The 57,412-nt window shown below is 73.7% G+C and carries 47 protein-coding genes, 1 tRNA gene and 1 riboswitch (2 of these 49 only partly in view); of the genes, 23 read left to right on the top strand and 25 right to left on the bottom strand.

Annotation, left to right across the window (positions count from 1 at the left end; translation table 11 throughout):
- Both AFE02nite_RS14660 and AFE02nite_RS14665 read right to left on the bottom strand, forming a co-directional pair.
- On the bottom strand, positions 1-1,189 hold the 5' portion of the coding sequence (locus AFE02nite_RS14660; protein ID WP_146819888.1) for an ABC transporter permease. The gene continues 578 nt to the left of window position 1, outside the view; the window shows 1,189 of its 1,767 coding nt (coding positions 1-1,189); its start codon is at positions 1,187-1,189; the stop codon falls past the left edge of the window.
- On the bottom strand, positions 1,186-2,301 hold the full coding sequence (locus AFE02nite_RS14665) for a thiamine ABC transporter substrate-binding protein (protein WP_034248029.1): 1,116 nt from the start codon (positions 2,299-2,301) through the stop codon (positions 1,186-1,188). The genes AFE02nite_RS14660 and AFE02nite_RS14665 overlap by 4 nt, the downstream gene beginning before the upstream one ends.
- Positions 2,302-2,356: 55 nt before the next feature.
- Positions 2,357-2,460: riboswitch (TPP riboswitch) on the bottom strand.
- A 98-nt stretch (positions 2,461-2,558) separates the two neighbouring features.
- Here AFE02nite_RS14665 and AFE02nite_RS14670 point away from each other — a divergent pair.
- On the top strand, positions 2,559-2,813 hold the full coding sequence (locus AFE02nite_RS14670; protein ID WP_034248028.1) for a DUF4235 domain-containing protein: 255 nt from the start codon (positions 2,559-2,561) through the stop codon (positions 2,811-2,813).
- On the opposite strand, the gene mnhG is transcribed toward AFE02nite_RS14670, so the two are convergent.
- The 6 genes from mnhG to AFE02nite_RS14700 are packed head-to-tail and all read right to left on the bottom strand — an operon-like array spanning position 2,800 to position 9,288.
- Complete coding sequence (gene mnhG, locus AFE02nite_RS14675) at positions 2,800-3,291, bottom strand: monovalent cation/H(+) antiporter subunit G (RefSeq protein WP_146819889.1); 492 nt, start codon at positions 3,289-3,291, stop codon at positions 2,800-2,802. The two genes, AFE02nite_RS14670 and mnhG, sit on opposite strands and share 14 nt — an antisense overlap.
- A complete protein-coding gene (locus AFE02nite_RS14680) occupies positions 3,288-3,677 on the bottom strand; it encodes a monovalent cation/H+ antiporter complex subunit F (protein ID WP_034248027.1) in 390 nt (129 codons plus the stop codon). The genes mnhG and AFE02nite_RS14680 overlap by 4 nt, the downstream gene beginning before the upstream one ends.
- Positions 3,674-4,252: a Na+/H+ antiporter subunit E gene (locus AFE02nite_RS14685; RefSeq protein WP_146819890.1), complete on the bottom strand. Its 579-nt coding sequence runs from the start codon at positions 4,250-4,252 to the stop codon at positions 3,674-3,676. The genes AFE02nite_RS14680 and AFE02nite_RS14685 overlap by 4 nt, the downstream gene beginning before the upstream one ends.
- Entirely contained in the window at positions 4,249-5,814 is a 1,566-nt protein-coding gene (locus AFE02nite_RS14690) for a Na+/H+ antiporter subunit D (protein WP_034248023.1), read from the bottom strand. The genes AFE02nite_RS14685 and AFE02nite_RS14690 overlap by 4 nt, the downstream gene beginning before the upstream one ends.
- On the bottom strand, positions 5,807-6,352 hold the full coding sequence (locus AFE02nite_RS14695) for a Na(+)/H(+) antiporter subunit C (RefSeq protein WP_052113949.1): 546 nt from the start codon (positions 6,350-6,352) through the stop codon (positions 5,807-5,809). The genes AFE02nite_RS14690 and AFE02nite_RS14695 overlap by 8 nt, the downstream gene beginning before the upstream one ends.
- The gene (locus AFE02nite_RS14700) at positions 6,349-9,288 is read right to left on the bottom strand and encodes a Na+/H+ antiporter subunit A (RefSeq protein ID WP_146819891.1); all 2,940 of its coding nucleotides are present in this window, start codon (positions 9,286-9,288) and stop codon (positions 6,349-6,351) included. Before AFE02nite_RS14700 ends, AFE02nite_RS14695 begins: the two co-directional genes overlap by 4 nt.
- Positions 9,289-9,485: 197 nt before the next feature.
- Here AFE02nite_RS14700 and AFE02nite_RS14705 point away from each other — a divergent pair, with 197 nt between their 5' ends.
- Complete coding sequence (locus AFE02nite_RS14705) at positions 9,486-11,909, top strand: (Fe-S)-binding protein (protein ID WP_146819892.1); 2,424 nt, start codon at positions 9,486-9,488, stop codon at positions 11,907-11,909.
- A 241-nt stretch (positions 11,910-12,150) separates the two neighbouring features.
- The gene (locus AFE02nite_RS14710; RefSeq protein ID WP_052113942.1) at positions 12,151-13,104 is read left to right on the top strand and encodes a type IV toxin-antitoxin system AbiEi family antitoxin domain-containing protein; all 954 of its coding nucleotides are present in this window, start codon (positions 12,151-12,153) and stop codon (positions 13,102-13,104) included.
- 109 nt (positions 13,105-13,213) lie between these two features.
- Here AFE02nite_RS14710 and AFE02nite_RS14715 read toward each other — a convergent pair whose 3' ends face one another.
- Both AFE02nite_RS14715 and AFE02nite_RS14720 read right to left on the bottom strand, forming a co-directional pair.
- Positions 13,214-14,137, bottom strand: a complete 924-nt coding sequence (locus AFE02nite_RS14715) for a hypothetical protein (protein ID WP_052113943.1) — start codon at positions 14,135-14,137, stop codon at positions 13,214-13,216.
- Positions 14,138-14,201: 64 nt separating this feature from the next.
- Complete coding sequence (locus AFE02nite_RS14720; RefSeq protein ID WP_146819894.1) at positions 14,202-15,116, bottom strand: hypothetical protein; 915 nt, start codon at positions 15,114-15,116, stop codon at positions 14,202-14,204.
- A gap of 81 nt (positions 15,117-15,197) precedes the next feature.
- Between AFE02nite_RS14720 and AFE02nite_RS14725 the strand changes: the two genes are divergently transcribed.
- The 4 genes from AFE02nite_RS14725 (at position 15,198) to AFE02nite_RS14740 (ending at position 19,472) form a co-directional block, all read left to right on the top strand.
- Entirely contained in the window at positions 15,198-16,544 is a 1,347-nt protein-coding gene (locus AFE02nite_RS14725; RefSeq protein ID WP_261765638.1) for a sensor histidine kinase, read from the top strand.
- Positions 16,541-17,263: a response regulator gene (locus tag AFE02nite_RS14730; protein WP_034248978.1), complete on the top strand. Its 723-nt coding sequence runs from the start codon at positions 16,541-16,543 to the stop codon at positions 17,261-17,263. Before AFE02nite_RS14725 ends, AFE02nite_RS14730 begins: the two co-directional genes overlap by 4 nt.
- Before the next feature lie 146 nt (positions 17,264-17,409).
- Positions 17,410-18,318: an ABC transporter ATP-binding protein gene (locus AFE02nite_RS14735; RefSeq protein ID WP_034248977.1), complete on the top strand. Its 909-nt coding sequence runs from the start codon at positions 17,410-17,412 to the stop codon at positions 18,316-18,318.
- A complete protein-coding gene (locus tag AFE02nite_RS14740; RefSeq protein WP_146819895.1) occupies positions 18,315-19,472 on the top strand; it encodes an ABC transporter permease in 1,158 nt (385 codons plus the stop codon). Before AFE02nite_RS14735 ends, AFE02nite_RS14740 begins: the two co-directional genes overlap by 4 nt.
- A gap of 133 nt (positions 19,473-19,605) precedes the next feature.
- Here the strand turns inward: AFE02nite_RS14740 and AFE02nite_RS14745 are convergent, their stop codons facing one another.
- Entirely contained in the window at positions 19,606-20,685 is a 1,080-nt protein-coding gene (locus tag AFE02nite_RS14745; protein ID WP_146819896.1) for a hypothetical protein, read from the bottom strand.
- Between the two features lie 82 nt (positions 20,686-20,767).
- Entirely contained in the window at positions 20,768-21,343 is a 576-nt protein-coding gene (gene dcd, locus AFE02nite_RS14750) for a dCTP deaminase (RefSeq protein WP_034244498.1), read from the bottom strand.
- Between the two features lie 788 nt (positions 21,344-22,131).
- On the opposite strand from dcd, the gene AFE02nite_RS14755 reads away from it, so the two are divergent.
- From AFE02nite_RS14755 to AFE02nite_RS14765, 3 genes are all read left to right on the top strand, one after another.
- On the top strand, positions 22,132-22,764 hold the full coding sequence (locus AFE02nite_RS14755) for a hypothetical protein (protein ID WP_146819897.1): 633 nt from the start codon (positions 22,132-22,134) through the stop codon (positions 22,762-22,764).
- A 145-nt stretch (positions 22,765-22,909) separates the two neighbouring features.
- Positions 22,910-22,983, top strand: a tRNA-Gly gene (locus AFE02nite_RS14760).
- A 106-nt stretch (positions 22,984-23,089) separates the two neighbouring features.
- Entirely contained in the window at positions 23,090-24,472 is a 1,383-nt protein-coding gene (locus AFE02nite_RS14765; protein ID WP_052113522.1) for a tyrosine-type recombinase/integrase, read from the top strand.
- Between the two features lie 286 nt (positions 24,473-24,758).
- Here AFE02nite_RS14765 and AFE02nite_RS14770 read toward each other — a convergent pair whose 3' ends face one another.
- Positions 24,759-25,520: a GAF domain-containing protein gene (locus AFE02nite_RS14770; RefSeq protein ID WP_146819898.1), complete on the bottom strand. Its 762-nt coding sequence runs from the start codon at positions 25,518-25,520 to the stop codon at positions 24,759-24,761.
- A 237-nt stretch (positions 25,521-25,757) separates the two neighbouring features.
- Positions 25,758-26,093, bottom strand: coding sequence for a nucleotidyltransferase family protein (locus tag AFE02nite_RS14775; RefSeq protein ID WP_052113521.1), 336 nt, complete (start codon positions 26,091-26,093; stop codon positions 25,758-25,760).
- A gap of 85 nt (positions 26,094-26,178) precedes the next feature.
- Here AFE02nite_RS14775 and AFE02nite_RS14780 point away from each other — a divergent pair, with 85 nt between their 5' ends.
- From AFE02nite_RS14780 to AFE02nite_RS14805, 6 genes are all read left to right on the top strand, one after another.
- Complete coding sequence (locus AFE02nite_RS14780) at positions 26,179-26,808, top strand: nucleotidyltransferase domain-containing protein (protein ID WP_052113520.1); 630 nt, start codon at positions 26,179-26,181, stop codon at positions 26,806-26,808.
- A gap of 1 nt (position 26,809) precedes the next feature.
- Positions 26,810-27,187: a HEPN domain-containing protein gene (locus AFE02nite_RS14785; protein WP_034244487.1), complete on the top strand. Its 378-nt coding sequence runs from the start codon at positions 26,810-26,812 to the stop codon at positions 27,185-27,187.
- A gap of 289 nt (positions 27,188-27,476) precedes the next feature.
- The gene (gene mobF / locus AFE02nite_RS14790; RefSeq protein WP_146819899.1) at positions 27,477-30,437 is read left to right on the top strand and encodes a MobF family relaxase; all 2,961 of its coding nucleotides are present in this window, start codon (positions 27,477-27,479) and stop codon (positions 30,435-30,437) included.
- Complete coding sequence (locus AFE02nite_RS14795; protein WP_034244485.1) at positions 30,395-30,613, top strand: excisionase family DNA-binding protein; 219 nt, start codon at positions 30,395-30,397, stop codon at positions 30,611-30,613. The genes mobF and AFE02nite_RS14795 overlap by 43 nt, the downstream gene beginning before the upstream one ends.
- 328 nt (positions 30,614-30,941) lie before the next feature.
- Entirely contained in the window at positions 30,942-31,694 is a 753-nt protein-coding gene (locus tag AFE02nite_RS14800) for a hypothetical protein (protein ID WP_146819900.1), read from the top strand.
- Positions 31,695-31,761: 67 nt separating this feature from the next.
- Entirely contained in the window at positions 31,762-32,193 is a 432-nt protein-coding gene (locus tag AFE02nite_RS14805) for a DUF5956 family protein (RefSeq protein ID WP_034244481.1), read from the top strand.
- A 281-nt stretch (positions 32,194-32,474) separates the two neighbouring features.
- On the opposite strand, the gene AFE02nite_RS14810 is transcribed toward AFE02nite_RS14805, so the two are convergent.
- From AFE02nite_RS14810 to AFE02nite_RS14835, 6 genes are all read right to left on the bottom strand, one after another.
- Complete coding sequence (locus tag AFE02nite_RS14810; protein WP_034244479.1) at positions 32,475-32,879, bottom strand: type II toxin-antitoxin system VapC family toxin; 405 nt, start codon at positions 32,877-32,879, stop codon at positions 32,475-32,477.
- Positions 32,880-32,888: 9 nt separating this feature from the next.
- The gene (locus tag AFE02nite_RS14815; RefSeq protein ID WP_034244477.1) at positions 32,889-34,181 is read right to left on the bottom strand and encodes an ROK family protein; all 1,293 of its coding nucleotides are present in this window, start codon (positions 34,179-34,181) and stop codon (positions 32,889-32,891) included.
- A 7-nt stretch (positions 34,182-34,188) separates the two neighbouring features.
- Positions 34,189-35,571, bottom strand: coding sequence for a glycoside hydrolase family 1 protein (locus AFE02nite_RS14820; protein WP_034244475.1), 1,383 nt, complete (start codon positions 35,569-35,571; stop codon positions 34,189-34,191).
- A gap of 20 nt (positions 35,572-35,591) precedes the next feature.
- Positions 35,592-36,428 (bottom strand): carbohydrate ABC transporter permease, encoded by an 837-nt coding sequence (locus tag AFE02nite_RS14825; RefSeq protein WP_034244473.1) that lies wholly within the window; start codon positions 36,426-36,428, stop codon positions 35,592-35,594.
- Positions 36,428-37,258 carry a carbohydrate ABC transporter permease gene (locus AFE02nite_RS14830; protein ID WP_034244471.1) on the bottom strand — a complete coding sequence of 277 codons (831 nt, stop codon included), beginning with the start codon at positions 37,256-37,258 and terminating at the stop codon, positions 36,428-36,430. Before AFE02nite_RS14830 ends, AFE02nite_RS14825 begins: the two co-directional genes overlap by 1 nt.
- Positions 37,259-37,407: 149 nt before the next feature.
- Positions 37,408-38,724 (bottom strand): ABC transporter substrate-binding protein, encoded by a 1,317-nt coding sequence (locus AFE02nite_RS14835; protein ID WP_034244468.1) that lies wholly within the window; start codon positions 38,722-38,724, stop codon positions 37,408-37,410.
- A 300-nt stretch (positions 38,725-39,024) separates the two neighbouring features.
- On the opposite strand from AFE02nite_RS14835, the gene AFE02nite_RS14840 reads away from it, so the two are divergent.
- The 6 genes from AFE02nite_RS14840 to AFE02nite_RS14865 all read left to right on the top strand — a co-directional run bounded on the left by AFE02nite_RS14840 (position 39,025) and on the right by AFE02nite_RS14865 (position 48,262).
- Entirely contained in the window at positions 39,025-41,310 is a 2,286-nt protein-coding gene (locus AFE02nite_RS14840; RefSeq protein ID WP_052113518.1) for an exo-beta-d-1,3/1,6-glucosidase, read from the top strand.
- Between the two features lie 243 nt (positions 41,311-41,553).
- On the top strand, positions 41,554-43,104 hold the full coding sequence (locus AFE02nite_RS14845; protein ID WP_052113517.1) for a vWA domain-containing protein: 1,551 nt from the start codon (positions 41,554-41,556) through the stop codon (positions 43,102-43,104).
- A 106-nt stretch (positions 43,105-43,210) separates the two neighbouring features.
- A complete protein-coding gene (locus AFE02nite_RS14850; protein WP_052113516.1) occupies positions 43,211-44,308 on the top strand; it encodes an extracellular solute-binding protein in 1,098 nt (365 codons plus the stop codon).
- An 83-nt stretch (positions 44,309-44,391) separates the two neighbouring features.
- Entirely contained in the window at positions 44,392-45,876 is a 1,485-nt protein-coding gene (locus AFE02nite_RS14855) for an ABC transporter permease (protein ID WP_261765639.1), read from the top strand.
- Complete coding sequence (locus AFE02nite_RS14860) at positions 45,873-46,964, top strand: ABC transporter ATP-binding protein (protein WP_034244091.1); 1,092 nt, start codon at positions 45,873-45,875, stop codon at positions 46,962-46,964. Before AFE02nite_RS14855 ends, AFE02nite_RS14860 begins: the two co-directional genes overlap by 4 nt.
- A gap of 53 nt (positions 46,965-47,017) precedes the next feature.
- Positions 47,018-48,262 (top strand): ATP-binding protein, encoded by a 1,245-nt coding sequence (locus AFE02nite_RS14865; RefSeq protein WP_034244088.1) that lies wholly within the window; start codon positions 47,018-47,020, stop codon positions 48,260-48,262.
- 121 nt (positions 48,263-48,383) lie between these two features.
- On the opposite strand, the gene AFE02nite_RS14870 is transcribed toward AFE02nite_RS14865, so the two are convergent.
- The 3 genes from AFE02nite_RS14870 to AFE02nite_RS14880 are packed head-to-tail and all read right to left on the bottom strand — an operon-like array spanning position 48,384 to position 53,531.
- Positions 48,384-49,637: an MFS transporter gene (locus AFE02nite_RS14870; RefSeq protein WP_146819902.1), complete on the bottom strand. Its 1,254-nt coding sequence runs from the start codon at positions 49,635-49,637 to the stop codon at positions 48,384-48,386.
- Positions 49,634-51,217 (bottom strand): xylulokinase, encoded by a 1,584-nt coding sequence (locus AFE02nite_RS14875; RefSeq protein WP_034244086.1) that lies wholly within the window; start codon positions 51,215-51,217, stop codon positions 49,634-49,636. Before AFE02nite_RS14875 ends, AFE02nite_RS14870 begins: the two co-directional genes overlap by 4 nt.
- A 49-nt stretch (positions 51,218-51,266) precedes the next feature.
- Entirely contained in the window at positions 51,267-53,531 is a 2,265-nt protein-coding gene (locus tag AFE02nite_RS14880) for an aminotransferase class III-fold pyridoxal phosphate-dependent enzyme (RefSeq protein ID WP_034244083.1), read from the bottom strand.
- A 132-nt stretch (positions 53,532-53,663) separates the two neighbouring features.
- On the opposite strand from AFE02nite_RS14880, the gene AFE02nite_RS14885 reads away from it, so the two are divergent.
- A complete protein-coding gene (locus tag AFE02nite_RS14885; RefSeq protein WP_034244080.1) occupies positions 53,664-54,902 on the top strand; it encodes a helix-turn-helix domain-containing protein in 1,239 nt (412 codons plus the stop codon).
- Between the two features lie 48 nt (positions 54,903-54,950).
- On the opposite strand, the gene AFE02nite_RS14890 is transcribed toward AFE02nite_RS14885, so the two are convergent.
- Positions 54,951-56,246, bottom strand: a complete 1,296-nt coding sequence (locus tag AFE02nite_RS14890) for an MFS transporter (protein ID WP_146819903.1) — start codon at positions 56,244-56,246, stop codon at positions 54,951-54,953.
- Between the two features lie 262 nt (positions 56,247-56,508).
- Positions 56,509-57,412, bottom strand: partial view of a glycoside hydrolase family 2 TIM barrel-domain containing protein gene (locus AFE02nite_RS14895; protein WP_034244075.1) — the final stretch only. It continues 2,129 nt past the right edge of the window; only the last 904 of its 3,033 coding nucleotides appear in the window; its start codon lies off the right edge, out of view; the stop codon is at positions 56,509-56,511.

Consider the following 57,412-nt stretch of genomic DNA (forward strand, 5'->3'; position numbering starts at 1 on the left):
GCCCGCCCACCAGCACCGCGAGGACCGTGGCGTCCACGGCCGTGCGCACGGACGTGGCGGCCGCGTCCCACACGGTCACGGACAGGGCGTTCCGCCCGCCGGTGGTGCCGAGGTTGGCGTAGTTCGCCAGGCCCCAGCCCCCGCCCGGCTCGTGCAGCGAGCGGACGAGCACCGTGCCGAGCGGCAACCCCAGCAGCCCGACCACGACGACGGCCGTCACGGCCGCGGCCAGGGGGTCCGCGCGTCGGGCCAGCGGGCCGCGCAGGGCGAGGCGCGGCGCCTCCCGCCGGGGGCCGGTGCGCCCGAGCGCCCGTTCGCGGCGCGACCGCGCGCGGCCCGCGAGCGCCAGCACGGTGGCGATGACGGCGAGCTGCACCACCGACAGGACCGCGGCCGAGCGCAGGTCGAGCATCTGGGTGGTGAGCACCCAGATCTCGGTCTCGACCGTGCCGTAGCGCAGGCCGCCGAGCACGAGGACGACGCCGAACGCCGTCGCGCAGAAGAGGAACACCACGGCGGCCGCGGACGCGATGGCCGGGGTGAGCGCGGGCAGCGTGACGGAGGCGAACGCGCGCCACGGGGGAGCGCCGAGCGCGCGGGCGGCCTGCTCGGCCCGCGGGTCCAGGTCGGCCCAGAAGGCGCCGACGGTCCGCACGACGACCGCGTAGTTGAAGAACACCAGCGCCGCGACGATGCCCGCGAACGACTCGTCCCAGCCGAGGAACCCGAGCGGCCCCGACGGCGCCAGCACCGACCGGAACGCGACGCCGACGACGACCGTCGGCAGGACGAACGGCACCACCACCAGGCCGCGCAGCAGCGCGCGGCCGCGGAAGGCCGTCCGGTACAGCAGGTACGCGCCGGGCACCCCGAGCACGACGGCGATCGCGGTGCCCACCGACGCCTGCGCGAGCGTCAGGCCGACGACGCGCCACGTGCGGGACCGGCCGAACACCTCCGCGAACCCCGAGAGGTCGAGCGCGCCGTCGGTCACGAAACCCCGGCCGAGGATCACGCCGACCGGCAGCCCGAAGAAGACGACGAGGAACGCCAGCGGCAGTCCGGCGAGCAGCGCCCACACGACGACGCGGGCGGCCCGGCCGCGGCGGGTGGCCGCCCCGCGCAGGCGGACGGCGGCCCCGGCACCCGTCCCGGTGCCGGTGGCCGCCGCCACGCCCTCTGCGCTCATCCGACGACGGCGTCCGTCCACTGCTCGATCCAGGCGTCGCGGTTCGCCGAGATGGCGTCCGGTTCCACGTGGAACGGCTCGGTCGCGAGCGGCGCGAACTGGGCCCACGAGGCCGGGAGCTCGACGTCGGTCACGGGGTACATGTACATGTTCTCCGGGATCGCGGCCTGGACCTCGGGCGAGAGCAGCCAGTCGACCACGGCGCGGGCGCCCTCGGGGTTGGCGGCCCCGGCCAGCACGCCCGCGTACTCGACCTGCCGGAAGCACGTGTCGAGCAGCGCGCCCGTCGGCGCGTCGGTCGCGCCCTCGGGCACCTCGTACGGCGGGGACGAGGCGTAGGAGAGGACGAGCGGCCGGTCGCCCTCGCTCGACGGGCCGGAGAAGTCGACGTAGTACGCGTCCGACCAGCCGCTGGCCACCTTCAGGCCGTTGTCGCGCAGCGCCGTCCAGTAGTCGAGCCAGCCGTCCTCGCCGAACGCGCCCACCGTGGCCAGCAGGAACGCCAGGCCGGGCGACGACGTCGCCGGGTTCGTCACCACCAGCAGGTCGCGGTAGGCCGGGTCGGTGAGGTCCTCGAGCGTCGCAGGCTCGGCGATCCCCCGCTCGGCGAACCACTCGTGGTCGACGTTGATGCAGACGTCGCCCATGTCGACGGCCGTCAGCGACCCGGTGTCGTCGACCGCGTAGTCCGCGACGGCGTCGGCGGCCTGGTACGGCTCGAGCACGCCCTCGGCGATCGCGCGCGTCGCGAACGTCGTGTCGATGCCGTAGACCGCGTCGCCGAGCGGCGCGTCCTTGGTGAGGATCAGCTGGTTCACCAGCGCCCCGCCGTCGCCCGGCGCGCGCGTCTCGAGGGTGTAGCCCGTCTCCTCCTCGAAGGCCGCGACCAGCTCGTCGGGCAGCGCGAACGAGTCGTGCGTGACGAGCACGACCGTCCCGCCGCCGTCCCCGCTCGCCGCGCCGTCGTCCGCGCCGTCGTCGCCGGCGTCACCGCCGTCGTCCGCGCCGACGAGCGAGCACGCGCCCAGCGCGGCCACCGCCGTCGCGGCGACGACCGCGCCGACCAGCCGCCGGGGCCCACCGGCCCGGCTCCCTGCCCTGCTGCTTGCCATCCGTTCCTCCTCGCGTGGTCCACGAGGGGGTCCCGCCCGGCCCTGGGCCGCGGCAGGCCTGAGATTCCCGACTCCCTACGCCGGTATCACCCGGATCAGGTTCGAGGGTCTGCGGTTGTCCGCACTCTCAGCGTCCAAGACGCTCCCCTGTCGTTCGTGGCCGACCATACCCCTCCGCACCCGGGACCTCCGTGCGCCGTCCGCCGCTGCACCGTTCGCCGCTGCGGCGGCCGCCGGGCCCGGCTACCGTGAGCGTCATGACCGACAAGAAGGAGTCGCTGGCCGCGAAGCTCACGGGCGTGGTGACGGCGCTCGCCGCCGCCTGGCTCGCCCAGCGCCTCATCGACCTGGTGTGGACGCGCGTCCTCGGTCACAAGCCGCCGAAGCCCGAGGACGAGACGGACGCGCGGTTCGCCGAGATCGCCGCCGCCGCCACGATCACGGGCGCGGCCATCGCGCTCTCGCGCGTCCTCGCGACGCGCGGCGCCGCGAAGTACCTCACGCGCCGCTGACGCCGCCGCTCGCGTCGGGGCCCTCGTGGGGGCCCTCACCGGCGCGCTCGTCGAGGTCCTCGTCCGTCTCCTCGTCGCGCAGCTCGGCGCTCGCCGCGCCCGCGGCCTCTCCGCGCTCCGCCAGCTCGCGCTCGGCCTCCCGCAGGTCGCGGGTGAGCTCGTCGACCGCGAGGAGCTCGGGCTGCACCTTGCCCGTGCGGTAGCCGGCGCGCGCCACCATGTGCGCCGCGACGGGCGACGTCAGCAGCTGGAACATCACCACGAGCAGCAGCATCCACACGACGGGCACCCCGCCCAGCCGGACCGCGAGGCCCAGCAGGACCAGCACCAGGCCGAGCACCTGCGGCTTCGTCGCCGAGTGCATGCGCGAGAGCAGGTCGGGGAACCGCACGATCCCGACGCCCGCGCCGAACGCGAGGACCGCGCCGCTGAGCAGCAGCGCACCGGCGACGACGTCGCGCACCACGTCCGCGGTCATCGACCCACCTCCCCCTCGGCCGGACCGCCGTGGTGCTCCTCGTCGAACGACAGCTCCTGCTGCTCCTCGACGCGGCGGGCGGCCTCCAGGGCGTCGGCCTCCTCGCGGGTGAGCACGCGGCCCTCGCCCTCCGGCTCGACGGCGGCGAACCGCGCGATCGTCACCGAGGTCAGGAAGCCGACCAGGGACAGGGCGAGCAGGACGGGCACGAGATCGGCGCGCCGCGTCCACGCGGCGTAGGTCGCGATCGCGGCGACCAGCACCGAGGTGAGCACGTCGACGGCGATGGTGCGGTCGAGCATGCTCGGCCCGCGCTCCACCCGCCACAGCGCGAGCACGGCCGCGGCGGTGAGCAGCACGGCCGTGATGACGACGACGACGGTCACGGGGTCACCTCCGCACGGGGCCGGGGCGCGTGCCGGGGGTTGCGCGCCAGGCCGGCGTCGGCGAGCTCGGCGTCGGAGGCCAGGGCCCGCAGCACGCGCGCCTCCGTGTCGAGGACGTGCTGCCGCGCCGCCTCGACGCCGTGGGAGATCTGCAGGTCGAGCACGTGCACGTAGAGCATCCCCGTGGTCCGGTGCGCCTCCATGACCACGGAGCCGGGGACGAGGCAGGTGATCTCCGAGGTCAGCGTCATGTACAGCTCGTTCCGGCTGCGCAGCTGCACCCCGATGACCGCGCTGCGCGGCCGCCGCCACGGGTTGAGCGCGAGCGCGACCACCTGGGCGCTGGCGACGACGAGGTCCACGAGGAAGCGCCACAGCAGGTAGGCCAGCGCGACCGGGTGCGCGTGCCCGTCGACGCGCAGCGTCGGGAGCCGGAACACGCCGCCGACCACGAGGGCCAGCGCGAGCCCGGCGATGGCGGTGCCGACCTCGAACGTGCCCCACAGGAGCACCCAGACGACGGTCAGCCACACGGCGGCGGCGACCGAGAAGGACAGCGAGGCGCGACGGGTCATGGGCGGGCCTCCGCCTCGACGTCGGCGTCCTCCGTGACGTCCACCGACTCCCCGGTGCCGCGGCCGCGGTCGGGCAGCACGGCCGTGACGTACTGGTCGCGGTCGCGCAGGGTCTCCGCGGCCCGCTCCGTGTAGCCGTACATCGGCCCGGCGACGACGGTGATGCCGACGCCGAGCACGACGAGCGCCGCGGTGGCGCCGACCATGCCGCGGGGGAGCGACGTCGTCGGGAGCTCGGCGGGAGAGCCCTGCCAGAACGCCTTGTTCCAGGCCTTGACCACCGCGTACAGCGTCAGGAGCGAGGTGACGACGGCGCCGCCGACCAGCGCCCACGCGAGCGGTGTCCCGGCGTCGACCCCCGCCTGCAGCAGGCCGGCCTTGCCCAGGAAGCCCGACAGCGGCGGGATGCCCGCCAGGCTCATCGCGGGCAGGAAGAACAGCACGGCCAGCCCCGGCGCGAGCTTCGCCAGGCCGCCGAGCTTGTCGAGCGACGTCGAGCCGCCCCGGCGCTCCATCAGGCCCACGACGAGGAACAGGGTCGTCTGCACGGTGATGTGGTGCACCACGTAGAACACCGCCGCCGCGAGGCCGGCCTCGCTGGACAGGGCGATGCCGAAGATCATGTAGCCGATGTGGCTGACCAGCGTGAAGGACACCAGACGTTTGATGTCGTTCTGCGCGACGGCGCCGAGGATGCCGAAGAGCATCGTCGCGAGCGCGACCCACATGAGCAGGGTGTCCGCGCGGCCGTCGGGGAACAGCAGGGTCTGCGTGCGGATGATCGCGTACACGCCGACCTTGGTCAGCAGGCCCGCGAAGACCGCGGTGACCGGCGCGGGCGCGGTCGGGTAGGAGTCGGGCAGCCAGGCCGAGAGCGGGAACATCGCCGCCTTGATGCCGAAGGCCAGCAGGAGCAGCAGCTGCAGCACCATGCGGACGCCGGGGTCGACGTCGGGCAGGCGGACCGCGAGCTGGGCGAGGTTCACCGTGCCGGTCGACGCGTAGACCAGGGCCACCGCCAGCAGGAACACCATCGACGACGCGAGGGAGACGACGACGTAGATGGTCCCCGCGCGCACGCGCTCGCCCGTCCCGCCGAGCGTGATGAGCACGTACGAGGCGACGAGCAGGATCTCGAAGCCGACGTAGATGTTGAACAGGTCGCCCGACAGGAACGCGTTGCCGATGCCCGCGGCGAGCACGAGGTACGTCGGGTGGAAGATCGCGACGGGCGTCTCCTCGCGGCCCTCCTGATCGCCCTGGGACAGCGAGTAGACGAGGACGCCGAGCAGGACGGCGGAGGACACCGTCAGCATCAGCGCGGACAGCCGGTCCGCGACGAGGTCGATGCCCACGGGCGCGGCCCACCCGCCGACGTCGACCACGAGCGGGCCGTCGTCGACGGCCACGAGCAGCGTCACCGCGGCCACGAGCACCGCGGAGAGCGCGACGAGGCTGATCACGCCCTGCGCGCGGCGGCTGCGCCACATCGCGAGCGCGAGGCCCGCCGCGGACAGCGGCAGCACCACGGGCAGGGGCACGACCCAGGCGAGCTCAGGCACGTCGTCCCTCCTCGGGTCCGGCGGACCGCTGGGCGGCCTGGTGAGCGGCCTCGCGCGCGGCGTTCTCGGCGAGGGCCTCCTCGTGCACGGTCTCGTCGTGCGCCTCGGCGGCCTCCTCGTCGAGAGTGACGTCGCTGGCCGCGTCGAGGTCCTCGTAGGCGGCCCGGTCGGCGGCGGCGCGCGCGGCGACGCGGCGGTCCTCGAGGTCGTCCTGCACCTCGTCGTGGCGGTTGAGCTGCCAGGACCGGTAGGCGAGCGCCGCGAGGAACGCGCTGATCCCCAGCGTGATGACGATGGCGGTGAGCACCATCGCCTGGGGCAGCGGGTCGCTCATCTCCTCCTCGGGCGTCACGCCGACGATCGGCGGGCCGCCGGCCCGGCCGCCCGCGACCATGAACAGCAGGTTGATCCCGTTGCCGAGCAGCACGACGCCGACGAGCACGCGGGTCAGGCTCCGCTCGAGGAGCAGGTAGACGCCCGCCGCGACGAGCACGACGATCACGGCGACGAGGGTCAGGTTCGGGCTCATGTCGATCATCGCGTCACCGCCTCGGCCTGGGCGTCGATCTCGCTGCCCAGGCTGCGCAGCAGGTCCAGCACGAGCCCGATGACGACGAGGAACACCCCGATGTCGAAGAACAGCGACGTCACGAGCTTCACGTCCCCGAACACCGGCAGCGTGAGCTCGACGATGACGCTCTGCAGCACGGACCCGCCGAAGAGCAGGGCGAGCATCCCGACGCCCGCGGACAGGAAGAGGCCGCTGCCGAGCAGCAGGCCCGGGTGCACCGGGGCCGCCTCGCCGAGCTCGTACCGCCCGCCCGCGAGGTAGCGCACGACGAGCGCGATGCCGACGAGCAGCCCCGCGGCGAACCCGCCACCGGGCGCGTTGTGCCCGCTGAACAGCAGGAACAGCGCCACCAGCACCATCGAGTGGAAGAGCAGCCGGACGACGACCTCGAAGATCACGCTGCGCCGCTGCGGCGCGAGCGTCCGGCTGGCCCGCAGCGTCTCCGCCGACGGCCGCCCGGGCCGCGCGCCCGCCGCCGCCGACGCCGCGTCCCCGTGCTCGCCGGCCCGACGGCGCAGCGCCGCCATCGGGTCGCGCGTGCCGCCCCAGACGGGCTGGTCCGCGCTCGCGTCGCGCACGCGGGGGATCTCGCCGCTGCGGCGCCGCAGGAAGATGAGCGACGCGACGCCCGTGGCGGCCACGAGGAGCACCGAGAGCTCGCCCATCGTGTCCCAGGCCCGGATGTCGACCAGCGTCACGTTGACGACGTTGCGGCCACCGCCGTAGACGTACGCCTCCTCGGGGAAGTCCACCGACACGGGCTCGGCGGTGCGCGCGGCCGGCGCGAGCACGGCCATCGCCCCGACGGCCAGGCCCGCGGCGAGCCCGATGGCCAGCCGCACCCACCGGCTCGCCGCGAGCGGGCGCACCGAGAAGTACGGGGGCAGCCGGCGCAGCACCAGGACGAGGACGACGAGCGTGACGGTCTCCACCAGCACCTGGGTGAGCGCGAGGTCCGGCGCACCGTGCAGCAGGAACAACGCGGCCATGCCGTAGCCGCTCACGCCCGTCAGGAGCACCGCCTTGAGCCGGCGGCGGGAGCGGGCCGCGAGGACGGCGGCGCCGGCGGTCAGCGCGCCGGCGACGAGCTGCACGGGGCTGTCCCACAGCCGCCAGCCACCGGCCATCGGCGGCTGCGCGAACAGCGGCCCGGCGACGAGCGCGACCAGCACCACGAGGATCGTGCCGAGGTAGAAGGGCAGCGAACCACGCTGGGTGACACCGGTGACGTCGGCCGCGACGTCGTCGAGCCGGCGCATCATCCGCCGGTACAGGAGGTCGGCGTCGGCGCGCACGGGCACCCGGTGCTGCCAGCCCTCGACGCGGGAGCGCTGCCAGAACAGCAGCCCGCCGGCCGTGAGCACGAGGACGGTCAGGATCAGCGCGGGCCCGACGCCGGCCCACAGGGTCAGGTGGCCGGGGTCGCCCGGGTAGAGCGTGGCGTGCGGGCTCAGCAGGTCCTCGCCGAACCCAGGCACGAGCGCCGCGGCCAGCCCCAGCACCGCGAGGACGGCGGCCGGCGCGACGAGCAGCAGGCTCGGCCGGGACACCGCGAGCGGCGGCCACACGCCCTCGTCGGGCTCGGGGAGCGGGACCGCGCCGCGCACCGCGGGCCCGAACGCGCCGAACCAGAACCGCAGCCCGTAGGCCACCGTGAGCGCGGAGCCGACCACCATCGCGACCAGGACCGCCACGCCCGCCGCCGTGCCGCCGCCGTGCCAGAGGGCCTCCAGGGCTGCCTCTTTGGCGACGTACCCCGCGAAGGGCGGCAGGCCGATCATCGACGCGGTGGCCAGGCCGCCCACCGTCGCGGTGATGGGCAGCGCGCGCCCGAGGCCGTCGAGCCGGCGCAGGTCGCGGGTGCCCGTGGCGGCGTCGACCACGCCGACCGTGAGGAACAGCGACGCCTTGAACATCGCGTGCGCGCCGATCATCGCCAGGCCCGCGAGCGCGGCCGCCTCGCTGCCCGAGCCGACCAGGAGCACCAGCAGGCCCAGCTGGCTCACGGTGCCGAAGGCGAGGACGAGCTTGAGGTCGTACTGGCGCAGGGCCCGGTAGCCGCCGTGCACGAGGGTCCACGAGCCGACCGCGAGGACGATCAGGCGCCAGGCCCCGACATCGGCGAAACCGGGCGCGAACCGGGCGACCAGGTAGACGCCCGCTTTCACCATGGCCGCCGCGTGCAGGTAGGCCGAGACCGGCGTCGGCGCCGCCATCGCGGACGGCAGCCAGAAGTGGAAGGGGACCAGTGCGGACTTGGTCAGCGCGCCCACCAGCACGAGCACGACGGCGACGGCCGCCCCGGTGCCCGACGGCGGGTCGGCGATCAGCTCCGAGATCCGGTACGTGCCCGCCGACTCCGCGAGCGCGATGAGCCCGACGAGCATCGCGAGGCCGCCGAACGTCGTCACGACGATCGCCTGCATGGCCGCGCGCCGGGACGCCTTGCGGTCCGAGTAGTGGCCGATGAGCAGGTACGACGTGACGGTCGTCAGCTCCCAGAAGACGTACAGGAGCAGGACGTCGTCGGTGGTGACCAGGCCCAGCATCGAGCCCGCGAACGCCATGAGGACGCCCGCGAACCGGCCCAGCCCCGCAGCTTTCGACGAGAAGTAGCCCGCCGAGTAGACGAGCACGAGCGTGCCGACGCCCGTGACCAGCAGCACCATGAGCCAGCTGAGCGTGTCCAGGCGGAAGTCGAGCGCCATGTCGAGGTGCGGCACCCACGGCGTGCTCTCGGCCGGGCCGCGGCCGTCCATGACGTCGCTGCTCCAGCGCAGCGCCCAGACGAGCGCCGCCGCCGGGACGGCCGCCAGGAGCAGGAACGCCCGCCGGCCCAGCCAGCGCACCGCCAGGGGCGCGCCGAGGGCGGCCACGAGGTGCGCGGCGAGAAGCGGCAGCATGTCCGGCTCCGTCCTGGGTCGAGGGCGGTCGTCGGTGGGCGGGAGGAGGTCCGTCGGTGGGTAGGCGACGGCGACCGGAGCTGGCCGGTGCACCGCGGGATGGACGGATTCTACAGGGTCGGGTTGATCATGACCCCGGAGGATGACCCGGCTTCTCCCGGGGCAAGCCCCCGACCTGCCCCGGTAGCGTGCCCTGCGTGACAGCACTGCAGTGGGTGGCTCTCGTGCTGGCGGTGGCGTCGACGCTCGTCGGCGCGGCGTCGTTCCTGCGCGGCGCCGGGGCGATCGTGCGCGTGGTGCGGCGCGGCGGGCCGGCGCCCGCGCGGCGGGCGCAGCCGTGGCGACGCACCGCCCTCGCGGTCCGGCAGATCCTCGCCCACCGGCGCTTCCGCAGCCGGCCCGGGGTCGCCGCGGCGCACTGGGCCGTCATGGTCTCGTTCCCGGTCCTGTTCGTCACGCTCGTGAGCAGCTACTGGCAGATCGCCGACCCCGGGTCGGTGCTGCCCGTCGTCGGCGGCTGGCGGTGGCTCGGGTGGCTGACCGAGGCCATCGCGTGGGCGGCGCTGGTCGGGATCGGGTGGCTGGTGCTCGTGCGCCAGCGCGAGCACCAGCGGCGCGGGCGTTGGGCCGCGGGCGGCCCCTCCGCGGCCGGCAGCGGGCCGACGGCCGTCGGGGCCCTGGCGGCGGACGGCGCGGCCGGGGGGTCGCGCGCGTCGCGGTTCTTCGGGTCGAACGCCGGGCAGGCGTACTTCGTCGAGGTGGTCATCGCCGTCGTCGTCGCGTGCGTGCTGCTGCTGCGCGGGCTCGAGGTCGCGCTCGCCCTGCGCGCGCAGGGGATCACCGACCTCGCGGGCGGCGTCCCGCCGTGGTCCGGGCCCACCGCGTTGGTCATGACCTCGACCGAGCCCGTCAGCTCCGTCGACATCGGCTACCTGTGGGACTTCCCGCTCACCGCGTGGTTCGGCGCGTCGTGGGTGGGGGTCGGGACGGCGACGCTCGAGACCGCCGTCGTCGTGCTCGCGACGGTGAAGATCCTGGTGTCGTCGACGTGGCTCGCCGTCGTCGGGCTGCGCCCCGCGATGGGCGTCGCGTGGCACCGGTTCACCGCCATCGTGAACGTGTGGGCGCGGCGCGAGCTCGACGGGCGTCCGGCGCTGCGCGCGGTGCCGCCGGTCCGTGCGTCGGGCGAGCCTGTGGACTTCGACCACCTGGAGGACCTGGCCGACGACGCGCGGCTCGGCGTCGGGCGCGTGGAGGACCTCAGCTGGAAGGGGCTGCTCGACCTGGCGACCTGCACCGAGTGCGGGCGCTGCCAGGAGCAGTGCCCGGCGTGGGCGTCGGGCAAGGTGCTCTCGCCCAAGCTCATGGTGCTCGCGCTGCGCGACCACGCCTTCGCGACGACGCCCGGGCTGCGGGTGGGCGCCAACGCCTCCACCGCGCCGTCGGGGCGGACCTCGGCGACGGGCGTGCTCGGGCTCCCCGTGGCCGCCGACCACGGCGGGGTGGACGCGCTGTCGCTGGTGGGCGACGTCGTCGACCCGCAGGCGCTGTGGGACTGCACGATGTGCGGCGCGTGCGTGCAGGCGTGCCCCGTCGACATCGAGCACGTCGACCTGTTCGTGGACCTGCGCCGGCACGAGGTGCTGATGGAGTCGGCGTTCCCGGCCGAGCTCGGCAAGGCCTTCGCGGGCATCGAGCGGCGCGGGAACCCCTGGGGCGCGGCGCCGCGCGACCGGCTCGCGTGGACCAAGGGGCTGGACTTCCCGGTGCCGGTAATCGGGCGGGACGTGGCCGACGCGGCGGACCTCGACTACCTCTTCTGGGTCGGCTGCGCGGGCGCGTACGACGAGCGCGGACGGCGCACCTCGCGGGCCGTCGCCGAGCTGCTGCACACGGCCGGGGTGCGGTTCGCCGTGCTCGGGGAGGCCGAGGGGTGCAGCGGGGACCCCGCGCGTCGGGCCGGGAACGAGCTGCTGTTCCAGCAGCAGGCGGGCGCGACCATCGCGACGCTGACCGAGGCCAGGGCGACGCGGATCGTCGCGACGTGCCCGCACTGCCTCAACGCGCTCGGGAACGAGTACCCGCAGCTCGGCGGGGAGTTCGAGGTGGTGCACCACACCGAGCTGCTCGACCAGCTCGTGCGCGACGGCCGGCTCGTGCCGCAGCCGCGGGGCGAGGGTCCGACGTCGGGCGAGGGGGCGACGTCGGGCGAGGGTCCGGCGTCGGGCGAGGGTGCGACGTCGGGCGAGGGTGCGGCGTCGGGCACCGTGACCTGGCACGACCCCTGCTACCTGGGCCGGCACAACGGGGTCTACACGCCGCCGCGCGAGCTGCTCGCCGCGACGGGGCTGAGCCTCACGGAGATGCCGCGGTCGGGGGAGCGCTCGTTCTGCTGCGGCGGCGGCGGCGCGCGGGCGTTCATGGAGGAGGCGCCGGGCACGCGCATGTCCACGAACCGCGGCGCGGAGGCGGTCGCGACGGGCGCCGCCCGCGTGGCCACCGGCTGCCCGTTCTGCGTGACGATGCTCACCCAGGGCGTCGAGGCCACCGCGACGACGACCCCCGCCCCGGAGGTCGTGGACGTGTCGCTCCTCCTCCTGGAGTCGCTCCGCCCCCGCTGACCCACATGGCGCCGCGCGCTGCCGGCCCCGACGCGCACCCACCACCGGCCCACCCGTCCGGACGTCCGGACGAAGGGTTCCTACCGATATGCGGTAGGAACCCTTCGTCGCGGTTCGCCGTGGCACTCGACCCCGGCTGGAGTCGACCGCGCCGGCACGCCTGCGCCTGTGGACGGTCAGCCGTACACAGGGGCGGCGTGCACGGTCGGGTCACGCGCTCCGCCGCCCGGACACTCGCACCGTGCGGCTGACCTCGGACGTCGTGGCAGCGCTCGCCTCAAGGCAGGCGGGCGTCGTCACGACGGCGCAGCTCCGGACCGCCGGCGCAGACGACGTGTGGATCGGCCGGCAGGTGGCATCCGGTCGTTGGCGTCGACTGCACCGCGGCGTGCTGCTGACGTACTCGGGTCCGATCACCTGGCGCTCACGAGCCTGGGCGGGCGTCTTGTACGCCGGGCCCGGAGCGGCGCTCAGCCACGAGGCGGCCGCGATGCGGCACGAGTTCATCGCATCGCCCCCGCGGCAGGTGGACCTGACGATCCCGGCCCGCCGGCGCGTGATGCCGTCGCCGGGGCTGACGATCCATCTCCGAGCACCAGGACCACGGGCGGCCGGTCGCCCGCTGACCACGGTGCGCGGGGACACGGTCGTCGACCTCGTCGCCTCGGCGGCGTGCGCCGACGACGCCGTCGGCTGGGTGTGCGCCGCCAGCCGGGCGGGCGTCAGCCGGGCCGAGATCCTCGACGCCGCTGACGTGCGCGGCCGCTTCCGGAACTCCGGTTTGCTCCGCGAGATCGTCGCGGAGGTGACGGTCGGCATCGAGTCGCCGCTCGAGCGTCGGTATCACCGCGACGTCGAACGACGGCACCGGCTCCCGCCAGCCCGGCTCCAGGTCCGCGAGGTGGTACGCGGCCTGTGGATCCGCGCGGACGCGGTGTACGACGAGTACGGCCTGCGCGCAGAGCTCGACGGGAACGTCGGCCATCCTGGCGGTCGGACGGATGACGACACCTGGCGCGACAACGCGGTCATGCTCGCGACGGGCGACCGCACGCTGCGCTACCGCTGGCGGCACGTCGCGGTCACCCCGTGCGAGACGGCAGCCCAGGTGGCGGCCGCCCTGCGGCGCGGCGGCTGGCCGGGAACCCCTCGCCCGTGCTCACCCACGTGCGCAACCCGCTCGCTCGCCCTCTGACGGCCGATCTGATCTCCGACGAAGGCTTCCTACCGATATGCGGTAGGAACCCTTCGTCGCGTGGGGAAAGGGCAGGTGACGCTGGCGGGGGACGCGCGACGGGCCCGGGTCAGATGGCGCGGACGCCGGCCAGGGCGCCGGCGATGGCGGCCAGGCTCTCCGCGCCGTCGGGGCAGGCGAGCTCGACGCGCGAGCGGCCCGACGCGATCTGCACGCGGTACGCGCCGACGTACTTCGGGTGCTCGTGCGAGCCGACGGCCGTCACCCCCGCCGTGAGCAGCACGGTGTGCGCGATCGACCACGCGGGGCGCGGGTGGCTCGTGAACCACTCGCGGCGGTGCACGAACTCGAGCGTCCCGGCGTCGGCGCAGACCAGCGCCGCGTGCAGCGTCACCGGACGGTGCCGGTCCAGCCAGTGCCGCAGCGCCCCGCCGCGCCGGGGCACGATGGCCCGCGGGTGCGCGCCGAGCAGCACCAGCCCGGGCCGCTGGTCGGCGAGCTCCAGCTGGGTGGTGACGAGCCCGGCGTCGATGTCGTCGAGGTCCGCGAGCCGGGAGGTCGGCAGCGGCGTGCGGCCGGGACGCTCCGCGGGGTCGCGCGCGGCGAGCGCCTCGGTGCGCACGACGTCCAGCAGCTCCGCCATCGCGCCGCGGGACACCGCGCTGTAGCGCAGCGCGACCGCGACGCCCCCGCGCTGGAGGCCGTCGACGTCGTGGATCACCAGGCGACCGTCGAGCATCGAGACGCTGTGCTCGATGGCGGCGATCTGCCGGTAGGGCAGCTGGACGGTCTGGTACGTGTCCCCCTTGCGGGAGAGGACGGTCAGCGTCTCCTTGCCGGCCACCACCAGGTGGTCGTACAGGTGCATCTCGGGGTTGGCCTCGCGCCGGTCGATGGCGCGCGGCACCTTGAGCACGAGGTGCGCCGTCTCGAGCTCCACCCCGTGCTCGCGGTAGAGACGCGGAACCTCCTCCGGGGTGCGGACGCGATAGGTCCACGGCCCGAAGGCGTCGTACTCCGGCGTACGCTGCACGATCCGATGATGGCAACTCCCGGGCCCGTCCGGAACCGTCCCCGGATACCGACTCGGTGACGGTTCACCCGAGCGCGAGCGCCTCCCGCAGGGCCCGCACCGTCGGCGCGCCCTCCGGCAGCACCAGCGGCACGACGGCGTCGCCCACCGAGACCCGGCAGTTCAGGGCCCCGGCGAACGTCGGGTGCGCGGTGAGCGTGACCGCGGTGACCGCCGAGGTGAGCAGCGTCGTCCGGGCGATCGAGTGCGTCGGCTTGGACCCTTGGGAGACCAGCTCACGGCGGTGCAGCACCTCGACGCGACCCGGCGCGTAGGCGACCACGGCTGCGTGCACGGTCGCCGGCCACCAGCGGTCGAGCAGGCGCGCGGTCCACGACGTCGACAGGCGACCGACGGGGACGCGTGCATGGTCCGCCAGGCGTACGAGCCCCGGGTTCCGCTCGACCAGCTCGCGGTAGGCGACGACCAGTGCGACGTCGGGACCTGCGACGCTCCAGGCGCCCACCGGGGCGCCCGGCGGCGCGGGGGCGTCCGGCGTCGTCCGCCCGCGGGCGAGCGCCTGCGCGACGATCAGGTCGACGAGCTGCTCCACGGTGCCCAGCGAGACGCCGTTGAAGCCGAGCGAGAGGAGCTCGCCACCGGTGCCCGGGGTGGCGTCGAGGAGCCGCAGACGCCCGTCGAGCAGGGACACGCTCAGCTGCGACGCCCCCACGCGGTCGTAGGGGACGGTGCGCTCCCGGTAGGTGTCGCCCTCGCGGCTGAGCACGGTGAGCACGTCCGGGCCGGCGACGAGCAGGTGGTCGTAGAGGTGCATGGCCGGCGTCGCGTTGCGGCGCTCGATGGGGCGGGGCACCTTGAGCACGACCCGGGCGGCCTCGAGGTCGATCGGGTGCGCGCGGTAGAGGGGCGGGACCTGGTCGGCGGTCCGCACCTCGTCGATCCACGGCCCGAAGGCGTCGAACTCAGGTGTGGTGGCCATGATCACAGCGTCCTCCCTGGGAGCGTGACCGGTCCCCGCGGTCTTGGCTCCGCCGCCCGCCCGCGCCGCTACCGTGTCCTCGTGCCCACGACGCCGCCGCTGCCCCCGGTCGCGGCCGAGGACGACCCGGACCGCCCCGGCTGGCGGCGCAGCCCGGTCCGGCCGGAGGACGTCCGCAAGGACGCCGCGGCCGCGGGCGCGCTCTTCCTCGGCTCGCTGCTGAGCATGGTGCTGTGGCGCGTGGCCGGCATGTACGAGGACCCGGCGCCCGCGTGGGCGTGCGTCCTCCTGCTCGCCATGGTGACCGGGCCGTTGGCCGTGCGGCGCCGGTGGCCGAACGTGGTCCTCGTCGTGGTCGCGGCGTCGTTCGTCGCCCTGGTCGGCTTCGAGGTGCCCGAGACGCTCGTCGCGAACATCTCGCTCTTCTGCGCCCTGTACACGGTCGGCGCGTGGGCGCCGGACCGGCGTCGTGCCACCTGGGTGCGCGGCATCGTCATCGCGGGCATGTTCGTGTGGCTCATCGTGGCGATCCTCATGACGACGAACGACCCCGACTCGCTGCCCGACCTCTCCCGGGCCGGCGCCTTCTCGCCGCTCGTGGCGTACCTGGTCATCCAGCTGCTCACGAACGTCCTGTACTTCGCGGGGGCGTACTGGTTCGGCGAGCGCCAGTGGGCGTCGGCCCGCGAGCGCGCCCGCACGCAGCTGCGGACGCGGCAGCTCGAGTCGGAGCGCCGCCGGGTGGCCGCGCAGGCCGTCGCCATCGAGCGCCTGCGCCTCGCCCGCGAGCTGCACGACGCCGTCGCGCACCACGTGTCGATGATGGGGGTGCAGGCGGCGGTCGCCCGGACGCTGCTGGACGCCGACCCGACCCAGGCGCGGGCGACGCTCGAGCAGGTGGAGCAGTCGGCGCGCGACGCGATCACCGAGCTGCAGGGCATCCTCGGCACGCTCCGCGACGAGCCGGACGACGCCGCGGCGCCCGACGCCGAGGGCACCGCCGAGGCCGTCGCCTCCCTGGACGTGAGCCGGATCCCTGAGCTGGTCGAGGGCGCGTGCGAGGCCGGCCTGCCGACGACGTTCCAGGTGGTCGGCGAGCCGGCCCGCCTGTCGCCGGTGGTGTCCCTGAACCTGTACCGGATCGCGCAGGAGGCCCTGACGAACGCCCGCAAGCACGCGGGCCCGCACGCGCACGCGGACGTGCGGCTCCGCTACCTCGACGACGCCGTCGAGCTCGAGGTGACGGACGACGGCGTCGGCGCGGCGGCGCGGGGCCGGTCGCGGGTCCCGGGGACGGGCCTCGGCCTGCTGGGGGTGCGCGAGCGCGTGGCGGCCGACGGCGGCACGCTCGAGGCCCGCCCGCGGCCCCGGGGCGGGTTCCTGGTGCGCGCGCGGGTGCCGCTCGAGCGTCGGGAGGTGCCGGCATGACGGCCGACGACGGCGCGCGGCCGGTCCGGGTGATGCTCGCGGACGACCAGGCGCTGCTGCGCGCGGGGATCGCGACGATCCTCGGTGCCCAGCCGGGCGTCGTCGTCGTGGGCGAGGCCGGGTCCGGGCGGGAGGCGGTCGCGCTGGCGCGCACCCTGCGGCCGGACGTGATCTGCATGGACGTGCAGATGCCGGACCTGGACGGCCTCGAGGCGACCCGGCAGATCGTCGCCGACCCTGCCGTGTGCGCGCGCGTGCTCATGCTCACGACCTTCAACCGCGAGGACTACCTGCTCGAGGCGCTGCGCGCGGGCGCGAGCGGCTTCCTGCTGAAGAACTCGCGCCCGGAGCACCTGGTCGACGCGATCCGCGCGGTCGCCGCCGGCGACGCCCTGCTGGCGCCCGAGGTGACGCGCGCCGTCATCGAGCGCGCGATGGCGCCGGCTCCGCCCGGGGACGGAGCCGGGCCGGGCGAGGCCACCGACGACGGCGTCCCCGCAGCGGTCCGCGACGTGCTCACCGACCGCGAGGTCGAGGTGCTGCGCCTGGTCGCGCGCGGGCTGTCGAACGACGAGATCGCGGCCGAGCTCGTGCTGGGCCGCGCCACCGTGAAGACCCACGTGTCGAACGTGCTGATGAAGCTGGGCCTGCGCGACCGGGTGCAGGCCGTCGTCTTCGCGTACGAGCACGGGGTCGCCCGCCCGCACGAGGGCGACTGACCGCCCGGCCGGTCGGGACCATCGTCCGTCCGCCTCGGGGCGGAGGCGGGCGGCGGGCAAGGTTCGGCCTCGGGCCGGAGGTTCGCGGGCGCCGTCGTCCCTAGCGTGGGGAGCGCCATCGTGACCGGTCCCGAGTGGGGAGAACCATGCTGAAGATCGAGGGCCTGAACAGGTCCTTCGGCGATCGCCAGGTGCTGCACGACATCACGTTCGACGTCGCCCGCGGCCGGCTGACCGGCTTCGTCGGCGGCAACGGCGCCGGCAAGACGACGACCATGCGCATCGTCCTCGGCGTGCTCGCGGCCGAGTCCGGCAGCGTGACGCTCGACGGCCACGCGCTGACGGCGGCGGACCGCGTCGACTTCGGCTACATGCCCGAGGAGCGCGGCCTCTACCCGAAGATGAAGGTCGCCGAGCAGGTCGCCTACCTCGGCCGGCTGCACGGCCTGGACCGCGGCGCGGCGATGGACCGGGCCCGGGACCTCCTCGACCGCCTGGGCCTCGCCGAGCGCGCCGACGACCCGCTCGAGACCCTCTCGCTCGGCAACCAGCAGCGCGCGCAGATCGCCGCGGCGCTGGTGCACGACCCGCAGGTGCTCGTCCTCGACGAGCCGTTCTCCGGCCTGGACCCGCTGGCGGTGGACGTCGTCGTCGGCGTGCTGGCGGAGTACGCGGCGTCGGGCGTGCCCGTGCTGTTCTCCTCGCACCAGCTCGAGCTCGTCGAGCGCCTGTGCGACGACCTGGTCATCATCTCCGGCGGCCGGATCCGCGCCGCGGGCGGCCGCGAGGAGCTGCGCGCCGCGCACGGGACCACCCGCTTCGAGCTCGTGACCGACGGCGACGTGGGCTGGGTCCGCTCGGCGCCGGGCGTGCAGGTCGTCGACTTCGACGGCGGCTACGCGCTCTTCGAGGCGGCCGAGGACGCCGCCCAGGCGGTGCTGCGCGACGCGCTGGCGCGCGACGCCGTCCGCTCCTTCACCCCTGTCCGCCCGACGCTCGGCGAGATCTTCCGTGAGGTCGTCGCCGACGAGCCCGAGCTGGAGGTCGCCCGATGAGCGCGCCCACGACCACCACCCCGACGACGACGCCCCCCACCCCGCCGCGTGCGACGGCGCCCGGCCGGCCGGCCCGCCCGTCCACCCCGCGCCTGGCGCTCATGGTCGCCGAGCGCGAGGTCGTCACCCAGGTCCGCACCAAGTCGTTCATCATCTCGACGGCGATCCTGTTCGCCGCCGTGCTCGTCTCGATCGTCGCCGGCGCGCTCCTGGCCGGGAGCGACGACCCGACCAAGGTCGCCGTCGTCGGAACGGCCGCGGATGTCGTGGCGGACATGGACGGCCTCGAGCCGGTCGACGCCGCGGACCGCGCCGCCGCGGAGCAGCTGGTGCGCGACGGCGACGTGAGCGCCGCCGTCGTGCCGGACGAGGAGAACGTCCTCGGCTTCCGGCTGCTCGCGCTCGACTCGGCGCCGGAGGAGGTCGTCGCCGCACTGTCGGTGTCGCCCGAGGTCGAGCTGCTCGACGAGCCGGACACCGACGAGGGCCTGCGCTACCTGGTCTCGTTCGGGTTCGGGCTGGTGTTCCTCATGTCCGCGGCCGGCTACGGCGCGACGATCGCGCAGAGCACCGTCCAGGAGAAGCAGAGCCGCGTGGTGGAGATCCTGCTGTCGGCAGTGCCCAGCCGCGCGCTCCTCGCGGGCAAGATCCTCGGCAACTCGGCGCTGGCGTTCGGCCAGACCGCGGGGCTCGCGGCGATGGCCGTGATCGGCCTCGTGGTGACCGGGCAGGAGGACGTGCTCGACATGCTGGGCGCGCCGCTGGTGTGGTTCGTCGGCTTCTTCCTCATCGGGTTCGTGCTGCTGGCCGCGATGTACGCGGCGAGCGCGTCCCTGGTCAGCCGGGTCGAGGACGTCGGCTCGGTGGTCATGCCCTCGACGATGCTGACGATGGTCCCCTACTTCGGCGTCATCTTCTTCAACGACAACGAGGTGGTGCTGAACGTGCTGTCGTACGTGCCGTTCAGCGCGCCCGTGGCGATGCCGATGCGCCTGTTCCTCGGGGACGCGATGTGGTGGGAGCCGCTCGTCGCGCTCGCGCTGCTCGTCGTCACGACGCTGGGCGTCATCGCCGTCGGCGCGAAGATCTACGAGCGCTCGCTGCTGCGCACGGGTGCCCGGGTCAAGCTCGGCGAGGTGCTCCGCCAGGCCTGACGGCCGGCCCCCACCCCCACCCACCCGACCCCTCCCACTCCCACCCCTCAAGTGGAGCGCGGTGGCGCCGATCCGCCCCCAGTGGAGCGCGGTAGCGCCACCGCGCTCCACTTGGCGTTCGGGGTGAGATCCGTCAGAGGTCAGCGGGGTCGACGACGAAGCCCATCATGTCCGTGACCTCGCCGCCGACCTTGGCGTGCACGGCGCGCGCGACGGCCACCACGAGCGGCGTCGCGCGGCCGCGGGCCACCCGGTGGGCGAGCGGCGCGCGCTCCTTCTCCAGGTCGGCCTCCTCGACCGGCTCCCAGCGCACGCGGTACGCCACCGCACCCTGCGCGGCCCACGGCAGCCCGGCGACGACGGGCGGCGGGTTCGTCTCCCCGCCGATCTCGAGGGCCACGAACCCGTCGAGGTCGAGGTCCGCGAGCAGCCCGTAGGAGTCCATCGGGACGGGCTCCTCGAGCATCGCGCGGTCGTAGGCGTCGGCCTCCGCGTGCAGGTACTCGCGCTGCGCCTGCGTGAGGGGCTCGGTGCCGGGCAGCGGGTGCCCCGCACCACCCGGCCCGACGGCGTGGGCGGGCCCCTGCCACGTCCCCGCCGGCAGGTTGAGGTACGCCCGCGGGATCGCCTGCCGCATCACCGCGAGCGCGGCGTCCGGGTCGAGCCACAGGTCGCTCCAGATCGTCAGGTCGACGGCGGCGGCCGGGTCCGGCGTCAGGACGACGGGCGCCCGCCCGCCCGGGCCTGCGGCGGTCCGCACCGACCCGGCCAGGCGGCGCGCGACGGCGATCGCCCACTCGAGCATCCGCGCCTCGTCGCGCACGGGCAGGCCCTCGGGGAAGGCGCGGGCGAGGCCGTCGCGGTCGCCGGTGGTGCCGGACCACGGCGGGTTGCCGCGCTCGGTCGGGGTGTCGAGGACGTACGCCGTGCCCCCGCCGGCCGGCAGCCCCAGCTCGGTCGCCGTGCCACGGTCCACCAGGTAGGGCCCGGCGAGCGTGGTCAGGCGCGACAGCCGCAGGACGCCGGGCGGCGGCGTCGCCAGGCGGGGCGCCCGGGCGCCCACCTGCGGCGTGGCCGCGGGCGGCTCCCACGCGGCGCGCGGGAACCGGCTGGTCGCGAGGATCTCCACGGACTCCGGCCCGATGCCGGTGGGCAGCACGAGCAGGTGGTGGTCGTCGAGGTCCTCGACGATGTCGAGCGGGGGCAGTGCCATGCCCGCCAGACTAGGTCGGCCGTGTCACGCGGGTGCGTCGCGAGTGTTTCCCCGGCGGCGCCGATGTTTCGCCGCGCGGGCGTCAGATGCGGGTGCGGTGGAAGCCCTGGGCGCTGCGGGACGCCGTCGGGCCGCGCTGGCCCTGGTAGCGCGAGCCGTAGCGGGCCGAGCCGTAGGGGTTCTCCGCGGGCGACGAGAGGCGGAAGAAGCAGAGCTGGCCGATCTTCATGCCGGGCCACAGCTGGATCGGCAGGGTCGCGACGTTCGAGAGCTCGAGGGTCACGTGCCCGGTGAAGCCCGGGTCGATGAAGCCCGCGGTCGAGTGCGTAAGCAGGCCCAGCCGGCCGAGGGAGGACTTCCCCTCGAGGCGAGCGGCGACGTCGTCGGGCAGGGTGACGGCCTCGTAGGTGGAGGCGAGGACGAACTCGCCGGGGTGCAGGACGAACGGGTCGTCGCCCTCGACCTCGACCAGGTGCGTGAGGTCGGGCTGCTCGGCCGACGGGTCGATCACCGCGTACTTGTGGTTGTCGAACAGCCGGAAGTACTTGTCCAGGCGGACGTCGACGCTCGACGGCTGGATCATCGCCGGGTCGTAGGGGTCGAGGACGACCCTGCCGGAGTCGAGCTGGTCGCGGATGTCGCGGTCGGAGAGCAGCACGCTGGTCACCGTAGCCGCGGGTGGGGCGAATGCGAAGGCCGTGGTCAGGACTGGCTCGACTGAGGCCGGCACCTGACCCCGAGCACAGCGAAGGCCCCTCCGAGTAAGCGTCGGAGGGGCCTCGCTGGCCGTCGAGCCGAAGCGCCGGTTGCCCGGCATCCACGACCCCGCTCTGGCGTGCGGTTGGTCGACCACCCGGTTGCCCGGGCCTGACGACCGATGACGACCGGCCTTCCGGTCCGTTCGGACACCTGCGGCGCCAGCCACAGCCCGTCGGGTTGCCCCTCCGAGACGGTCCACCGTTCTCCGGTCAGCCCAGCGATCCCTGGTGGGTCACCGATCCGAGTTCCCTCGGTTCTCTGTGTCCCGGCATCGCCGTTGGAGAAGTTCTAGACCCGCCCCGAAGACCCCCGCAAGGGGTTCGTGACGTGTGATTTGCGCAGGTTCCCCGTACACACCCTCGTCCACAGGTCTGGCCGTTCCGTGCTCAGAGCACGCACAGCCCTGTGGACAAAAGATGTGTACGGCCGGTGTCCGGGGGCTGAACGCCCGCCTCAGCCTCGAGTGGAACGAAACGGCCGTGATCGGGGTCCGAATGGAACGAAAGTGGAGCACGACGTTCCACTCGAGGGGGTGCGGGCGCGGCCGGAGCGCTGCCACAGTTGGTCCAGGGGAGTCCCGTCGGGCCGTTCGGTCGGCGGGTGCACACCCCGGAGGGGACAACGATGTCGCGCCTCACCGTTCGCAGCAGCACACCCGTTCCTCCGTCCGCCCACGCTCACGGGCCCATGTCGTCCACGCGCCGGATGGCGGCCCTCGCCGTCGTCGGGCTGGCGCTCCTTGCCTTGGCCGGCTGCACCGGGGACGACGAACCCGCCGCCTCGCCGTCGCCCACCGCGCCGGCGAGCGCCGAGCCCACGCCCGAGCCGCCGGAGTCGCCCAGTGCGGAGCCGAGCGCGGAGGCGACCGCCGAGGAGACACCGGCGGCGACCGGCATCGTGCTGGACGCGGCCGGCGTCGGCGGGATCGCGATGGGGACGCCCGACCCACGGGCCGCGCTCGAGGCGCTGCTCGGGCCGGCGGAGCAGGAGACGAACGACGTCGCCTGCGGCCCCGGCGACGTCGACGCGCTGTCGTGGGGGGCGCTGTCGGTGAGCACGCTCGAGGGCGCGTTGTGGGGCTGGGACATCAACCCGCACCGCGGCGCGCTGTCGGCGGACGTCGTGGTCGCGTCGGGCGTGACGCCGTACCAGCCGCTCTCGGACGCGCTGGCCCTGCCGGGCGCGACGACGCCGCAGTACCTGGCGAGCCTCGACATGCTCTACGTCGAGGCCGGCGGGGTGCAGTTCTACGGGTCCGGGTCGGACGCGGCGACGTCGCAGGTCGAGCTCACCGGGGTGAACGTCATCACGTGCGGGTGAGCGGGGGGCGGGCCTCGGCGCGCGGCTCGACCGACGCGGGGCCGTGACCAGCGCGGACGCCGCTCCGGCGGGCCGATGACGGTCGGCTGGCCCGGGCCGCGCCGGATGCCGGTATCATCGTCGAGCGCGCTCCTCGGAGCGCCGCGCGGGTGTAGTTCAATGGTAGAACTTCAGCTTCCCAAGCTGAGAGCGCGGGTTCGATTCCCGTCACCCGCTCCATCGTCTCCGCAGGTCAGAGCGTTGCGGGCGCTCTGTCGGACCTCCCTGGGACCCTTCTGCTGGTCGGCTCGTGCCATAACGTGCCATAGCGAAGTGGGATCCGACCATGACGACTGCGACCACTGCCCGACGCCACCGCCGCGCCTCCGGCGCCGTCCGCCGACTCCCGTCCGGGAGGTGGCAGGCGAGGTACACCGGGCCCGACGGCGCGCTGCGGACCCTTGGGACGTTCCCGACCAAGGCCGAGGCCGACCAGGAGCTGGCGCACGAGGTCTCGCGAATGGCGCGGGGGGTCTGGCGGGACCCGCGGCTCGGGGAGCAGCCGCTCGGGGAGTGGTTCCGCGGGTGGATCGCGACGCGGGCGGATCTCGCGCCGGGCACCCGGGCGCTGTACGGGCAGCTGCTGGAGCGCTGGATCGATGCCGATGTGCCGGTGGTGGGTGGAGCGCGGCCGAGGGCGGTCCGGATCGGGGCACAGTCGCTGGCGTCGGTGACGCCGGCCGCCGTGCGCGAGTGGGACGCGGCCGTGCTGGCCGAGGCGTCGCGGCGGGCGGGCGAGCGGTGGTCGCGGGCGGCGTCGACGCCGAAGCGGGTCAACGCGGCGATCCGGGCGTGGGCGATCGAGAACGGGCGTGCGGTGGCGGGAACCGGGCGGATGCCGGTCGAGGTCCGCGAGGCGTGGCTGGAGGCGACCGGCGGTGTCGTCGTGGACGCCCGCGAGAGCCGCCCAAACCTCGGTCGCACCGAGGCCGCGCAGGCGTACCGCCTGCTGCACACAGGGATGGCTCGGGCGGTGTCCGACGGGCTGATCCCCGCGAACCCGTGCGCGATCAAGGGCGCGAGCCAGCGCGATTCCCGGCACCGGACGGAGCGCCGCGTGCTGGCGCCCGACGAGCTGTGGGCACTCGCCGACGCGATGCCTGAGCGCTACCGCGCGGCGGTGGTGGTGTCGTTCCTGTCGGGGCTGCGGGCGGGCGAGCTGTTCGCTCTCCAGCGGAAGCACGTGGACCTCCGGGCCGGGACGATCCGCGTCGAGCAGTCGCTCGCGCGCTCGGGCACAGATGGCGCCGGTCCGTTCTCGACGACGAAGTCCCGGGCAGGCCTCCGCACGGTCGCTCTGCCAGCGGTCGCCGTCGAGGCTCTCGCCGACCACATGGCGCGCTTCACGCCGGAGCGTCGTGACGCCCTCGTCTTCGGCACGGTGTCGGACCGCCCGCTCACGAGCGGCAGCCGCTCGACGATGTTCGCCCGCGCCCGTCGTGCGATCGGCCGCGACGACCTCACCTGGCACGACCTACGCCATTCAGCGCTGACGCTCGTTGCCCTCACCGGTGCGACGCTGCCGGAGCTCATGCAGCGCGCCGGCCACTCCACGCCGCGCGCCGCCCTCCACTACCAGCACGCCGCCGACGACGCGCAACAGCGGATCGCTCGCAACCTGGACGCCGCCCTCAACGCGCCACCAAGACCAGAAGCGGCGACTCGCTGACCGCAGACGCTCGACTTGCCAGCGTCGGACGCACCCAGGCGACCAGACGCGGGGTGGTCACGCGGCACCACGTGGGGCCATCGGGTCAAGTCCCCGTGGGGCCTCAGCGGCGTCCGGACTTGCCCTTTGATGTCGACGGCCGACTAGCGACGAGGACCGTCCTGGAGGCTTCTCGCTTTGCTGCCTCGACGTACTGGACTGGGTCACGGCGCATCTGCTCTACCCTGCGGTCCATCTGAGCCGCCCACTTGTCGTTCGCCATCGCGCACCTCCCTCTGGACGCACCCTAGTCTGCCGCATCGCCGGGCCAGCCGCCCGTAAGCGTGAGCGCCACACCGCACAATGTCGCGACCACCCGCATGATGCCAGCATCGTCTGACGTCAGGTCTCCCGGGTTCTCTGCGTTGATCGTGAGCAAGCCCTGCACCGAACCGTTCGACTTGATGGGGGCTGTGATGAACGTGCGGTACTTGCGCGCCCGTGAACGGTCCATGTTCGGCGGGGCGTCACGCAGCAAATCTTCGTAGAACGTCACGATGTCGGCTTCGGCGGCTGCCCACACGTCCTTGCCCTCGCCTGACCCCCGGGTGAAACACGAGACCGGCGCATCCCCCCGCCCAGCAGACAGTTCCGGAACCGGCTCCAAGACGTCGTCAGCGTCGCTGCGCCGACGCCTGTAAATCGACGCGCGTGATCCGTGAGTATCGGCAAGTGTGAGGGCCGCGGTGAGGGCTGCCCAGAGCACGTCGCGTAGAGCCGGCTGACGTTGGGCCCTCGTCGTCTTCGCTGCGAGGGATAGGAGGCACCGCACCAGCGGCTGGAGGCAAGACTCCATGAGCGCCTTCAGCTCGGCCGCTTTCGACTTGAGCGCTTGCTTGGCGTACGCCTCCAAGAGGAGTCCACCGAGGCCGAGCGCTGCTGGTGCTGCCGACCACCAGCGCCAAGGTCCGACGAGCATCCCCGCTACGCCGAGCAGGCCACCAGAGGCGGGCCCCAGCCAGGGGGCGCGCGCGGCAGCCGCGAGCAGCTCGAGCCAGACGCGCCTCACGGCGACGGACCCTAGTCCAACGCCTGCGGGCGGGCAGGGCGGCGCGCCACGGCCGAGCCCACTGGGTTCGGGCGCTCGCTGAAGCCGCCAGGGTTCGGCTCGAAGCGGACCTATCGCATCGCGTCTGGCGACCCGGCGACAGCAGCGCTGCCAGCCACGGGCGTTGCGGAGCGGCAGCGCCACGAAGTGCAAGAAGAGTCACGGCCCGTCATCGCCTCGGTGGGACTGGGACTCCGCCTACAGCGGCACCGCCTCCGAGAGAGCGGAGGTGAGGACTTCGCGCGCGAGGGCACCCGACGCCACGACGTCGACCCGCTCATCCAGAAGCACGGACAGCTCATCCGACATCGCCGCGAGGGGCAGCAGGCCGCGCGTGTGCACGTCGAGGTCGACGAGTAGGTCCACGTCGGACCCCGGCCCGTCGTCGCCCCTCGCCACCGAGCCGAAGAACCTGACGTTCGAGGCGCCATGGCCGCTGGCGATGGTGTGGATGCGGGCCCGGTTCGCCCGGAGCTTCGCCAACCGCGGCACCCCACCGTCGACCTGACCCTGGAGGCCGTCGGAACATGGCATGGCTTGACGGTAGGACCAGGGGACCCAAGGAGTCGAGTGAGTACTATAGTTTTCATGTGAGTACTTCACGACTCACCTGGAGCTGATGATGGACGTCTCGAACCCGATCGCCGACGTGGTGCCGTCCGCCCACGGCCCGGTGCTCGCCGTGCTGGCCTCCACCTCGACACCGCTCACCGGCCGTGCGATCGCCGAGCTCACCCGCCCACGAGTCTCCCAGGCGCGCGTCGCGCGCATCCTCACTGAACTCGCCGAGACCGGCCTTGTCGACCGGACGCCCGCGGGGGCCGCATCGCTCTTCTCGCTGAACCGAGACCACGTCGCCGCCTCGGCCGTCGAGGCGCTCACCTCCCTGCGCCAGCAACTGTGGAGCAGGATCGCCGAGCACGCCGGCGGCTGGGCCAACCCTCCGGACGGCGTCGTCGTCTACGGGTCTGCCGCGCGGGGCGACGGCGGCACCGCCAGCGACATCGACCTCCTCGTCATCCGCCCTGCCGAAGTGGGCGCCGATGACGCCGACTGGCACGCGAACGTCACCGACCTCGCCGCGCGCGTCACCCGCTGGTCCGGCAACCCGTGCGAGATCCTCGACCGCTCCCGCGAGGAGCTTCGAGCCATGGCCGCAGCGGGTGAGCGTCTCCTGAGCGAGATCCGCCGCGACGGACGAGCGATCGTCGGCTCGATCTCCCTGGTCCCGGCCTCTAGGGCGGCCTGACGTGGGCGCCCGGGACGACGCGCTCAGTCACCTCCGCAAGGCCCGCGAGTTCCTCGACGCAGCCGTCCTGGAGCTGGACATGGACCTGAATACCGCCGCGGCGTCGTCAGCCGTGCTCGCCGGCATCAACGCCAAGGACGCGATCTGCCTTCAGCTGACGGGTCGCACCGGCAAGTCCGAGGACCACCGCTCCGCCGTGCCGGAGCTCGCCGCTGCCGGACCTGCGGGCAAGGCACTCGAGTCGACCTTTCGCCGGCTCCTCGGGCTCAAGACCGCCGCGCAGTACCAGGCGGGGCCGATCAGCCGGATGGACGCGACGAAGGCCGTCGAGTGGGCGACGCGCATGGTCGACGCCGCGCGGGACGTCACCGGCTCCTGACCGGCCTCGCGTTCTGCCACGTCCGATGACGGGCGCGCGCGGAGCCGATGACGCTTGCGCCCGCCCGATGACGCACGCCGCGCGACCGATGACGCGATCGGCCCGGGTACGTCGCGTCATCGCCTCGCCGCCGGCGGCGCGGTTCCGTCATCGGTTTGGCTATGGCCCCTGAGCAGGCTGACCGCCACAGCACGACCCGACCCGGCAGCAACGGGGCGCGAGACATCTCCTCGCTCCCGCTGCACACCTCCCGGTGGTGACGGTCGACGACGTAAGGAGGCGGCTCCCGATGATGGCGATGCATAAGCTCATGGCCGGCGACGGCTACACGTACCTCACCCGGCACGTCGCGGCGGGCGACGCCGGCCTCAGCCACGCCGACTCGCTCGTCGCCTACTACGAGGCCACCGGCAACCCACCCGGCCGCTGGCTCGGCCGCGGGCTCACCGGCCTTGGCAATGACGCGTCGGACCGCCTCCACCCCAACGCCGCGGTGACCGAACCCGCCATGGCCGCGCTCTTCCGCGACGGTCACGACCCGCTGACCGACGCTCCTCTCGGCCGCTCCTATCGTGACCGCACCGACCGCGCCGTCGTCGGCTACGACCTCACCTTCACCGTCCCCAAGTCCGCCTCGGTCCTCTGGGCGCTCGGCGACGACGCCACCCGCGCCACCGTCCACGCCGCGCACCGCGCCGCCGTCGACCAGGCCCTCCATTTCGTCGAGCGCACCGTCGCCCGCACCCGCGTCGGACACGCGGGCTGCCGCCAGGTCCGCACGCGCGGCGTCATCGCAGCCGCGTTCGACCACTGGGACTCGCGCACCGGCGACCCGAACCTGCACACGCACGTCGTGCTCGCCAACAAGGTCCAGGGCCCCGACGGCGTCTGGCGCTCCCTCGACGGCACGACCGTCCACGCCGCGACGGTCACGGTCTCGGCGCTCTACGACTCCCTCCTCGCCGACGAGCTCACCCGCCGCCTGCCCGTGCGCTGGTCCCACCGGTCGCGCGGCGAGCGGCGCAACCCCGCCTTCGAGCTCGAGGGCATCGACGACGCCGTCCTGGCCGCCTTCTCCACGCGCGCCGAGCAGATCCACTGCGCCGAGCAGCAGTGGGCAGCGAGCTTCGTCGCCTCGCACGGCCGGAGCCCGTCGCGCGTCGAGACCAGCCGGGCGCGCCAGCACCTCACCCGCGCGACGCGCCCGCCCAAGATCGTCCGACCGCTCCGCGACCTGCTCGCCGAGTGGGCGAACCGTGCCCGCGCGCTGACCGGCGTCGAGCCGCGCGACCTCGCCGCCCGAGCCCTGGCCGGCGCCTACGCCCGCGGGCTGCGGGCCCACGACGTCGGGAAAGAGGTGCGGGCCGCCGTCATCGCGGCGGTGCTCGACTACGTCGCCACACGCCGCTCGGTCTGGACCACCTGGAACCTCGGTGCGGCCGCGGCCCGGGCGACGCTGCCGCTGCGGATGGCGTCACCCGCAGAGCGGCTCCGGTTGCTCAACGGGATCACCACCGAGGCTGCCGCCCGCTGCGTCCACCTCGACGACACCCGCGACCCCGAGCGGGTCCGCGTCGGCGAGGCGCTCTACACCTCCACCGAGCTGCTCGCGGCGGAGAAGTCGCTCATCGACGCGAGCGAGGCGCCCGGCGCGATCGTCATCGACGCCCGGCTCATCGACGAGCCGCGGTACCGGGCGCACCACCAACTCGGGCGGCTTGCACTCGACCAGCGGGCCGCCGTCCGCGCGGTGCTGACCTCAGGCCGGCGGCTCGACGCGCTCGTCGGCCCGGCGGGCTCCGGCAAGACGACGACGCTCGCCAGCCTCGCCGAGCTCTGGACGGAGAACCTCGGCCCCGTCGTCGGGCTCGCGCCGTCGGCGACGGCCGCCCGCGCGCTCGAGGCGTCCCTCGGCGTGCCGTGCGAGACGACGGCCAAGTGGCTCTACGAGACCTTGGGCGAAGGCGCCCATGCACGCGGTCGCGCCTACGCGGCGGCGGAGGTGAGGCGCGCGGCGAGCGGTGGCGACGGGCGGCGCGACCACCAGGCCGTTGCCCTGCGCCGGGAGGCCGGTCGGTGGTCGCTCGCGCCGGGCCAGCTCGTGATCGTCGACGAGGCCTCGCTCGCCGACACCCGCAGCCTCGCCGCCGTCGTCGGCCAGGCGGAGGCGGCGGGCGCAAAGGTGCTGCTGGTCGGCGACCACCTCCAGCGCGGGTCCGTCGACGCGGGCGGCGCGTTCGGCATGCTCGCCCGCCGCGGCCCGACGGCGGAGCTCACCTCACTGCGTCGGTTCCGGCATCCGTGGGAGGCGCGGGCGAGCCTGCAGCTGCGCAGCGGCCAGCCGGCCGCGCTCGACGCCTACGACGCGCACGGCGCGTTCGTCGGCGGGCTGCGCGTCGGCGGGCTGCGCGAGCAGATGCTCGACGCCGCGCTCGGCGGCTACCTGGCTGCCGGTGCGGCGGGACGGGTGGCCGTGCTCCAGGCCGCCGACAACCGGACGGTGCGCGACCTGAACGCGATGGCACATGCCGACGGCGTGCGATCGGGCGCCGTTCGGGAGAGCGGCGTCGAGCTCCATGACGGGTTGGTGGCCGGCGTCGGTGATCGCCTCGTCACGCGGCGGAACCACCGACGGCTGCGCACGGCCGACGGGTTCGTGCGCAACGGGAACCTGTGGGACGTCGTCGCCGTGGAGGGCGATGGCGCGCTGCGGGTACGGCCAGCCGGCAGCCGATGGCGGGAAGGCGGGCCGGTGTTGCTCCCAGCGGCCTACGTGGCCGAGCACGTCGAGCTCGGCTACGCGACCAGCACCGCGCGGACGCAGGGCATGACGGTCGACGAGACGCACACCGTTGCCGCGCCAGGGATGGGACGGGAGGACCTGTACGTCGCGATGTCGCGCGGCCGGGAGGCCAACCGCGTGTACGTCGTCACGGACGGGCCCGATGACGAGTGCGTGCCCGGTGCGGCGACGCCCGCGACGTCGTACCGGGACGTGCTCGACGGGATCCTCGCGACATCCCACGCCGAGCCGACCGCCACCGAGACCTGGGAGACGTACCACCCGAGCACGCCCGAGCCGGCTCCGGCTCCCGAGAAGCCCGCCCGCGCGCTCACGGCTCACCGCCTACCGGCCGGCCGCGGCCGCACCTGTTCTCGATCCACCTACTCGATCACTGTGACCAGCCGAGCACCCGAAGGAGCGCCATGTCCGCCATCGCCACCGGCCCGTCAGGTCGGCCGTTCCTGACGGTCGCCGAGGCCGCCGACGAGCTCGCTGTCACGGAGCGCTTCATCCGCAAGCTCATAGCCGACGGCACACTGCCGGCCGTGAAGGTCGGCGCCCGCGTCGTCCGCATCCGCCGGGCCGACCTTGAAGACTCGCTCGAGCCGGCGCGCGTCATTCCGCGCGCCCAACAGCGATGACGAGGCGCAGAGAGCGGCCCATGGTCCCTCCCCACGGCACCCGGCCCAGCATTCGTATCGATTTCACATTTGCGTAACAGGCATCGGTGTTACCGGCGATCGACCGGCGCGAGAGGCGCAGCATCACCCACTTGGCCGATCGCCCGAGGCGATACATGATGCGAGACTGCGCCTGCATCAACGAACGCCTAGCAGGGGGCTGGCGTCACTGGCCCCTGCCCGGAAGATGCTTACATCGACCGAGACACAAGGGGTGCGATCCAGAATGGGCAACGCTTCACTAAGTCGAGTCACTGCTCTCGCAGCGGCAGCAGTCCTTACCCTGCTGGTGGCAAGTGCCGGCCCCGCCGCCGCAGCACCGCGGCCCGGCGCGACGACCACTACATGGGAAGAGTCGTGCACTGACGCAGCCGCACGCGCCGGCGTCGAGAATGGCCTCTGCTCCGGCACTGAGTTCCTCTACATCGTCAAGGACTCCACCGGACGGGACGTTCAGCGATCCGAGCCTCTTCGGGGCAACTTCCGGAGCGGTTCCGCAACCCCGCCCGGCATCGCCTCACGACAGCAACCGGGCATCGGCATCAACAGCGTCAGTCCCGACATGGACTCTTGGTGCGACTCGAAGCCTCAGGCATGCACTCGGATCATCAACGACTACACGGCCGAAGCCAAGAACAACTGGCTGATGGTCTACAACGGGCAGAACTATGCCGCATTCTCGGTTGCGATCAGGGTTAACCTGAATGGACGCTCGCCCAGGGTCGAAGCGTGGTACGACTCTGACAGCGGCGGCGCCGTCCGATTCACTAGCCAGAGTTTCAACTGCGTCAAGGATCAGACGTTCGACGGTACGTGCGGGCACATCGACGTGACGACGTCCGGCACCGTGAACCTCACAAGCCTTGGCAGGTACACCAGCGGACTCAGGAGCTTCGCCCCCCTGACCCAGTCCGACGACTACTGGGTCGACCTCACGGGCCGCTTGGGACCAGCCGTCGATACGAGCGTCTCGTGGGGGATGACCACCGTTCGAGTTCCGAACTTCAACTGCTTCGGCACGGGCAACTGCTACTTCCCGTGATCTACTGATCGGGGCTGGCTGGCGAGCGAGCGTCGTCCAGCCAGCCCCGATCCTCGGAGGTCTGACGATGATCACATGGCACGAAGTGCTCATGACAACCGCCAGCACGGGCGGCCACTGGGTGCGAGTCCCGGACAACGGTTGGGGCGCGCTCATCGCATACCTGGCCGGTCCCGGACGTGTCCGCACCGTGGCGCGTCGGTACAACGACGTGCGGGTAGTGACGGTGCATGACGGCGTTCGCACAGAGCACAGCGAAGAGATCACCCCCGAAGACGTCCGCGGGATCGAGCGCGATATCGCGTCCTACGTCGCGGAGCGCGCCGCGCCGGCGCCCCCGCCTGGCGTCTCGTTTGAGATCCTCATCCCCGACGAGCTCTCATTCGACGAACTCGAGCACGATCTCTTGGCAGCGACGATGCGCATAGCGTCCGACGGGGACCCTCTCGCCGAACGTCAAGCACTGGACTGTGTCCTGAGGAAGCACCTCTCGGCCTGAGTGCCGGGCCCTCCCAATCGAACTCGCGACGACAAGGCGCGGAGTCAGCCCCGAGTGGCATGCCATAACGTGCCATAAGGGGGTTCAGATCGGTGCCTCTCGGTTCATCTCCGTGTAGGCTCGCAAGCGCCTGACCAGCAGTTTTACTCACCTACCAGGTCCCGGAAACGCGACGGAGTCCGATTCCCAAGCTGAGAGCGCGGGTTCGATTCCCGTCACCCGCTCCGCGTCAAGGGCCAGGTCAGAGAGCGTTTCTCGACCTGGCCCCTCGTCGTTGGGACCTACTCCCCGCCGACCAGCACCTCCAGCGCCGCGACCGGCACGACGCCCTCCGCCTTGGCCGCCAGCTCGGCATCCACCGTCACCAGCGCGTCGGCCTGCAGCCGCGCGACCGCCAGGTACTCGGCGTCGCGCAGGGTGTCCCAGCCGTGCTCGCGGGCGATCCGCCACGCTGTCCCGCGCGAGACGCGGTCCCCCAGCAGGCGCATCTTCAACTCGGTGAGCCGCTCGTGCGCCGCCAGCGCCTCCTTCTCGGTGCGGCGGCCCGCCCCGACGTCGCGCAGCAGCGACGTCAGTGCCTCCGAGCGGATCGAGCTCGGGGCGACGAGCTGGACGTCCGCGGCCACCGGCACGGCGGCGTCGACGAGGTGCAGCAGGGTCGGAGCGTCGATGACGAAGCGCCTCATCGCCTCAGGCTAGGACCAGCCCCTGACGCGCCCGTCCGTCGCCGCCCGCGGCCGCGCCGGCCAGCCCTGCTCGATGAAGCGGTCGAGCGGGAGCGTGGCGGCCCCCAGCGCCACGGCGCTCCGGCCGAGCTGCGAGCGCACCAGGGCCACCTCGCGCCCGGGCTGGGGGAGCGAGGAGGCAACCATGCTCCGTCGCACGTCGGGCAGGAGCTCCTCGGCGATCCGGTCGCCGAACCAGCCCGCCAGCACGATCCGGGCCGGGTTGTAGAGGTTGACCAGGTTCGACAGGGCGACGCCGAGGCGGGCGACGAGCAGGTCCATCGCGGCCAGGGCGCGCTCCTCGCCCGCGTGGTACGCGGCGAGGAGGGCCTCGACGTCCTCCATCTCGTGGCCGGCCCGCGACGGGTCGGGGCCCCGCCATGCGGCGAGCACCGCCGAGGCGCCCACGAAGGACTCGATGCAGCCGCGCGCCCCGCACCGGCACACCGGGCCATCCAGGCTGATCTTCGTGTGGCCCCACTCGCCGGCGCTGCTCGACGACCCGCGGAACAGCCGTCCGTTGGTGATGATGCCGGCGCCGACGCCGTCGCCCACGAGCACGACGATCGCGTGGTCCACGCCCCGGGCGGCGCCGAACCAGGCCTCGGCCTGCGTCGTCGTCTTGGCGCCGTTGTCGATCATCAGCGGCAGGTCCAGACGCTCGGCGAGGGCAGCGAAGTCGGTCTCGTCCCACCCGACCACCTGCGCGTGCACGATCGGCTCGAGCGTCGGGTCGCCGCAGCCGGCCAGGTTCTCGGGTCGCTCGACGATCCCGGGCACGCCCACGCCGACGCCGAGGACGCGGCCGGCGACGTCGGGCCCGCGCACCTGCTCCGCCTCCGCGAGGAGCTCGGCGACCGAGTCGGCGATGACGCGCGTGACCTCCTCGGGCGAGATGCGGCGCTCCTCGAACCGCCGGGAGCGGGCGGCGATGCGCGTCATGGTCAGGTCGAAGATCTCGGTGACGACGTCCGCCTCGCCGACGTCGGCGCCGATGACGTACGCGGCGTCGGGGTTCACCGTGACGATCGTCCGCGGCCGACCGCCCGCCGAGTCCAGCTGCCCGCCCTCGACGACGACGCCCTCCGCGACGAGCTCGCCCACCATGTTCGTCACGGACGTCGGGGACAGCCCGGTCGCCTCGCTGGCCTCGGAGCGGTTGGAGTCGCGGGCGAGCAGGAGGTGGCGCAGGAGGAGCGCGCGGTTCGCGCGTCGGACGTCCCGCACGGACGCCTTGCGACGGCCCTTCGCGCCATCCTCCATTCTTATTTTATAGCGTGACAGAAGTCCTCCCGCAAGCCTCGCCCGCCGCGGCGGACGCCCGGTTCTCCGCGATCAGAGCCCGGTAGCGGTCGGCGCTCAGCTTCGGGGCGACCCGACCGGTCGGGTAGTCGGTGAAGAAGAGCCCGTAGCGCAGCTGGTAGCCCTGGGCCCACTCGAAGCTGTCCATGAGCGACCAGAAGAAGTACGCCTCGACCGGCGCACCGGCGGCGATCGCGTCGCCCACCGCGCGCGCGTGGGCGTCGAGGTAGGCGACCCGCTCGACGTCGCGGCACGCGCCGTCCGGCCCGACGTAGTCCCACAGCCCGATCCCGTTCTCCGTCACCCAGATCGGGACGCCGGGCGCGGCCTCCGCCACACGCAGCAGCACGCGCGTCAGTCCCGCAGGGTGCACGGCGACGCCGTGCCCGCTCCGCGGCTCCGGGACGGGCAGCTTGTCGATGCCGCGGACCACCGGGTCGGTGCCGGGCTCGTCCGCACGCACGACGTTGTGCTCGTAGTAGTTGACGCCGACGAAGTCGACGCGCGGCGCGAGGGTCGCGACGTCGATGCCGTCCAGCGCGGCGGCCAGCGCCGCCCCGCCGAAGTACCCCTCGGCATCGGCGGGGACGCGCCCGTGCAGGAGCGGGTCGACGAAGAGCCGGTTCTCGACGAGGTCGGCGCGCGCCCAGGCCGCGAGGTCCTCAGGCCGGTCGCCGGCCGGGGCCAGGTCGGACAGGTTGATCGCGAAACCCACCCGGCCCGACGGCGCCAGCTCGCGCAGCACGGGCACCGCCAGAGCGTGGGCGTGCATCTGCACGAAGGCCGCTCGGAGCGCCGTCGCCTCGTCGGTCAGGCCGGGCGCGTGCAGCCCGCTCAGGTGCCCGTGGAACGCCGCGCAGAACGGCTCGTTGATCGTGATCCAGTCGTCGACCAGATCGCCCAGGCGCTCGACCACCACGCGGGCGAACGCGACGAACGCCGTCGCCGTCTCGAGCGTCGACCAGCCCCCGCGGTCCTGGAGCCACTGCGGCAGGTCCCAGTGGTAGAGCGTCACGACCGGCCGCACGCCGAGGCCGCGGAGGCCCTCGAGGACGCGCCGGTAGTACGCGACGCCCTCCTCGTTGACCCGCCCCTCGGCGTCCACCACGCGCGCCCAGGCAACCGACAGCCGGAAGGTGTCCAGGCCCAGCCAGGCGACGGTGTCGAGCAGCTTCGCCGGGTCCTCGTACACCCGGCAGGCCACCTCGCCCGTGTCACCGCGAGTGATCGCACCCGGGCGCGCCGTGAACGTGTCCCAGATGCTCTCGACGCGGCCGCCGGAACGCACCCCGCCCTCCACCTGGTAGGCGGCGACGGCGCTCCCCCAGCGGATCCCGGCAAGCTCGTTCATCGTTCTCCTCGTCAGGGGGCTCAGTAGCCGGTGCGCAGGCCGCGCAGCAGGTACTTCTGCAGCGCGAAGCACAGGACGACGGGCGGCAGGGTCAGCACGATCCCGCCGGCCATCAGCTCGCCCCAGTAGATGCGGTAGCCCGTCTGCATCTGCAGCAGGCTCGAGGTCAGCGGCATGACGTTCGCGTCGGTGATGAACGTCATCGGGAAGATCAGGTCGGTCCAGCCGGCCAGGAAGCTGTAGAGGACGGCCGTCATGATCCCGGGCAGCGCCAGGGGCAGGACGATGCGGAAGAAGACCCACCCGGGGGTCAGCCCGTCGAGCTCCGCCGCCTCCTCCACCTCCTTCGGGACCTGCTCGAAGAAGGGCTTGAGGATCCAGATCACGAACGGCAGGTTCAGCACCGACACCCCGACGATCACGCCGGTCACCGAGTTCAGCAGCCCGAGGTTCTGCATGATCGTGTACATCGGCACCACGAGGGCCGCCGGCGTCACCATGCGCGCCACGATGAGGAAGGCCAGGGCGACGCCGCTCCCCCGCCACGGGTACCGCGCGAACCCGTAGGCCGCGGGACCTCCGAGCAGGAGGCTGATCACCACCGTCGCACCAGCGATGACCAGCGAGTTCGTGATCGACGTCCCGAAGTGGAACTGGTCGAACAGGTTCGCGTAGTGGCCGCCGGTGAGCTCCTCGGGCGCACTCAGCGGGGTGCGGCTGAAGATGTCCGCGTCCGGCTTGGTCGAGACGAACGCCATCCACGCCATCGGCGCGAGCATCACCAGCGCGATCACGGTGAGCACGACGCCGGCGCTGGTGGCGCCGAGCCGCTTGCGGGCGGAGTAGGTGAGCCGCATCAGCGGTTCCTCCGTTGCACGATCAGGAGCGCCCCGCCGAAGCCGAGCGAGATGACCAGCGCCAGGAGCGCCTGCGCCGACGCCGTGCCGAAGTCGAGGTGCGTGAACGCGGTCCGCCAGATCACCAGGGGCAGCACCCGCGTGTCGTCGCCCGGGCCGCCGCCCGTCGTCGCGAACACGGTGTCGAACACCTTCGTGAACGCGTCGACCGCGCGGAAGGCGCCGGTGATGAGCATGACGGGCAGGATCGACGGCAGGGTGATCCGGAACAGGATCCGCACGGAGCCGGCGCCGTCGAGCGCCGCGGCCTCGTACTGGGACGGCTCGATCGACATCACCGCCGCGAGCATCACGAAGAGGACGAAGGGCATCATCTTCCAGGCGTCGATCACGATGATCGACACCAGCGGGTGCTCCACGAGCCACGGCGTCGACGTGCCGAGGAGCTCGTTCACGGGGCCGAACTGCGCGTCCAGCATCATCCGCCACGCGTAGGCCCCGGCGATGGCCGGCACCGCGAACGGGACGATGAACGCCGACGCGACCACGCGCGAGAACAGCCGGCCGAAGCGGCCCTTCAGGTTCAGCATCACGTTGGCCAGGAGGATCGCGCAGGCCGTGCCGACGACGACCTCGATGACCACCGAGGCGACCGTGAACTGCAGCGTCACCCGCAGCGAGTTCGTGACCGTCGAGTCCGTGAACAGGGCGGTGATGTTGCTCAGCCCGGCGGGCTCGATCTCCGACGACGTGAGCGGCCGGTACGTGTGCAGCGCCATGTACCCGAGGTAGAGCAGCGGGTACGCCATGACCGCGCCGACGAAGAGCATCGAGGGGAGGGTGAAGAGAATCCCCGCAAGCCTGCGTCGTGGCGACTGGGTCCGCACAGCGGCACCTCCCCTCACACCGTGGCCGGATCGGGGCCCGCGCCGCGGGGAGGACGGGGCGTCCTCCCCGCGGCGGGACTGAGCAACAGTGGTCACTCGATGGCCTCGCGCCCGGCGAACTTCTCGTCCTGCAGCCAGGCCGCGGCCTGCTCGGCGGTCATCTCACCGGAGAGGACCTTGGCGAGCGCCTCGGAGACGCCCGAGCTCAGCTCGCCCGACCACGTGGTGTGCAGGTACGTCAGGCGGTTCGCCACGGACTTGAGCATGTCGAGCTCCGGGAGCACCGCGGCGAAGTCTGCGCTGTCCTGCTGGCTCGCCAGCACGGGCAGGTTGCCCGTCTCCTCGGTCTGCGGCAGCTGGAACTCGTCCGAGGTCATCCACGCGACGAAGGCGCCCGCGGCGTCCGGGTTCGGCGCCGACTCGGGGATGGTCGCGAGCATCGCGCCCAGGTGGGTCTGCTCGCCGGGCGGCGGGGCGATGCCGAGGTTGCCGTCCATCTGGTCGCCGACGGTCCGCCACGCGTACAGCCAGTTCTGGTAGATGGCGATCTGGCCGGCCGCCATCTGGTTGTCGCAGTCGAAGAAGCTCAGGGCCTCCCAGCCGGGGGCGCTCAGCGACGTCAGCGCGTCGATGTACTCCATGGACGCGACCTGCTCGGGCGTGTCCAGGGTGAGCTCACCGGTCTCCAGGTCGCCGAAGTTCGCGCCCTGGCCGTAGGTGAAGTACGTGTCGTCGAGGAACACGGACCAGTCGACGCCGCCGAGGCAGGTGCCGTACATCTCCGGGGGCCGGTTGAAGAAGGTCGCGACGTCGACCAGCTCGTCGAACGTCGTCGGCGGGGCGAGCTCGCGGCCGTACTCCGCCTCGAACGCGGCCTGCTCCTCGGGGTTCTCGAACAGGTCGGTGCGGTAGAGCACCACCGGGAAGTTGTAGTACTGCGGCACCCCGACCAGCGCGCCGTCGTCCCGCGTGAACAGGTCCGCGTTGACGAGGTCGCCGACGACGTCGTCGCCCAGGTACTGGCTCAGGTCGCGGGCGTGCGCGTGCCGGAGGAGCCACTGCGCGTCGTCGCCACCGCCCGCGAAGACGACGTCGTAGGTGCCGGCGTCCTGCGCGAGCTCGGCGACCTTCCGCTGACCCCAGACGTCGCGGGCAACCTTGTCCACGGTCACGCCGATGCCGGTGGCGTCCGTGAACTCCGCGGCGTGCGCGGCGAGGGAGTCGGTCTCCGGCCCCTCGACGGCGAGGACGCGGATGTCGCCCGTCGGGCCGGACTCGGCCGGCGCGGACCCTGTCGCGTCGGGCTCGGCCTCGTCAGTCGAGTCGGAGCACGCGGCGACCAGCCCGACCGCGAGCGCCGTGCACGTCACCCCCGCGAGAACGCGGCGCGTGGACAGACGCTTGTTCATAGTCACTCTCCCTTGAGTACGAAGTCCTCTTGCGCGGCTACCCGGCTCGCCTGGGTACCGGCGGGCCCCCCCTCGACCGGCCCGGCGTGGGCTGCCGCTCCTCCCTCGAGGACGAGCGCCCATGCCTTCCCGATCATGACGACCCGGCTGACGCGGCCGGCGACGACGGGGCCGGGATGAGCCCACATCTGCGCCTTCTTCGCCCGCTGGACCTTCTTGCCGACTATAAAATATGATCCGACAGAAACCTGTCAAGGGTGTCGCGGCGGACTGTGAGAGCATCCGGCGAAGGAGGGCTCCATGAGCAACGGTTCGACCCCGCCCGCCCGGCCCGCAGCCGACGACGCGCCCTACCGCGACGCGCGTCGCGGCATCCCCGAGCGCGTGGCGGACCTCGTCGCGCGGATGACGCTGCCCGAGAAGGTCGGGCAGATGCTCCAGCTCGACGCCCGCGACGGCGTCCGGGAGCCCGTCGTGACCATGCACGCCGGCTCGCTGCTGCACACCTCGCCCGACGACGTCGGCGAGGCGCACGACCTCGCCGCCGCGTCCCGCCTCGGCATCCCGCTGCTCATCGCCGACGACTGCATCCACGGGCACTCGTTCTGGCCCGGCGCGACGATCTTCCCGACCCAGCTCGGGATGGCGGCGAGCTGGTCCCCGGAGCTGGTCGAGCGCGTCGCCCGCGCGACCGCCGCCGAGGTCGCCGCGACGGGCCTGCACTGGACGTTCTCGCCGGTGCTCGACGTCGCCCGCGACCTGCGCTGGGGACGCATCGACGAGACCTTCGGCGAGGACCCGTTCCTCGTCGGCGAGCTCGGGGCGGCCATGGTCCGCGGCTACCAGGGCGGCGGCGCGGCCGACCCGGACGCGATCCTCGCCACCGCGAAGCACTTCGCCGGGTACTCCGAGACCCAGGGCGGCCGCGACGCCAGCGAGGCGGACCTCACGCAGCGCAAGCTGCGGTCGTGGTTCCTGCCGCCGTTCGAGCGGGTCGCGCGCGAGGGGTGCGCCGCCTTCATGCTCGGCTACCAGGCCATCGACGGGGTGCCGGTGACCGTCAACCGCTGGATGCTCGACGGCGTCCTGCGCGGGGAGTGGGGCTACACCGGGGCGCTGGTCACCGACTGGGACAACGTCGGCCGCATGGTGTGGGAGCAGCGCATCTTCCCCGACGCGGCCAGCGCGGCCGCCGCGGCCGTGCGCGCCGGCAACGACATGATCATGACGACGCCGGCGTTCTTCGCGGGCGCGCAGGACGCCGTCGCGCGCGGGCTCCTCGACGAGGCGGACATCGACCGCGCGGTCGCGCGGATCCTGGCCCTGAAGTTCCGGCTCGGGCTGTTCGAGGACCCCCGGCGGCCCGACGTCGCCCGGCAGCGCGCCGTCGTCGGCCGCGCGGAGCACACGGCCCTCAACCTCGAGGTGGCGCGACGGTCGCTCGTGCTGCTGACCAACGACGGGGCCCTGCCCCTGCCCGACGTCGCGGGACCGCGCCGGATCGCCGTCGTCGGGCCCAACGCCGACGACGCGCAGGTGCTCCTCGGCGACTGGGCCGGGTCGTCCGGCCAGGTCGACTGGATGCCCGACGGGCACCCGCGCGAAGCCATCACCACGGTGCTGGACGGGCTCCGTGCGCTGGCCCCCGACGGCTGGGAGGTCGGGCACGCGCGCGGCGCCGACATCCTCACCCTGGTCCCCGACCCGGAGGGCCCCACGTTCGCTGACGGGCAGCCGCGTCCCCCGATCGCCACCCCCGCCGCGCCGGACCCGGAGCTGCTCGCCGAGGCCACGGCCCTCGCCGCGTCCGCGGACTGGGTGGTCGCCGTCGTCGGCGACCGGATCGAGCTGGTGGGCGAGGGGCGCTCGACCGCGACCCTGGAGCTCTTCGGCGCGCAGACCGCGCTGCTCGACGCGCTCGTGGCGACCGGCACCCCCGTCATCGTCGTCGTCGTGGCGTCCAAGCCGCTGGTGCTGCCGGCGTCGGCCGAGCGCGCCGCCGCCGTCGTCTGGGCCGCCAACCCGGGCATGCTCGGCGGGCGCGCCGTCGCGGAGCTGCTGCTCGGACTCGTCGAGCCGAGCGGCCGCCTGCCCGTGTCCGTGCCGCGGCACGTCGGCCAGCAGCCGACCTACTACAACCAGGTCCGCGGCCAGCACGGCACGCGCTACGCCGACCTGACGCAGGAGCCGGCGCACTGCTTCGGCGAGGGCCTGAGCTACACGACCGTCGAGTACACCGACCTCGTCGTCGACCCGCCCGTCGCGAGCGCGTCCGACACGGTGCGCCTGCGCGTCACCGTCCAGAACACCGGTGCGCGCCCCGCGCTGGAGACCGTCCAGGCGTACGTCACCGACGTCGTGACGTCCGTGACCTGGGCCGAGCGCGAGCTCAAGGCCTTCCGCCAGGTCGCGCTCGCGCCCGGCGAGCGGGCCGAGGTGGAGCTCGCGGTCGCAGTGCAGGACTGCACCGTCGTCGACGCCACCGGACGCCGCGTGGTCGAGCCCGGCGAGTTCGTCGTCGGCGTCGGCCCGTCCTCGCGGGGGCGCGACCACCTGCTCGGGCGCTTCACCGTCCGCGACGCCTGACCGCCAGGCGACGGCACGGCGACGGCACCGCGACGGCGCCTGCGAGGGCGCCGACGGACCGTACGAGGCCCGTCGGACAAGGTCTCGGACTGCATAAGCCCAGGTCACGGGCCGGACACGAGAGGCCGGTTTCGGCTACGGAACCCCATCAGTCCGGTCACGACCCGGCAACTCCGACCACACGCGCACACCCCGCGCCCTACGTTCCCGGCAACGGCAGCGACGGCGTAGACGGGGGCAGCGATGAGCACCAACCGCGGCAGGACGACAGGTCTGGCGGGCGCGACGCTCGTCGTCGTGATGGCCCTGGCGGGCTGCTCCGGCGGGGGGTACGACGGCGGCGACGGCGGCGACAGCGCCTCCCTGGACGGCGCCCGCGAGGACGCGGGCTACGTCGAGCCCGGCCCGGGCCGGCCCGAGCAGCCCTACCCCGGGCCGGACGGCACGGACCCGGAGCTCTACCCGGAGTACGCGGCGTGGAACGGCATGACCGACCCGGCCGACGACGCGCTGTCGACCTTCGCGCTCGACATCGACACCGGCTCTTACACGCGCTTCCGCGACGCGGTGACCAACGGCGGGTACCTCGACCCGGCCGAGGTCCGCACGGAGGAGTTCGTCAACTACTTCACGCAGGACTACCCGACCCCCGAGCGCGGCCTCGCCGTGAGCGTCGACGCCACGGTGCTGCCGTTCCGCCCGGAGCACCGCCTCGTGCGGGTCGGCGTCGCGAGCGCACCGGCCACGAGCGCCGCGCGCGAGGACGCCGACCTGGTGCTGGTCGTCGACTGCTCGGGCTCGATGGCCGAGTACGGGAAGATGGGGATGACCAAGGACGCCCTGCAGACGCTCGTCACCTCGCTGCGGCCCACGGACCGGGTGGCCATGGTCTGCTACTCGACCGAGGCCGACGTCTTCCTCGAGCCGACGCCCGTCGCGGAGCGCCAGAGCATCCTCTGGGCGATCGACGAGCTCGAGCCGATGGGCTCCACCAACGCCGCCGCCGGCCTGACGCTCGGCTACGACCTGGCCATGGAGATGCGCAGCGAGGGCCGGATGACGCGCGTCATCCTCATCAGCGACGGCGTCGCGAACGTCGGCGAGACGGACCCCGACGGGATCCTCGCCCGGATCAGCACCGAGGCGCAGGCGGGCATCAACCTCGTCTCGGTGGGCGTCGGCATCAGCACCTACAACGACCACCTGCTCGAGCAGCTCGCCGACCAGGGCGACGGCTGGCACGTCTACGTCGACAGCGAGGCGGAGGCGGAGCGCGTCTTCTCCACCGAGCTCACGGGCTCGCTCGTGGTGGCCGCGACCGACGCGCGGGCCCAGGTCGAGTTCGACCCGGAGCAGGTCGCCGCGTACCGGCTCATCGGCTACGAGAACCGCGCCATGGCCGACGAGGACTTCCGCAACGACGCCGTCGACGGCGGCGAGGTGTTCGCGGGCCACACCACCACCGCGCTGTACGAGGTCGCGCTGCGCGAGTCGCGCTCGCGTGAGCCGTTCGTCACCGCGACGGTCCGCTACCTCGACGACGCCGGCCGCCCGGTCGAGCGCTCGGGCTCCCTCGTCGCCACGGACTGCGCGCGGTCGCCGCGCGAGGCGTCGCCCCGGCTGTACCAGGACCTGGTCGTCGCGATGCTGACCGACCACCTGACCGGCGGCCCGTGGTCGGAGTACGTCTCCGCCGCCGACCTGCGCGAGGCGGCGCGGGCCCTGCCGACGTCGGTCGACCGGGACCCCGACGTCGTGGAGCTGGCGGACCTCGTGGACTGGGCCCTGTACTGACCTGGGTGGAGTCTGACCTCGTTGGAGTTGGTTCTTAGGTAAGGCTTACCTTAGGGTTCGGACCGGCCCGTTCGCGGGCCTCCCGCACCCGGACCCTGAGGACGTCATGAGCCCGCTCCGCCCCGCCCGTGCCACCACTCGTCGTGCCCGGACCGCCGCCGCCGGCGCCGTGGCGACGTTCGCCGTCGTCGCCCTCGCCGGCTGCAGCGCGGACGCCGCGGACGACGAACCGGAGACCGCGGGCGGGGCGAGCACCGCCGCCGCCGAGACGGGCGCGCTCGTCATCTACTCCGGCCGCAACGAGGAGCTCGTCGACCCGCTGCTCGACCGCCTCGAGGAGGAGGTCGGCGTGCCCGTCGAGGTGCGCTACGCCGGCACCGCCGAGCTCGCCGCCCAGCTCCTCGAGGAGGGCGAGGCCACCGACGCCGACCTCTTCTTCTCCCAGGACGCCGGCGCGCTGGGCGCCCTCAAGGGCGCCGACCGGCTCGCCGAGCTGCCGGACGCGGTCCTCGACCGGGTGCCCGAGCACTACCGCGACGCCGACGGCCGGTGGGTCGCCACCTCCGCGCGCGCCCGCGTGCTGGCCTACGACCCGGCGTCCGCCCCGGAGGTCGCGGACCTCACCGGCATCGACCAGATCCTCGACGAGCGGTACCGCGGCCGGATCGGCTTCGCGCCCACCAACGCCTCCTTCCAGTCGTTCGTCACCGCGCTGCGCATCGACCGCGGCGAGGACGGCGCCCGCCAGTGGCTGCAGGACTTCGCGGCGCTTGAGCCGCAGGCCTACGACAACAACAACGCGGTCCTCGACGCCGTCGACGCCGGCCAGGTCGGCATCGGCCTCATCAACCACTACTACTGGTTCGAGCGCGTCGCGGAGCATGGCGCCGGCTCCGTCAACGCCCGCATCCGGTTCCTCGCGAGCGACGACCCCGGCGCGCTGGTGAACGTCGCGGGGGTCGGCATCCTCGAGGGCACGGACATGCCCGACGCCGCCACCGCCGCCGCCGCGTTCCTCCTCTCCGACGAGGCGCAGCAGTACTTCGCCGACGAGACCGCCGAGTACCCCGTCGTCGAGGGCGTCACGTCCACCGTGCACGACCTCGCGCCGCTCTCCGCGCTCACCGGCTTCGTCGTCGACCTCAACGCCCTGGAGTCCCTCGAGGAGACCCTGGCCCTGCTCGGCGAGGTGGGCCTGACCTGAGCGTCCTGAGCGAGCCGGGGACCCACCCCCGCACCCGGCGTCGGCCGGGGCGCCTGACGGGCGCCACCCCGGCCGGCGTCCTCGTGCTGCCCGCGGTGGTGGCGGCCGCGGTCGCCCTGCTCCCGGTGGCGTACCTGGTCGTCCGTGCCGCGGAGGCAGGCTGGGGCGCCGTCGTCGAGATCCTGCTGCGGGACCGCACGCTCGCGCTCGTCGCCCGCAGCCTGGTCCTCGCCGTCGCGGTCACGGCCACCGCCCTCGCCATCGGGCTGCCGCTCGCCTGGCTCACCACGCGCACCGACCTGCCCGGGCGGCGCGCGTGGGGCGTGGTCGCCGCGCTGCCCCTCGCCGTGCCGAGCTTCGTCGCCGCGTACACGTGGATCTCCGTGCTGCCGCAGGTCTCGGGTTTCCTCGGCACGTGGCTCGTGCTCAGCTTCTCGACCTACCCGTACGTGTACCTGCCCGTCGCGGCAGCCCTGCGCGGCACCGACCCGGCGCTCGAGGAGGTCGCGCGGTCGCTCGGCCGCGGGGCCCTGCGCACCTCGCTCTCGGTCACGGCGCGGATGGCGCGCCCGGCCGCCACCGCCGGCGCGCTGCTCGTGGCGCTCTACGCGCTCAGCGACTTCGGGACGCCGTCGCTGATGCGCTACGACGTCTTCACGCGGGCCATCCACACCTCGTACACGGCGTCCTTCGACCGGACGCCGGCCGCCGTCCTCTCGCTCGTGCTGGTCGCCCTGACCGTGGCGATCACCATCGCGGAGACCCGGTCCCGCGGGCGGGCCGAGTACGCACGGATCGGCGCCGGGGCCACGCGCGACACGCGGCCGATCCGCCTCGGCCGGGCGACGCCGCTCGCCGTCGGCGGCGCCGCGCTCGTGGCGGGCGTCGCGCTCGGGTACCCCGCGGCGGTGCTGGCGCACTGGGTGTCGCAGGGGCGCTCGGCGGGCGTGGACTGGGCCGTGCTCGGCCCGGCCGGGCTCTCGACCGTCTGGGTCGCCCTGCTCGGTGCCGCCGCCGCGACCGCGCTCGCCGTCCCGGTGGGCGTCCTCGCGGCGCGGCACCCCGGCCGCGGGGGCCGGCTGTTCGAGCACCTCACGTTCGCCGGCCACGCGGTGCCGGGACTCGTGGTGGCGCTCGCGCTCGTGTTCTTCGGCGTCCGGTACGCCCAGCCGATCTACCAGGAGACCCCGCTGCTCGTGCTCGCGTACGCGGTGCTGTTCATGCCCGCCGTCGTCGGGTCCGTGCGGGCGGCGGTGAGCCAGAGCCCGCGCCGGCTCGAGGAGGTGGCGCGGTCCCTCGGCCGGACGCCCGCCGGCGTGCTGCGGCACGTCACTCTGCCGCTCGCCGCGCCGGGCGTGGCCGCCGGCTTCGCGCTCGTGACCCTCACGGCGATGAAGGAGCTGCCCGCCACGCTCCTGCTCCGGCCGACCGGCATGGACACGCTCGCCACGCGCCTGTGGACGCACACCGGCGTCGGCGCGTACGCGGCCGCGGCGCCCTACGCGGTCGCACTCGTTCTGCTCGCCGCGGTCCCGACGGTCGTCCTCAGCCGGGTGCAGGCGCGATGAGCCGGCTCGAGGTGCGCGGGCTGCACAAGTCCTTCGGCGCCACGCCGGTGCTGCGCGGCATGGACCTCGACGTCCCGTCGGGCGCGCTCGCGGCGCTGCTGGGCCACTCCGGCTGCGGCAAGACGACCCTGATGCGCATCGTCGCGGGGTTCGAGCAGGCCGACGCGGGCGAGGTGCTCATCGACGGCCGCACGGTCGTCGACGGGCCGGCCGGCGCGCCGCCCGAGCGCCGCCGGGTGAGCGTCGTGCCCCAGGAGGGTGCGCTGTTCCCGCACCTGACCGTGGCGCAGAACGTCGGCTTCGGGCTCCCCGGCCGCGGCCCGGCGGCCCGGCGTCACCGGCGGGAGCGGGTGCGCGACCTCCTCGCGCTCATCGGGCTGCCCGACGTCGGCGAGCGCATGCCGTCCCAGCTGTCCGGGGGCCAGCAGCAGCGCGTCGCCGTGGCGCGCGCGCTCGCCCCCGAGCCCGACGTCGTGCTGCTCGACGAGCCCTTCTCCGCGCTCGACGCCGCCTTGCGCAGCGCGCTGCGCGAGGACGTCCGGGCCGCGCTGAAGGCGACCGGCGCGACGGGCGTCCTCGTCACCCACGACCAGGAGGAGGCCCTGAGCATCGCGGACCTGGTGGCCGTGGTGCGCGACGGCGTCGTGGTGCAGGCGGCCGAGCCCGCGCGCGTCTACCGCGAGCCGGTGGACCTGGACACCGCCCGGTTCGTCGGTGACGCCGTGCTGCTCCCGGCCGAGGTGACCGACGGCGTCGCGCGCACGCCCGTCGGGACGCTGAAGCTGCTGCGCGGCGACCACGCGGGCGGGCGCGGCCTGGTCGCCGTCCGGCCCGAGCAGTTCCACATGGTCGGGGCGGGGCGCGGGGCCGCCATCGCGACCGTCGACGCTGTCACGTTCCACGGCCACGACGCGACGGTGCGGCTGGTGATCGCGGGGACGGACGGGCCGGGCGCGCCGGGCACCGCCGGGCAGGCGGTCCTCTGCCGCACCCAGGGCCCGCTGCCCGACGTCGGCACGCAGGTCAGCCTGCTCGTCGCCGGTCCGGTGTCGTTCTTCACCACCGAGGCGCCCACCCAGCATCGCTAGGTGCTATATTATTGGCAGTTGCTTGCCACTAATATCGGAAGTCGAGGCCGGCGATGGTCACGTACCACCCGCGCATCGTGGACGCCCAGCTCTCGCGCGGGCTGCGCGCCGCCGGCGCGGTCGTCGTCGAGGGCCCCAAGGCGTGCGGCAAGACCACCACGGCGCACCGACAGGCCGGATCCACGGTGCACCTGGACGCCTCCCCGCAGCTCCGTGCCCTCGCCGCGGCCGACCCGCGCGTCCTGCTCGACGGCGAGACCCCGCGCCTGATCGACGAGTGGCAGCTGGTGCCGGAGATCTGGAACGCCGTTCGCTACGAGGTCGACCAGCGTCAGGCCGACGGACAGTTCATCCTGACCGGCTCGGCGACACCCGCCGACGACATCACCCGGCACACGGGCGCCGGTCGCGTCGCCCGGGTCCGGATGGCGCCGATGACGTCGTACGAGGCCGGGCACGGGACGGGTGCGGTCTCGCTCGCCGGGCTGTTCGCCGGCGACCGACCGGCGAGTCTCGGCGCCGACGCCGATCTCGCCGACATCGCCGAGCTCGTCTGCCGGGGCGGGTGGCCCGCGAACCTGCGCCGCGACCTCGCGGACGCCATCAACGCGAACCGGGACTACCTGACCACCGTCGCCGCCGCCGACATCGTCACCGTCGACGGAGTCCGCCGCGATCCTCGCAAGGTGAGTGCCCTGCTGTACGCGCTCGCCCGCTCCAACGGGACGTACGTGACCGACAGGACGCTCCAGGCCGACGTCAACGGCCGCGGCGAGACGCTGTCACCGAAGACCCTGGGGTCCTACCTCGACGCCTTGTGCCGGCTGTGGATCGCCGTGGAGCAGCCGGCATGGGGACAGCACATGCGGTCCTCTGCCCAGGTCCGCAAGTCCCCGAAGCGACACCTGGTGGACCCGTCGCTCGCCGTCGCGGCCCTCGGCGCAGGCCCGCGGGCGTTGCTGGCCGACCTCGAGGCGTTCGGGCAGCACTTCGAGTCGCTCGTGTTCCGCGACCTCTCCGTCTACGCACAGGCGGCCGGAGCCGGCGTTCACGCCTACCAGGACGCCGGCGGCGCGGAGATCGACGCCGTGGTGACGCGCGACGACCAGTGGATCGGCATCGAGGTGAAGCTCGGCGCACGACCCGAGGTCGTCGATGTCGCCGCTGCCGGCCTGATCCGGATCGCGCGCTCCATGCGGACCCCGCCGGCCGCCCTCGCCGTGGTGACGGCGACCGGCCCCTCCTACCGGCGCGACGACGGCGTGGACGTGATCTCGATCCTGGACCTCGGCCCCTGAGAGCGTCGGCCGCAGGGGCCACCCCGCACAGGCCGGGGTCGCCCACCGGTCTACCCCGGTGTCACCTCTCAGGTGCTCGGCACGTGGAGCTCGCCGTACGCCACGCACGTGCGGTACCGCGTCATCCGGTGACGGGCTGCACGTCCTCGCCGGCCGGCTCGGGGTCCCGCATCCGCGTCACCAGACCCGCGCACGCCACCAGCAGCCCGACGGCGAGCAGCAGCGACGGGGTGAACGACCCGTCCGCGGTCCGCATCGCCTCCATGACGTAGACGAAGACCACCGCGCCCTGGCCGAACAGCTGGATCAGCCCGTTCGACGTCGCCTCCGGCGTCGGGTGGGTGATCTCCGCGCCGTACTGCATGCCCACCGGCAACGCGCTGACCAGGAAGAACCCGAGCACCGCGGCCGAGGCGAACAGCAGCACCGGCGACGTCGCGAACGTCAGGCCGAGCAGCCCGGGGACGGCGCCGACCACCGCGACCATGAGGTACCGGCGGCGCTTGCCCTGCCGGTCGGACAGCGCCGGGATGACGACGGCACCCACGAGCCCGCCGACCACCATGACCGCGCCGAGCGTCCCGGCGTCCGTCGGCGTGAACCCGCGCGGCCGGATGATGTTCTCCACCCACGTGCTCACGCCGTTGAAGATGCCCAGGCCGGCGACCGCGATGGCGAGCACGAACCAGAACGGCCGCACCCGCAGCGCGTGCCGCAGCCCGGCGAGCGCGAGCGAGCGCACGTCGGACCCGTCGGGGCCGGGCGGCGTCGGCGGCGCCTCGCGCATCAGCGCAAGGAAGGCGGCCGAGCTCGCCGCGGCCGCCGCGCCGTAGACGAGCTGCACCGTCGGCAGCGACATCGACTCCGCCAGCACCGGCGTGAGCGCCATGCCGAGCGCCGTCCCGACGAGGTTCGCCAGCGTCACCAGCCCGACGGCCGTCGCGCGCCCCTGCTCCGGGAACCACTTCGCGGGCACGGTGGTCCAGGCGTTGAGCAGGAACGGCTGCGCGCACGCGACGCCGATGGTCGCCGCGAGCACGAGCCCGTAGCTGTCCCCCGCGAACCCGCGCAGCAGCCCGAACACGCCCATGAGGGCGACGCCGATCCCCACGCCCACGCGCGAGCCGTACGTGTCGATGACCCACGACGCCGGGATCGACAGCGGGATGAACGCGATCATGAACGTCATCGCCAGCAGGCCGATCTGCAGGTCGGAGACGCCGTAGAGCTCGGCCGCCGGCCCGGTGACCGGCGCGTAGGAGATCCACAGGACCTGGATCGTCAGGTTGACCAGCATGAACACCGCGAGCACCACCCAGCGGTACCCGTACAGCCGGTACCCGGCGCCGCCGTCGACCACCCGGTGGACGCTCACCGGTACAGCCCCCGCACCTTGCGGTACATCCGCGTGAACGTGCGGTAGCTCTTGTCGTGCAGCGCGGCCGACGTCGGGTCCGGCTCGTACTCCCGCGTGATGCGGACCAGGCCCGGGACATCCGCCCAGGCCAGCTCGCCGATGCCGATCGCGGCGAGGAACGCCGCGCCGCGGGCGTTTGCCAGCACCGGGTCCTCGGCCCGGCGCACGGTGCAGCCGAGGACGTCCGCGAGCGTCTGGCACCACAGGTCCGACTGCGCACCGCCGCCCACGTACGTGACGGCCCGGAACCCGCCCGGGAGCTCGGCGTGCACGAGCTTCTCGACGGCCTCCTTCATCCACCGGGCGTTGAGCGCGATGCCCTCGAACGCGGCGCGCACCAGGTCGGCCCGGCTGGTGTCGAGCGAGACGCCGAACCACCCACCGCGCACGTGGGCGTCGTCGACGGGCGTCCGCTCGCCGTTGAGCCACGGCGCGAAGACCACACCGTTCGCCCCGGGCGGGGACGTGACGGCCAGCGCGTTGAGCCGCTCGAGCGCGTCCGCGGGCGGCGGGCGGCCGTCACCCATCGCGTCGTCGGGGTAGACGACGTTCTCGATGAGCCAGTCGATCGCCTTGCCAGCGACGTCCTGGATGGTGGCGACCCAGTACCGCTCCGGCACGGCTGCGGGCAGCGACGCGACGTTGCGGATGACGTCCGTGCGCTTGAACGGGACGTGGCAGCTCAGCCACGCCGACGTCCCGATGTACAGGTGCGCGGCGTAGTCCTCCACGGTCCCCGCGCCGATGGCCGCGGCCGTCGTGTCCCCCGTGCCGGCCACCACCCGCACGTGCTCACCCAGCCCGAGCTCCGCGGCCGCCTCCGCCGTGAGCGTGCCGACCACGGAGGCCGGCGGCACCAGCTCGGGCAGCTTGCCGACGTCGAGCCCCACGCGCCGGGCGAGGTCGGCGTCGTACCGCACGTTCGCCGGGTCGCGGTTGTCGGTGCACCAGCGCAGGACGGCGGTGTCGAACCCCGCGACGGCGCGCCCGGTCAGGCGCATGGTCAGGTACTCGGGCACGTCGAGCAGGTACGCGGACGCGGCGTAGACCTCCGGGCGGCGGTGCCTCAGCCACTGCGCCTGGCCCACCGGGTCCTTGCCCGACCGCGAGGGCACGCCGCCGGACTTGGTGATCCACTCGCGCAGCGCCCGCACGTTGTAGCCGGCCCCCGGCACGGTGATGCCGCCCGACGTCAGCGCGCGCGAGTACGCCTCCCCGCGCGCGTCCATCCAGATCAGCGCGTTGTGCAGGTGCCGACCGCCCGCGTCCACCGGGACCAGCCCGCCCCACTGGCTGCTCATGCAGATCGCGGCCACCTCGCCGGGGTCGACGCCCGTCCGCTCCACCGCCAGCCGCACGCAGCCGACGATGGCGTCCCACCACTCCTGCGGGTCCTGCTCGGCCCCGCCGCCGGGCAGAAGGATGAGCCCGACCTTTGCCCGCTCGTGCCCGACGAGCTCCCCGCCGACCGTCATCAGGGCGACCTTGGGTCCGCCCGTGCCGAGGTCGACCCCGACGACGTAGCGCCCCTCGCTCATCCGCGCCCCGCCGCCTCGGGCCGCCGCTGCGGCATGACAGGACGCGCCACTAGACGCCCTCCACCAGGGAGAAGACCTCGTCGAACCGGCTCAGCGCGTCGTCGACGACGGCGTCGGTGTCGGCCATCGACGTGTAGAGCCGCGAGCCGGCGAGCGTGATGATCCCGTGCGCCGCGTAGGCCGCGCCCATCTGCTCGATGAGCTCCTTGCGCGGCCCCTTCTCCTTGAGGAGCTTCACGGGGTTGTGCATGTCGAGAAGCATGACGCCGCTCGACTCCAGATGGACGATGGATCCGGTGTTGTAGACGACGTACGGCAGGCCGCGCTTGTCGATCAGCCGCTGCAGACCGCGCGTCAGGCGGTCGCCCGCGCGCCCGGCGACGACCGGCGCGTTGGTCCGCGCCATCTCCTCGATCGCGAAGTAGCCGGCCGCGCACGAGAGCGGGTTCGCCGAGAGCGTCCCGCCGACCTGGATGTGCGCGCCGGACTTGCCGTCCAGGCCCGAGCCGAAGACCGCCATGACGTCGGCCCGCCCGCCGACGCCGCCCGCCATCGGGTAGCCGCCCGCCACCGCCTTGCCGAAGACCGTGAGGTCGGGCACGACGCCGAAGTACCCGGCGGCCCCGCCCATGCCGACCCGGAACCCGGTGACGACCTCGTCGAAGACCAGCAGCGCGCCGAACTCGTCGCAGAGCTCGCGCACCCGCGCGTTGAAGTCCTGCGGGGCGGGCCGCGTGCCGGACTCGGGCCCGAGCGGCTCGACCACGACCGCCGCCGTCCCGCCGCGCGCCCGGTTCTCCACGAGCTTGCGCTTGAGCGCGCCCAGGTCGTGCGGGAAGAGCTCGCGGGTGCGGCTGGTCGCGCCGAACGGGATGCCCTTGGCGTTCATCCGGTAGGTGCCGGGCACGCGCAGCCCGTAGACCATCGTGTCCGACCAGCCGTGGTACGCCCCGCCGACCTTGATGACGACCGAGTTGCCGGTGAACGCCCGCGCCGCGCGGACCGCCGCCATCACGGCCTCGGTGCCCGACCCGAGCGACCGGTACATCTCCACGTGCGGCATGTACCGGTGGATCGACTCGGCGAGCTTGAGCTCGTACTCGTGGAACAGGCCCGTGACCGGCCCGGACTCGCGGATGACCTCGGCCACGCGCTCGTTCACAGGCGCGTAGTTCGAGCCGAGGATGGTCGGCCCGCCGGCCTGCAGGAAGTCGACGTAGGTGTTGCCGTCGAGGTCGGTCAGGTGCGCGCCGTGGGCGCCGGTGATCGCCAGCGGGAACGGGTAGTTGAAGGCCAGGTTGTGCTGCACGCCGCCGGGGATCCGCTGCTTGGCGCGGTCGGTGATCTCGCGGCTGGCCGGGCACCGCGTGTCGAACCAGTCGAGGACGTCGAGCAGCGCGTCGTGGCGCAGCCCGCGCACGGGCTGGGCGAGCAGCGCGCGCAGGCGCCGCATGACGTCGTCGACGTCCGGGTAGTCGCTGATCGCGTACCCGAGCCGCGCCGCCTCGCTGCCGGGCACCTCGACGACACGCGTCTCCGGCGCCGGGGGTTGTGCGCCGGAGACGTGCGCCGCGACTGCGTCGGCACTGGGCAGGATCGCCTCGGTGGCGACGCGCACCGGCGGGACGCCGGCGGTGATCTGGGCGCCGATGCGCTTCTCGTCGGCGCGGAGCTTGGTGAAGGCGATCTCCCGCACCCAGCCGGGGATCGTGTAGACCTTCTCGGGCTCGGTGAGCAGGCTCAGCAGGTAGGCGATCGACACCTTCTCGAGCAGCGCCATCGCGAAGACGGCGTGGTCCGGGTCGATGCCGAGGGTCACCACGCCGTGGTTGGCCAGGATGAACGCGTTGTCGCCGCTCGCGACCTGCTTCTCCACGTTCTTCGCGAGGAACCCGGTGCCCGACGGCGCGTAGTCGACGATGGCGACCCGACGGCCCAGGAACCGGACCTGCTCGTCGGTGAGCGCCGGGATCTCGCGCCGCAGGAAGGCGAGCGCCGACGCGTACGGCTGGTGGGTGTGCACGATGGCGTTGACGTCGGGCCGCAGGCGGTAGATGTTCGCGTGCATCTTCGCCTCGATCGACGGCGCCAGGTGCGTGGCCCCCGCGTCGGGCCGGTGCCGGCCGTCGAAGTCGACGATGCAGACGTCCTCGGCGCGCATCTTGGCGTAGTCGTAGTTGCTCGGCGTCACGGCGTACAGGCGCCGGCCCGGGACGCGCACCGAGACGTTGCCCTCGGTCGCCTTGAGGAAGCCCCGGTCGAGCATGGTCCGGCACATGTCGACCACGTGCTGACGCGTCCTCGCGTGCTCCATCGGGCCCCTCCTCGTGCGCCGGCCCCCCGGCGGGCCGCTTCTATCATTCCGAACAGCATCCACGGGGGACTACATCGGCGCAGGCCCATCCGGGCGGTGGTTCGCTATCACGGCTTGATAACCTGAGCCTCGATGGGCCAGCACCTCGTGTCCCCGACGCCGTGGCAGCGGCTCCCCGCGGCCGCGGCACCCGCGCTGCGCGCCCGCCTCGGCACGGTGGCCGACGCCGTCGCCCGCCAGGCCACCGAGGCGATCGGCACGGGGAACGACGACGCGACGCTCGCGCGCGACGTCCGGCGCGGCGTCGACGTCGCCCTCCAGCGGTTCGTCGACCTGGTCGGCACCGACGAGCCCGCACTGCCGGCCGGCGTCCGGGAGACCTTCGTCGACCTCGGCGCCGCCGAGGCCCGCGAGGACCGGCCGCCCGAGACCCTGCTCGCGGCCCTGCGGACGTCGGCGCGCGTCATGCTGCGGGAGACGGCCGACGCGCTCACGGACGCGCTCGCCCCCCGGTCGCTCACGACGGCGGCCCTCCTCGACCTGTCCGACGCCGTCACGGCCTTCGTCGACGAGCTCGCCGCCGCGACCACCGAGGGCTTCACGCTCCAGCTGCGCGAGCTCGCCGGCGAGCGCGACCGGCGTCGGCGGCTGCTCGCCGAGCTCCTCGTGCGGGGGAACGCGCCCGAGCGGGCGGTGCTCGCCGCGGCCGAGGGCATCGGCTGGCGCGGGGTGGGCGAGGTGGTCGCCGTCCTGCTGCCGCCCGAGCAGACGCGGCGGACGCAGTTCCGCTTCCGGGACGACGCGGTGGTGCTCGAGCGCGAGCGCGACACCGTGCTGCTCGTGCGGCACGGCCGGACCGCGACGCGCGAGCACCTGGCCCGCGTGCTCGCCGGGCGGGGCGCCGTCGTCGGGGTGACCGTCGACTGGCCTCGGGTGCCGCAGTCGGTCCGCCTGGCCGAGCTCGCCGCGCAGCTCGTCCGGGCCGGCGCGGGCGACGACGTCGGCGGGGTCGACGGCGGGCCGGTCGGTGACCCCCCGGTGTTCGCGGACGACCACCTCGCCACCCTCGCCGTGCGCGGCGAGCAGTCGGCGTTCGCCCTGCTCGGCGAGCGTCGGCTGGCGCCGTTCGCCGGGCTTCCCGAGCCCGCCCGCGGCCGTCTCCTCGAGACGCTGCGCAGCTGGCTGCGGCACTGGGGCTCGCGCGCCGCCGTCGCCGACGAGCTGCGCGTCCACCCGCAGACGGTCAGCTACCGGGTGCGCCAGCTCCGCGACCTGCTGGGGGCGGACCTCGACGACGCCGACGCGCGGTTCGAGCTCGCCCTGGTCCTCGCCGACCCCGTCGGGCGAAGGGTTCCTCCCGCATACCGGTAGGAACCCTTCAGCGGAGACGCGGGGGCACGCGACGCCCGACGGGCCTCGTCACGGAGCGTCTGTGGCGGCCGCCATCTCCTCGTGGTGCGTGGTGACCCAGAACCGCGCCGCCAGCACGAGCCCGAGCACCAGGAGGCCGCTCGTCAGGACGAACGGCCACGCGCGGTCCATGCCGGACAGCCAGCCCGAGATCCAGCCGAACGGCGCGACGACGAGCATCACGCACGTGCGCTGGATGGCCATGACCCGGGACCGCTCGTCGCGGTCCACGTGCAGGGCGACGAGCGACTCGGTGAGCATGAAGAGGATGCCCGCGCCGAACGCGTCCAGCAGCAGGCAGACCCCGAGCAGCACGTAGGTCGACGCGGTCGGCCCGTCGCCGCCCGCGGGGATCGCCACGAGCAGCAGCTGCCCGGCGAGGTACACGACGAAGCCCCACAGGGTGGGCCGGCGCAGGTTGAGCACGTGGGTGAGCCGCGGGATGACCGTGAAGAACAGCACCACGGAGAGCACCGAGCGGACCAGCGGGAAGAACGGCAGCAACGCGTCGGCCACGCCGAGGCGCTGGTTGACGGCGACCTGCCAGAACGTGCCGTTGACCAGCGTCACGGCGGCGACGACGGCGCTCAGCGCGAGGGAGAAGAGCGTCCCGCGCGAGCGCAGGATCAGGCCCAGCACCCCGCGGTACTGGGCGAGCAGGCGCCACGTGCTCACGCCGCGGGTCTGCTCGAGCCGCAGGCGGCCCGTCCTGGTCTCGGTCGACCACCGGTACAGGAGCGCGACCTTGCCGGTCATGATGACGGCAGCGTTGAGGTAGAGGATCCGCACCGCGGGCTCCAGCCCGTACTGCGCCACGAGGAGCGCCGCGATCGGGGCGAAGATCGCCGAGCAGTCGCCGGCGACCTTGACGAGGGAGTACAGCCGCGGGATCTCCGCCCGGTCCGCGTCCTCGACGAGCAGGCAGTCCCACGAGTTCTGGGTGACCTGCCACGCCCCGTTGACGACCGCCGCCACGAGGAACCACCAGAAGTTCTGCGCGAACGCCCAGATGAGGCACGGGATGGACCACGCGACGATGTCGAACACGGCGGTCGTCGCACGCCGCCCGAGCTTGTCCGTGATGACGCCGCCGAGCAGCCCGAACCCCACCTGGGACACCGTCCCGACGGTCGCGACGAGGCCGATCTGCTCGTCGGGCACACCCAGGGCGAGCATGAACACGGACGCGTACGGCAGCACCAGCGCCATCGACAGCCCCCACATGGGTTCCGTCCAGATGGCGGCGCGGGCGTTGCCCGTCAGGCCGACGAGCGACGCCAGCATCGGGTTCCGGGGTGTGCGCACGCAGAGTAGTTAAGCGGAGCCGGGCGCCGGACCTCGACCATGATCATCCGGCGCCCCGTCGGGGTGCCGCCGATCAGCCCCTGCACGCCGCGACCGTCGCCAGTACTCCGGCGAGCACGAGCCCCGCGGCCACGCGACGTCCCACCCTGGTCATGTCGACCTCCCGACCGTTCCGACCGGTCACCCCGGTCGTCCCGACCGTAGCGACGCGCGGCCCGGCGCCCGGGCCCCGTCACAGCGGGCCCACGGGACCTGCACATGATCACCGCACGCCGGAGAAGGCGAACTCAAAGGTGAGGTCGCCGCGAGGCAGCAGGTACTCCGGATGGGTGCGGGCGCCCCAGGAGTCGTCGCCGCCCACGCCTCGACGCATCAGCGCCGGGCGCAGGATCGTGTGCAGGACCGGCGGCAGCTCGTTCGGGTGCCGGGCGTTCTCGATCTCGAACGGCGTCCACGGCAGCGCCGAGAACTCCATCCCCCCGGTGCCCCCGGCGTCGGCGGCGCCATGGCACTCGTACCGCAGGCCCGCGCCGCGGCCGTCGGTCACCTCGGCCCAGCGCACGCCCGTGCGGCTGCCCGACTCCTGCGGGCGCACGTTGGGCGTGAGCTGCGTGACGACCTCGCCGGAGTACACGCCGAGGCGCGCGCCGCGGCGGCGGTCGACGTAGCACTCCTCCGGTCCGTCGCCGTACCAGCGCAGGTGCCGCAGGTCGGCGTCGGCCGTGAAGAGCACGGCCAGCTCGGGCGGGTCCGGCAGGTCTGCGCCCGGCCGCAGCGCCAGCGCGACCTCGACCCGCCCGTCGGCGAACACCCGGTAGGTGACGTCGCACTCGCTCGCGGGCGTCGTCGGCAGGAGCGACGCGCAGCGGACCTCCACGTGGTCGGCGTGCGCGACGACGTCGGGCAGCTCGCGGCCGGGCAGCGGCCGGGCGTAGCGCGAGGCGAGCAGCCACTGCCCGTCGCGGGCGGGCATGCCCCACCCGCGCTCGTTCGCCGTCGGCGCGTGCCAGAAGCTCGGGTGCGGCGGGACGCTGAGCAGCTCGCGGCCCGTCTCGGGCGTCTCGCCGAAGCGGTACGACACCAGGCCGCCGCCCGCGAGCGAGAACAGGGCCTCGAAGCGCGGCCCGCGGACGCCGACGTTGTGCAGGCCCCGCACCAGGACGGGC

Source organism: Actinotalea fermentans (assembly GCF_007991475.1).
Taxonomy (GTDB): Bacteria; Actinomycetota; Actinomycetes; order Actinomycetales; family Cellulomonadaceae; genus Actinotalea; species Actinotalea fermentans.

Bases quoted from the DNA above. Each gene is read 5' to 3' on its own strand.
- AFE02nite_RS14795 (WP_034244485.1), top strand. From the start codon at position 30,395: ATGTCCGCCATCGCCACCGGCCCGTCAGGTCGGCCGTTCCTGACGGTC.
- AFE02nite_RS14735 (WP_034248977.1), top strand. From the start codon at position 17,410: ATGCTGAAGATCGAGGGCCTGAACAGGTCCTTCGGCGATCGCCAGGTG.
- AFE02nite_RS14880 (WP_034244083.1), bottom strand. From the start codon at position 53,531: ATGGAGCACGCGAGGACGCGTCAGCACGTGGTCGACATGTGCCGGACC.
- AFE02nite_RS14885 (WP_034244080.1), top strand. From the start codon at position 53,664: ATGGGCCAGCACCTCGTGTCCCCGACGCCGTGGCAGCGGCTCCCCGCG.
- AFE02nite_RS14740 (WP_146819895.1), top strand. From the start codon at position 18,315: ATGAGCGCGCCCACGACCACCACCCCGACGACGACGCCCCCCACCCCG.
- AFE02nite_RS14810 (WP_034244479.1), bottom strand. From the start codon at position 32,879: ATGAGGCGCTTCGTCATCGACGCTCCGACCCTGCTGCACCTCGTCGAC.
- AFE02nite_RS14860 (WP_034244091.1), top strand. From the start codon at position 45,873: ATGAGCCGGCTCGAGGTGCGCGGGCTGCACAAGTCCTTCGGCGCCACG.
- AFE02nite_RS14865 (WP_034244088.1), top strand. From the start codon at position 47,018: ATGGTCACGTACCACCCGCGCATCGTGGACGCCCAGCTCTCGCGCGGG.
- AFE02nite_RS14830 (WP_034244471.1), bottom strand. From the start codon at position 37,258: ATGCTCTTCGTCGGCGCGGTCATGGCGTACCCGCTGCTCTACCTCGGG.
- mnhG (WP_146819889.1), bottom strand. From the start codon at position 3,291: ATGACCGCGGACGTGGTGCGCGACGTCGTCGCCGGTGCGCTGCTGCTC.
- AFE02nite_RS14840 (WP_052113518.1), top strand. From the start codon at position 39,025: ATGAGCAACGGTTCGACCCCGCCCGCCCGGCCCGCAGCCGACGACGCG.
- AFE02nite_RS14805 (WP_034244481.1), top strand. From the start codon at position 31,762: ATGATCACATGGCACGAAGTGCTCATGACAACCGCCAGCACGGGCGGC.
- AFE02nite_RS14780 (WP_052113520.1), top strand. From the start codon at position 26,179: ATGATGGACGTCTCGAACCCGATCGCCGACGTGGTGCCGTCCGCCCAC.
- AFE02nite_RS14755 (WP_146819897.1), top strand. From the start codon at position 22,132: ATGTCGTCCACGCGCCGGATGGCGGCCCTCGCCGTCGTCGGGCTGGCG.
- AFE02nite_RS14685 (WP_146819890.1), bottom strand. From the start codon at position 4,252: ATGACCCGTCGCGCCTCGCTGTCCTTCTCGGTCGCCGCCGCCGTGTGG.
- AFE02nite_RS14815 (WP_034244477.1), bottom strand. From the start codon at position 34,181: ATGGAGGATGGCGCGAAGGGCCGTCGCAAGGCGTCCGTGCGGGACGTC.
- AFE02nite_RS14845 (WP_052113517.1), top strand. From the start codon at position 41,554: ATGAGCACCAACCGCGGCAGGACGACAGGTCTGGCGGGCGCGACGCTC.
- AFE02nite_RS14775 (WP_052113521.1), bottom strand. From the start codon at position 26,093: ATGCCATGTTCCGACGGCCTCCAGGGTCAGGTCGACGGTGGGGTGCCG.
- AFE02nite_RS14720 (WP_146819894.1), bottom strand. From the start codon at position 15,116: ATGGCCACCACACCTGAGTTCGACGCCTTCGGGCCGTGGATCGACGAG.
- AFE02nite_RS14825 (WP_034244473.1), bottom strand. From the start codon at position 36,428: ATGCGGCTCACCTACTCCGCCCGCAAGCGGCTCGGCGCCACCAGCGCC.
- AFE02nite_RS14745 (WP_146819896.1), bottom strand. From the start codon at position 20,685: ATGGCACTGCCCCCGCTCGACATCGTCGAGGACCTCGACGACCACCAC.
- AFE02nite_RS14700 (WP_146819891.1), bottom strand. From the start codon at position 9,288: ATGCTGCCGCTTCTCGCCGCGCACCTCGTGGCCGCCCTCGGCGCGCCC.
- AFE02nite_RS14820 (WP_034244475.1), bottom strand. From the start codon at position 35,571: ATGAACGAGCTTGCCGGGATCCGCTGGGGGAGCGCCGTCGCCGCCTAC.
- AFE02nite_RS14695 (WP_052113949.1), bottom strand. From the start codon at position 6,352: ATGATCGACATGAGCCCGAACCTGACCCTCGTCGCCGTGATCGTCGTG.
- AFE02nite_RS14670 (WP_034248028.1), top strand. From the start codon at position 2,559: ATGACCGACAAGAAGGAGTCGCTGGCCGCGAAGCTCACGGGCGTGGTG.
- AFE02nite_RS14665 (WP_034248029.1), bottom strand. From the start codon at position 2,301: ATGGCAAGCAGCAGGGCAGGGAGCCGGGCCGGTGGGCCCCGGCGGCTG.
- AFE02nite_RS14850 (WP_052113516.1), top strand. From the start codon at position 43,211: ATGAGCCCGCTCCGCCCCGCCCGTGCCACCACTCGTCGTGCCCGGACC.
- AFE02nite_RS14765 (WP_052113522.1), top strand. From the start codon at position 23,090: ATGACGACTGCGACCACTGCCCGACGCCACCGCCGCGCCTCCGGCGCC.
- AFE02nite_RS14730 (WP_034248978.1), top strand. From the start codon at position 16,541: ATGACGGCCGACGACGGCGCGCGGCCGGTCCGGGTGATGCTCGCGGAC.
- AFE02nite_RS14875 (WP_034244086.1), bottom strand. From the start codon at position 51,217: ATGAGCGAGGGGCGCTACGTCGTCGGGGTCGACCTCGGCACGGGCGGA.
- AFE02nite_RS14835 (WP_034244468.1), bottom strand. From the start codon at position 38,724: ATGAACAAGCGTCTGTCCACGCGCCGCGTTCTCGCGGGGGTGACGTGC.
- mobF (WP_146819899.1), top strand. From the start codon at position 27,477: ATGATGGCGATGCATAAGCTCATGGCCGGCGACGGCTACACGTACCTC.